Origin of the sequence: Microcoleus pseudofavosus SVA1_A4, from assembly GCF_036700565.1 — a bacterium.
Lineage (GTDB): Bacteria > Cyanobacteriota > Cyanobacteriia > Cyanobacteriales > Microcoleaceae > Microcoleus.
Window position 1 is genome coordinate 1 of record NZ_JAUBPE010000050.1, and the last position, 55,925, is coordinate 55,925.

The window sequence follows — 55,925 nt, forward strand, 5'->3', positions numbered from 1 at the left end:
ATCAGCGATATGTCTACATGGCTTATGGAATAGCATTAGCAGCTAAACCGACCATTAAACATTACTTTCCTGAAGAACACAAAGCTGATATCGTTGAAGCAATTGTATCTTGTTGGCTGAAGGATAGTTGTGAAATCCCAGAAACTTGGGCTAATACGTTGTTTCCTAATATCAACCAAATCGGAAAATATCAAGCTAGTAACGAAGCTTATAATATCTTCTACGGCTTGCTGCAAACACTCAACAGCAAAACAGCCTATAATGCCATCTTGGATATTTTGTATGATGCCATTACCGGGGACGCCATTTCTGGTTTTGCTGCGGCTCAACGAGATATGTTTAATTGGTGGTTGATCGAGGTGATTCCTGCTGCCTATTGTTTAAAGCTGCCATCTACTTTATATTCTGGAAAATGGGAATTTCCGCCACTGAGTCAGTGCGCTTAAGTGATGACAAAAGTAATTGGAAAAGAGTGCGTGTTGCTGATTATAGTTAACTTAAGGCACTGTGAAACCTTGGAGCGATTCCCTACGGGATAGCTTCGCTTCACGCACTTTTTCCTCCTCCCTCAACCCCTTCGACTGCACCAAAACCCCAAAACCCCCCAAACCCATCGGATCGATCAACTGATGCAAAGCCTCCCGTCGGCGCAAAAAGGTTGCCAAATCCAATGCTTGTGCATCATTTGTAGACAGAGAAGCAATACGATCGCCCAAACCCAACGCCATCAAAAACAAAGCCTGCTGAGTAAACCCTACCACATCCAAACCGCACAATTCACCCTGCCTTTCCAGCGCCGTAAAATTAACATGAGCCGTTAAATCCTGCCGCCCCACATTAATATAAGGATTATTGTGATATCGGTGCAGATAATAACACTGTAGCGTCCCCTCCCGGCGCCTCGGATTGTAATAGCGGTGCGCCGGATAACCGTAATCAATAGTTAACAAATATCCCCGCTGCAACTTTTGAGCAACTGTACTCATCCAGTCCAAAGCCGCCAAATTCACCTCACTGCGATAACCATCCCCGTAAACATTCGCAGACAAATCGATGCTTACAAAATCAAAATATTCGGAAATTTTTGGCGTGGAAACTTCGCCAATTACTTCAATAAATTTGATCTCTTTTTGTTCATTTTTGGGAGTTTCTGCGGCAACGTAAATCTCCCTAACTTGCCCTTCTTCCAGAATGAATTGATGCACTGGCAAAGCATCCACTAACTCGTTAGAAAAGAAACAACCGACAATTGAATTATTAACTATCTCATCCCAATTGCACCACTTAACGCACTTGATATCACCTAATCTTTGGCGTTGTTCCGCTTGAAGTATTGGCGAAATTTCAACAATTATGTATGTTAAATTTTTAAATAAGTCGGGATGTTGCCGTTGCAGGTATTGCAGCACATTAGCTGCAAAAGTTCCCCGCCCAGCGCCCATTTCTACGATCGCGAAATTGAAAGGTCGATCGAGAATTTGCCACATTTCCACAAACTGCTCTGCCAAAACCTCCGCAAAATCAGCACTCCAATGAGGCGACGTGATAAAGTCGCCTTGTTTGCCGATCGATGGGCGATCGCTATTATAATAACCGTGCTGCGGATGATATAATGCCAAATTCATATATTCAGCAAAAGTAATACGCCCCTGTGGAGTTGCGGCAATTCTTTCGCAGATTAAAGCGCAGAGTTCCGGGTTACTATCGTTAATATCTGATTGCTGGACTGCCATAATTAATCATTATACTGTGGGAAGATGCTCTGCGACTGCGATCGCACCCTCAGCCTCGAATGTTGAACTATCAGATTTAACCCCTATTTGTAGCTGAAATCCCAAAGCATCCAGCAACGCCACCAACAGATAAACTTCATCTCCTCCTGTTTTCGATAGTAAATTCTGCAATTTTTCACAATACAATTTAGCTGCATTTGAAAGCTGAATTATGCCCCCGCGAGCCTCAACTACATTACTAATTGCTAGTGGCAAAAGTTCAGCTTCTGCATTTTTTTCTTCCAAAATTGCCTCGATATAAGCAGCAGCAGCTTCAGGTTTTTTCAGGAATTCAATCAAGTCATCTTGGTAACTTACACTTTTAGGCATTGTCTCGACTCCTGTAATCTATCCAATATTCAATTGCTTTACGAATATCTCGATTTTGAGTGCTTTTATCTCCACCGCAGAGGATGAGAACAATCGTTTGCTCTATTTGCCCAAAGTAGACGCGGTAGCCTGGACCCCAGTCAATTTTTAATTCAACAACACCTTCTCCTACTGAGCGACAGTCTCCCAAATTGCCGAGCTTAATTCTGTCTAGCCTACCGCGAATCTTGGCTTCAGCTTTGATATCTCGAAGAGACTTCAACCATTCAGTGAAAGGAATTTTGCCATCTGGTGTGACGTAACGCTGAATTTCTTTTGGTTGAGCTTCCATAATTTATAGTAGCCGATCGCACTTTTTAGCAAACAGCCCAAAAATGCGATCGCCCTTTTCCTCTACCTACCTGTCAACCGAGCCCATAATAATGTCGATACTCCCCAAAATCGCCACCAAATCCGCAATCTTCACGCCGCGAACAATGTGAGGCAAAATCTGCAAATTATTAAAATCCCCAGTCCGAATCTTCCAGCGCCAAGGGAACACATTATCATCCCCGATAATATAAATCCCCAACTCACCCTTGCCGCTTTCAACCCGGACATAATGTTCGCCCTTGGGAATCTTAAAAGTCGGCGCTACTTTTTTGCCAATAAACTGATAGTCAAAACCATTCCATTCAGATTTTGGCCCGCTTTCGAGTCGCTTCGCTTCCAAATTCTCGTAAGAGCCACCGGGGAGTCCTTTCAAGGCTTGATAGAGAATCTTAACCGACTCGCGCATCTCCCGAACCCGCACCAAATACCGGGCCAAACAATCGCCAGCAGCTTCTGTACAAACTTCCCAGTCGAAGTCGTCGTAACATTCGTAATGGTCAACTTTCCGCAAATCCCACTTAACGCCGGAAGCGCGCAACATGGGGCCGGACAGTCCCCAGTTAATCGCTTCTTCGCGAGAAATAGTACCCAGCCCTTCAATCCGGCGGCGGAAGATTGGATTGTTGGTAATTAAACGTTCGTACTCGTCGATTTTGGGAACGAAATAATCGCAGAAATCGTGGCACTTATCTACCCAACCGTAGGGCAAATCTGCGGCGACTCCGCCAATTCGGAAATAGTTATTATTCACCATGCGATAACCTGTAGCGGCTTCCCACAAGTCGAGAATTGGTTCGCGATCGCGCATAGTATAGAAAAAAGGAGTTTGCGCCCCCACGTCCGCCAAAAACGGCCCCAACCACAACAAATGGTTAGCAATCCGGTTCAACTCCAGCATGATTACCCGAATGTAACTCGCCCGTTTGGGGACAGCAATATTCGCCAACTTTTCCGGCGCATTTACTGTCACCGCTTCGTTAAACATCCCCTCCGCATAGTCCCAGCGGCTCACGTAGGGCACGTACATTACGTTCGTGCGATTTTCGGCGATTTTTTCCATGCCGCGGTGCAGATAGCCCAAAACAGGCTCGCAGTCAACTACGTCTTCCCCGTCTAGGGTGACGATTAGCCGGAGTACCCCGTGCATGGATGGGTGGTGCGGCCCCATGTTGAGCACCATCGGTTCGGTTCTAGTCTCAATTCTTGACATAATTAAATGAATTAATGATTACTAGCTATTGTTGATTTTTGTTTGGCTTTTATGATTATGAAGGATATCGAGCTTTCTGAGAAGGACACCCTTGGATCGGATGTCAGCATTGACACCTATCACGTTCCAGTTTTGGGAAGCGAATTAATTGCGGGTTTGGCTGTGCGTCCCGGCGGCCGCTATTTGGACGCGACGCTTGGGGGCGGCGGACACACGAGTTTGATTTTAGCGGCGGCGGCCGATGTTACAGTGGTGGCGATCGACCGCGACGAACAAGCCATCCGTTTTTGCAAAACCCGATTTGCCAACTCGCCCGTTGAGTTTTGGCACGGCAACTTTGCTGAATACAAGTCCCCAGATGCCGAATTTGATGGTATCATAGCAGACTTGGGCGTCAGCTCGGCTCAGTTCGATACACCGGAACGGGGATTTAGTTTTCGCCACCCAGCTCAACTAGATATGCGTATGAACCAGCAGCAATCTTTGACCGCAGAAGAGATTATCAATCACTGGGAAGAAGTTAAACTAGCAGATATTATTTACAAATACGGCGAGGAACGACTGTCGCGACGCATCGCGAGGCGGATTGTCGCAAGCCGTCCTTTTCAAACTACAACAGAACTGGCTAGCGCGATCGCCAGCACCTTCCCACCCAAGCAGCGCAACGGTAGAATCCATCCGGCCACCCGCACTTTCCAAGCTTTAAGGATAGCTGTCAACTCCGAACTAGCTTCTTTAGAAACTTTCCTCAACCAAGCCCCAAGGTGGTTAAAACCCGGTGGGAGAATCGGAATCATTACATTTCACAGCCTGGAAGACCGACCGGTCAAGCACCAACTCAGAGGAACACCCAGTTTGCAGGTACTGACAAAAAAGCCGATCGTGCCACAATCCGAAGAAGTAGCTAGAAATCCCCGCTCTCGTTCTGCTAAGCTCAGACTGGCAGAAAAATTAACTTGATTTGGCAGTAAGGGGAGTAAACGACGAGTTCTAAACCAAGGCGAGGTCAGATAAGACCGCGACCGGCTGCAAGTTCCGAATATCCTTGTGGTGGTATCACTCGTCATGGCACTGACCTATGAAACCCGAACCCCTCACGCTAATGCGGCTCTGCTGAATCAGCGAAGGGTAATTGACAAGCTAGTTTTAGACCTGATTAATTCGCCTAGGAGTAGGGAATAGCATGAGTCGGGGAGATGGAAGCAAGCTGAAACTAATGGTAGTCGATGACGAACCCGACAACTTGGATTTGCTGTACCGGACGTTTCGACGCGACTTTCAGGTTTACAAAGCAGATAGCGCCCTCAGCGCCCTGGAAGTTCTAGACGAACAGGGCGAGATGGCGGTGATTATATCTGACCAGCGGATGCCAGAAATGAATGGCACCGAGTTTTTGGGGAAAACAGTCGATCGCTTTCCTGATACGATTCGGATTCTGTTGACTGGATACACAGATGTTGAAGATTTGGTCGAGGCCATCAACTCAGGTCAAGTTTTCAAATACATCACCAAACCGTGGAATCCAGAAGAACTCAAATTGGTGATCAATCAAGCCTCAGAAACTTACAAATACTACAAGCAGCGCAGCGTTGCACTGCGCCGCGCTTTGCGCAGAGAATCTCTGTTCAATGACGTAATGAGCGTGATTCGCGGGTCGCTAGATTACTCTAGTATGGTACAAACTATTGTTCAAACCGTAGGTCAAACTTTTGAGGCCAATTATTGTATGCTGCGGCCGGTAGAGGCCGATCGACTATTGCCGAGTACCTTCCCCTATCAAGCCCAAACCGCAGAACCTAGCAGCTTTTCTTTTGATGAAAATTTGCTGGTTCAAGCAGTAGCCAGCCGCCAAACTCAAGTGAACCCAAACAGTGGGGGGGACGGTAAATCGGTTGAGATTGCCGTACCCCTGACTTACCAGCAAGAATTGCTGGCGGTACTGGCTTTGTGCCAGATTGGCGGCACTAACCCTTGGTCGGCAGAAGATATAGAGTTAATAGAAGGTGTAGCAGCTCAAGCTGCTCTGGCTCTGTCTCAAGCTAAGCTATACCAGCGGACTCTGGATTTAGCCAAGCAGATGCAAAACGAGTTGGAAGTGGCCCGCCAAATCCAAACAAACTTGTTGCGCCAAAGTTGGCCGGATTTTGAAACAGTCAGGGTGCAAGCTTGCTGCTATCCCGCGCGGGAAGTTGGCGGTGACTTTTTTGAAGTCTACGTCCACTCTCAAGGGGATATTTGGATAGCGGTGGGAGATGTTTCGGGTAAGGGAGTTCCGGCTGCTCTATTTATGGCTAGCGCGATTTCGGTGATGCGGCGGGAACTTTCCCAAGAAATTTCTCCAGAACCAGATCAAGTTATGCAGAACATGAATAGCACTATGTCTGATGACCTGATCGGCAACAACCATTTTATTACAATGGTTGTAGCTCGTTACACTCCGTCAACGGGACACCTGGCCTTTGCTAATGCCGGTCACATTTACCCGATCGTTTGGTCTCACTCGGAGGTGAAAGCTCAATCCGCTAGCGGTAAAACGCAAGTCGAGCCGAATTTCCTGAAAGCTCGCGGCATTCCCTTGGGGATACTGCCAGTTTGGAGGGGCAAAGCAGGTGCGATCGAATTAAAGTCAGGAGATGTATTTCTGCTGACGAGTGACGGGATTACTGAAGCTACCGTGACTACTGAAGCGGTCGCAGGGGGTGAACAAACCCGTTCTATGCTACAACAAGAAGGGCTTTGGCAACTTTTGATTGAGGAGCCTGGTTCCTTCAACTTGGACAATTTATTGGCTCACATCCGAGCTGACAATCCAGTTCAGGAAGACGACCAAACTATACTCTCTCTGGAGGTTCTCTGAATCTGTCAGCAACTCCCGGCGGATAGTCGGGGGCGAGAGCGAAAAAAACTCAAGCCCTGCTTGTTGACGGCCAACAGAGTCCCGCAAAGGACTGCGTTATCGTCAACAGTAAAAAATCTAGCTCGCGATCGCGCTGCTAGTTTCCTGAATCGCTTTCCTGGGGGATTAAACACCTGCTGTAAATGGTTAAGGTAAGGTAGAAGGCATTCGTCAGAAATAACCAACGCTTAAAAGCCAGGGATTGAAACAAAGATTTTTTATACTTCGCGGATGGCAGCCTGAGTATAATTATCTATTGTTAATGGGCCTTAGACCCATAACTAAAGTTTTCAAATATACTCTTAACGAATGCCTTCTACCGAATGACGAATGCCTTCTTTTTAAACAGAAAAAGCTGGTATCCCCTGGCTAGCGATAAGTATTGAGGCCGAATCAATTCGGCGCGTCGTGTTTCATACCTGGTGTGAAGACACAGGGTTTTCAAACTTACGGGATTTTTTTATGAATACTGAGCTTCATGTGCCAAGCGACTTGCGGTTTTTAACAATTGTTGAAAATTGGTTGCTGAGCAGTTTAGAAGTAGAGCTAGGAGAGCACGTCGATTGGCCGCGTCAGTCGAATCGTTTGCGCTTGGTGTTAGCAGAAGCCTATTCTAACGTGATCCGCCATGCTCACAAAGATCAACCCAATTTGCCGGTGTTAATTCGCTTGAATTTAAAAAATCGGGATATTGGTTTAGAAATTTGGGATTACGGTAAAGGTTACGAAATGGATACTTACAGTCCCCCGAGGCCGGAAGCTAAACAGGAAAGCGGCTATGGCTGGCTGATTATGAGCAGACTTATGGATCGGGTGGACTACAGTTTGCAACTAGACGGTCGCAACTGTCTGAAGTTGGAAGCGAGTTTGCCAGAGAAATCTTAATTAGCCCTTAGTCGTCGATCCTTCGTCATCGGTCATTAGTGATTAGTCATTAGTCAATGGCAATGCACTTTTTGAGTCTAGTGGCTGTCTGTCGCACGGTGCGGTGACAGCCTCTTTTTCGTGCTGTCTCGTCCCTCTCTAAGAGACTGTAAGATTGTAGGGGTACAGTCCCGATCGCACAAATAGCGAAGAAACCGGTTTTTTTAACCGTTGGTGACGCTTCATATCAAATCCGCTGGCATCGGAATTATGTAGTGCGAGCTTAAGAGCTCGCGGCGTGGATCGCGAGCTCTTAAGCTCGCACGCGACATCATCCAAATATATTATTCCGATGCCACCGGAAACGATATCACCAGAGATTTGGGTAAAAAACCGGGTTTGGGCCTCATTCTTCCTATAAAAAGCAGATCGACCTGTCGATCGCATGACTTGAGGCATTACGTGCGATCGACAGGTCAAACCCAAATATCCAATTTAAATGTGAAACAGCCCATTAAATATCAAATTTCTTATGCGACCGCAGATTGAGCAATTCTTGGGGAGAAGCTAACAGCTTGACGGTGACAGAAAGGATTTCTTGGTGAGAATTGAGAACGAACAGCCATCCGACATTAATACCAAATGCGGAAGTTTGCACCCGGCCGCTGACCTGAACTTCAACTCGGCCATCTTCTAAAATTTGGCTGATACCTTGCTGGGGTTCGAGCTGCATTCCTCGCGCTTCTGTTTTTAGATAAGTGGCGATCGAGCTTTTACCGATAATTGGCTCCTCAAACGGCGCGTGCAGAACCCCGTCACCAGCAAACAAATCAGCAGTCGCTTCAAAATCGCCTGCGTTGAAAGTTTCAAAATATCGCAGTACCGCTGGCTTTGTGATGCCGGCAATCTTTATAGAGCGAGTTAAAATAGGTCGAGTTGTTGCGATCATAAAAATAAGTGATTTCAGATGAATGAGTCTACTGTAATCATTCTCTTTGTCGCAGCAATCCCTCAAAAGATATAAGTAGGCCCAGTAAAAAAAATTATCCTAAAAAAGGAGGAAATGGAGAGTGCCGATCGCAGCTTTTAGAGCGATCGACCGACATCATATCATGTCCGAGCGATCGCTTATATTTATTGCGAGTGCGAGCGTCTCGCTCGCACTGAAATGATAACTGATTAACCGGACATGATATCAAACCCAGACACCTGCAGGCATCTGGATTTCTGTAGAGTCTGTTTGACTGACCCAACTCGAATATTTTATTTGCGGATCAAATTGAGCAATTCTTTAGGAGATGCCAACAAGTCGATCGCCACAAAGAAAATTTGACCTTGGGGATCTAGCAAAAACCGCCACGCGATGTTCATACCCACATTCGCGCCAAACCAGGGAGTTTCGACTTTGCCGGTGACTTTCACTTGGCGGTAGCCATCTTCTGCGGGTTCCGATACGCCTTGCTGCGGCATCATTTTGAGTCCGATGCACTCTTCCCGCATATAGTTGAGGATAGCTTCGCGACCGACGATCGGCTTCTGGAAAGGCGGTTGCAGGGCACCTTCTTCAGCAAATAAACCGACGGCTGGGGTGAAGTCGAAGGCGTTCATGTAGTCGATGTAGCTGAGCACAGTCTGCTCGGTGATACCTTCAATTTTGGTTTTCACCCGCTCTTGCGGATCGGTGGGAGTGCTGCGGGGGGCCGAGCGTTTGCCGTACTCTTGGCTGAAATCGGGGTCGTAGCCCATGTGAACTACGGTATTGCGAAGTACGGTAATTTGTTGACCCGGATCTAGTTTCTTGATGGTTTCCAGAACTGTAGTGGCTTCGGGAGACATTTGATAGCCAGCGGGGATCGGAGCGACAACGCCCTGTTTCATCAACTGTCCCAACTCGTACCAGAAACCGAGTTTGGTGTTGACGCGCAAGGAAGTGTAAATCCGGCCGATTGTGGTGTCGGCGTTGCTGGCTAGGTCAAACATGGTTTTGCTTTGAGCAGCCGGCGACATTTGCTTGATTTCGTTGAGTATGCCTTCGACAAGCGCCATGCTGGCTACTCCTGGGGCGGCTGCGGTAATGGTAATGCCCATTTCGGTGTAGGCATACCATAGCAATGCCAGTTGGTCTTCAACGCTGAGTTTGTAGAATGCTTCCGTTGTAGCCGGAACAGCGCTAGCAATCTCGGTGTTGGAGAAAATAGATTGAGCGGATTGAATACTAACTGCCATGTGTATACTGTGGGATTCGCTGTCGGTTTTACTTGCGTACTTGAATTGGCGAATCGAATTCTCCCTTAATTAAAATTATGTATTGTTTTTGACAAATTAGAGTTCAAAATTATAAATATAAAGATTGTGAAAGTATTATGAATTTTCTCACTAAATCAGTCTAAATATTAATAGACTTATAGCGCATTTTGTGATATGGTTTTTTACCCGATGAAAACATCAATTAATAGCGATCGCATTAAGCAAAAAGCCCTTGAGTTGGGATTTCACAAAGTCGGGATAGCCTCAAAAGAGGCGGATTTCGATCGAGAAAAACAAAGATTGCAGGCTTGGCTGGACAAGGGCTATCAGGCGGATATGGCATGGATGGCTAACCCGAAACGGCTGGATATTCGATCGGTAATGCCAGAGGTGCAGTCATTAATATGTGTTGCCATCAACTACTACACGCCTCACCAGCGCCCGGGGGGTTCCGAATATGCCAAAATCTCTCGTTACGGCTGGGGGCGGGATTACCACAGAATCCTGCACAAAAAACTGAAGGTTTTGGCAAATTGGATGCGATCGCAAGGCGAGGGAATAGAAGCGCGATATTATGCTGATACCGGGCCGATTCAGGATAAAGTGTGGGCGCAGCGTGCGGGGATTGGCTGGATTGCGAAAAATGGCAATGTAATTTCGCGCGAATACGGTTCTTGGGTGTTTTTGGGCGAAATCTTGACTAATTTGGAGTTAGCGCCGGATGAGTCTCATGCGGAACATTGCGGTACTTGTACTCGCTGCATTGAGGCGTGTCCGACCGGGGCGATTACTGAGCCTTTTGTCGTGGATGCCGATCGATGTATAGCTTATCACACGATCGAGAATCGAGCCGAAAAATTGCCCGACGAAATTGCCTCTAATTTACAAGGTTGGGTAGCAGGCTGCGACATTTGCCAAGATGTTTGTCCTTGGAATCAGCGATTTGCGAAACCAACTGATGTTGCAGAGTTTGAGCCTTATCCTGAAAACATAGCGCCGACACTTGCAGAATTAGCTGACATTTCCGACGAGGAATGGAACCGCAGATTTACAGCTTCGGCGCTGCGGCGAATTAAACCCGAAATGCTGCGGCGAAATGCCAAAGCCAATCAAATTAACCATTAAAAGTTGAGATGTTCGCGCGGAGGGTGCTTGTGGGGCACCTTACCCTATAGATAATAACCCTAGGCTGCCCGCGGAGCACCAAGAGCCAATACATTATGCAGTAAGTCATTCCCCCATCTAAAATCTCAAATCTCAAATCTAAAATGGTATGATCCCCCGTTCCTTATTTGCTATTGTCCAATGACCAAAGTAATTATTTTTGATTTTGACGGTACTTTAGCAGATACGATCGATATTCTTCTGAGCATCACCAACCGTTTGTCAGTAGAATTTGGCTTTAAGTCTGCCACAAAAGAGGAACTGGCTCAACTGAGCAATTTAACTTCTTGGCAAATCTTGAAATATTCTGGCATTTCTATCTTCAAATTCCCGCTGCTGATTAGAAAGTTGAAAGCAGAGTTGCACAGTGAAATTCCCAACATTCAATTATTTCCGGGAATTAAAGAAGTTTTGCTGGAGTTAAAAAAACTTGGCTTTCAACTGGGTATCATCACCTCTAATTCCCGGGAAAATGTCTTGGAAACGCTGGAAATCAACGGTTTGCAAGACACTTTTACGTTTATTTATTCTGGTTCAACTTTTGGCAAACATAAAGTTATTAATAGATGGCTAAAAAGAGAGCAAATAAATGCTGAAGAAGTCGTTTATGTGGGAGATGAAATCCGAGATATAGACGCTGCTAAAAAAACTGGAATTAAGGTAATTGCTGTAAGCTGGGGTTTTAATTCTCAGGAAGCTTTGGCTGCACAAAATCCCGATTTTTTGATTGAACGCCCCCAGGAATTGATCGAGATTATGAGTAATATGAGGTAAGTGTAAATTTATGTAAACGAAGATTGCAAAATTTAAAGTAGTAAAAACTTTATGTGCGATCCGATTGAAAAAATTGATAGAAGCTGATATAAAGATGAATGAAAAGATTTACTCGATCGCTCAAAAAGTAGGAATAGCCTTATGTCAGCCTTTGAAACTTTCTTGACTTTTAGCTTGGCTTCAACTTTCGCGGTAGCTACTTTAGCAACTTGGTTGCGTTTCACGAATCCGCCTTCTGCTAAACGCAATTAGACATTATCATATACCCTTTCTCAGCTATAAGACTCGGCGGTTAAAACCGCGACTACACGAACAAAGTCCACTCCTAGCGGACTAAAGAATAATCGGCGTTGCTTAATCACGGAATGAAAAATGAAATAAGAAAATTCAGTCAATCTTCTGAATTTTCTTATTTCATTTTTTGCAGATTGAGCGGTTCATAACGTAAATCACCAATACCGAATAATCTGTTAATCTGCTTCGCCCCGTTTCAGTGCCGCTAAAACTGCTTGCTGGCTAACTGCTTGGTAGATTTTGCTAAAATGCTGCTTGAGTGCGTCAGATGCGGGGGAGGATTTGCTAGCGGTTCCTTTGCCGTCCGTTGCGAGGGGAATGGGGCCTAAAATATCTAATACTGTTTCGCTACTGGGCGGCGGTACAATCACTACTAAAGATGATTCTAGCTGCTCGTTGTATTCCCAAAAGCGATCGACCTTTGGCAATTTAGCATTCGCAGTGGGGGAATTTTCGCCGGAGTTGAGTTGGGAATTTTCCTCTCCTTGCGTACCTCGTCTTTGACGGAGTGCTGTCAAGATTTGCTCTTTTGTTCGGCCCCGCAGTTGAAAGAGTACGAAGGGGTCTTCGCTGAAGCGATCGCCCAATAAGTAGTATACTGCACTGATGTGTTTGCAAGGGTTTTGGGGGTCAGGACAGCTACAGCGCGATCGAATATCAGATAAACTTAACGGAAATAGCGTTTTGCCGGCTGCTGCAAATACATCTTCAATATTGTGCGGCATTTCTCCTGCTAAGAGTTTAGCTGAAAAAACGGCTCTTTGCGACATATTTTCAATCACGTAATCCCAATCTTCATCAGTCAATGTGTCGAGTCCTAAAGAAACTTGATAGGGTTTGGGATCTGTTCCTTGAACTATGGCAATTACTTCTCGATCGGGAAATTTAATGCTGAGAACTTTACCTTCGCGCGCGTATTGCCAGCCTCGTTCTAAGCGCTTTTTGAAGCGGTAGGTATTGATTAAATCTAACCACTGTTGTGTCCACCATTCTCTGTCAATCATTTATTTTGGAATTGGGAATTGGGCAGCGGGCATTGGGCATTGGTAATTGGGATGCTGGAGTCAATCGATTTTAGATTTTAGATTTTAGATTTTAGATTTTAGACTGAAGCATTGACCCTACGGATAAATTCGGGGGGCAAGTTTCATCGGATACAGGTTTTTTATTTCTCCACGGATGAATCCGGGGGCTTGTATCCTGGATGCTGGAGTCAGAAAGGAAAAAACAGCTATCCGTGTATTCGTGACATCCGTGTCGTGCTGTTGGGAATTGGTAATTAATCATATTATTCTTCTTCTGTTTCTATAATAGCATTTCGATCGAGGATTAGTAAATTGCGAAGTTGGTCTGTATCTAACTCCGTGAGCCAGTTTTCACCGGCGCTGACTACTTGTTCGGCTAAGGCTTTTTTGCTTTCAATCATATCATGAATCTTTTCCTCTAATGTACCAGTGCAGACAAATTTGTGGACTTGCACGTTGCGAGTTTGGCCGATGCGAAATACGCGGTCAGTTGCTTGATTTTCAACTGCTGGATTCCACCACCTGTCATAGTGAAAAACGTGGGTTGCTCTGGTTAAGTTCAGGCCTGTACCGCCAGCTTTTAATGATAAAATCATAATCGGTGGGCCTTGGGGATCGTGCTGGAAGCGATCGATCATTTCTTCCCGCTGCTGCTGCTTAATGCCGCCGTACAAAAACAAAATTTCTCGACCCAAATGCTGTTCTAGATGCGGTTTCAGGAGTTTTCCCCATTCCGCAAATTGAGTAAAAATTAAAGCCCGATCGCCCTCAGCGAGCACCTCTTCTAACATTTCCACCAACCGCTGCAATTTCCCCGATTCCTGACTCTTAATCCCCAATTCTTTTGGCTTAGCTTCTGCTTTCACAAGAGCCGGATGGTTGCAAAGTTGTTTCAGCTTTACCAGCAAAGCCAGAATCATTCCCCGGCGCTGAATACCTTCGGCGGATTCTAATTCAGCTATTGACTCTTCGACTATTTTCTGATACAATACCGCCTGTTGAGCCGCCAGCCCACAAAATACAGTCATTTCCTGTTTTTCGGGCAAATCTTGGATGATTTCTTTGTCAGTTTTCAGGCGGCGGAGGATGAAAGGCCGAACGAGCGATCGCAAACTCTGCAATGATTCCCTATCTCCGTATTTCTCGATCGGAATAGCAAATCGGCGCTGAAAGAAATTGCGCGGCCCCAAATAGCCAGGATTCAGAAACTCCAAAATCGACCACAATTCTTGCAGTCTATTTTCCACCGGAGTTCCCGTCAGCGCAATTTTAAAAGATGCCTCGATTTCGCGTACTGTTTTCGACTGCTTAGACTCCGAATTTTTGATATTTTGCGCTTCATCTAAAACCAATCCTTGCCATTTAGTGCTTTGAATTTCCTTAGCATCGCGAAACACTAGCGCGTAACTGGTAATTATTAAATCCTTTCCCTTAATTGCCGTCGCAAATGCTTTGCCTTTAGCGCGTTTGTCTCCGTGGTGAACTAACACTTTCAGCGTCGGACCAAATTTCTTGACTTCGCGCTCCCAATTGCCCAATACCGATGTCGGACAAACCAATAATGTCGGCGCTTCTAGAGAATTTTGTTCTTGCAAGTGCAGGAGGAAAGCAATTAGCTCAATGGATTTTCCCAATCCCATATCGTCCGCTAGACAAGCCCCCAAACCCCAGCGTTCTAAGAAGGCCAACCAGCCAACTCCTAGTGCTTGATAAGGCCGCAATTCTCCTCGGAAACTAGCCGGAGTTGCGATCGCACTTACCGCTTGATTATTGCTCAAAGTATTCAGCAACTCCTGAAGTTGACCAGTTGCTTCAAAATTCACCACGGGCAATTTCTCGATCGTCTGAGAATCGCCCGAAGCCAAACGCAAAGCATCCTCCAAAGAAAGAGTCATTTGCTCTTTGCGGCTGGCAAAAAAAGTTTGAGCAGCCCTCACATCCGGCGCCCGCAATTCCACCCACTCGCCGTTAATTTCCACCAAAGGCGAATTCAACGCGATCAATCTGTCAAACTCTGCCTTAGAAAGGCGCTGTCCGCCGATCGTCAATTCCCACTTAAAACTTAGCAAACTTTGCAATCCCACTCCACCCTTAGCAGGATTTAATTTCGGAGTTTCGGCTAAAATACTCAAACCCAAACGACTCGCCCAACCATCTGTCTTTGTCAAACTAGGCGGCAAAACTACCCCCAAGCCGCTATCAGTAAACCGCCAAGCCACAGACTTGATAAAATTGTAGGCATCTAACGGTTTTAAAAGACAAGATTGAGGTCGCTGTACTTGCAAACTCGGTTCAATTAACGGATAAAGTTTTGAGGCTAAACCCAAGCCGCTGAGCAAAGTTTCTTGAGGTAATTCTATAGTCCGGCCTGCATAATTCAAACGCTCGACTGAGTTGTTCCAAATAGTTGTCGCATCTACCAAAAATTCTGCTTCATCTGCGGCTTGCAAGCAATAATTTAAACTCCAGTCGGCTTTACCGGGCGCTGGTGGTATGAGTTGAAAACAAGTGCGAAATTGATTTTGTTGAGATGGTGCATTTTGCAGCGGTGCAGTCCAAGCTTTCAGTTTGGTTGCTAAACTTTCCAAGGCTGCTGATTCTGCTTGAACAATACCAGATTCTTGCTGCAAAGATTGCAGCCATTCGCGGGTAGGAGAAACTGTTTTGATCTCTAAAGTAGAGCTACCAGCCGATCGCACTTGACCATCTACAACACTGCTCAAAAAGCCTAACACCAATTCCTGGGCCCCCACCGGCAAATCCACCGCTAAAGGCAATTGACTCGATTCTTCTGACAACTGACAACTGACAACTGACAACTGATATGTTCTACAAGCCGTCGGCATTTGCTTGACGAAAGTAGCGAGACGGAGTTGATCTGTAGAACTATCTAACAAAGGTTGCCATTTGGCAATAGCGGAACCGTCGGACTGTTTCTCCAATCCAGGCAAAAATTTGCATCTTGCCAACAAATCCAAACTCCACCTAGCAACATGAGACCAAAAACGCAAATCTGAGCCGACAAAAGAGTCTGGTTCTGTGCTGTTAAGCGGCAGTGATTGCAAGAAAACAAAAGCTGCTTTAGGGTTGAGAAAATAACCCTCGACTTGCCAGGGATAAAGATAAATTTCCTCGGTTGGGGCAGGTTCAGAAAAAGCTGCGGCCGAGTGCTGCGGCATCAGAGTTGCGTTCGATTCTGAGATTTGAGTCGGAAGTGCGATCGCCCGAATTTGCCTTTGAATTGAGGAGTTTTGGGGGAGGATTTCTACTGGGTTTTGACTTTTGGGCGATCGCCTAGTTTTTTTGCCTTTTTCCGGTGGAGTTTCGGCAATTTCCGGTAATTGCCAGTTGAGTTTTCCCGACTGCTGCAAAGAAGTTAAGAACGTCTTCAATTCAGCTTCGGCCATTGCCAATGGATGGCGAATATTTATCGATTCACTGATGTCGCTCGCCCCTATTTTTCGCCAAGTTTCTCCCCAAATATATAACCCACTTTTTTCGCGATCTAGCAGCCAAGTGCCGTGTAAAATGGCCATTTTATTGAATCCTTATAACTTGATTATTTTCAAGATTTACTACAGCAATCTTGTTTGATTTGTAAAAAATATTTTTTTAACTAACCACAGAATTACTCATGAGTCAGTCAACAGTCAACTGACAACAGTTAACTGACAACAGACAAATGAAAATTTATCCTACCACCTATTTCAGGTATTGGGCGGGCGATCGCCCAATCGAGCCCAGAATACCAAAAATAATCAAAGAGTATAAATGCTTACAATCGAGGCGCCAGCAGTCGATCGACACCGAATTATCCCTGTCTTTTGGTCGCTGCCTCTCAAACCTCCTGTGGTAATGTTACGATCCCGACAGAGAAAGAATGTGGTAGATAAGGAAGCAGTGCTACATGGTAGAGATAGACAAGTCAATATCCTTCGATGGACGGGATATTAGACTGAAGATTGGTTTACTAGCGCCTCAAGCAGGCGGTGCAGTTTTGATTCAGTCGGGTGACACGGCGGTTTTAGTGACGGCGACTCGATCGCAGGGGAGAGAGGGAATTGATTTCCTGCCCCTGTTGGTAGATTACGAAGAGAGACTCTACGCTGGCGGTAAAATTCCCGGTGGATTTTTGCGCCGGGAAGGGCGGCCACCAGAAAAAGTGACTCTCACGGGCCGTTTGATCGATCGACCGCTGCGCCCGCTATTTCCTAGCTGGCTGCGAGATGACATCCAAGTTGTAGCAACAACGCTGTCGATGGACGAACAAGTGCCGCCGGACGTTTTGGCGGTGACGGGGGCTTCGGTGGCGATACTGCTGGCGAAAATGCCGTTTTACGGGCCGATGGCCGCAGTGCGAGTCGGTTTGGTAGGGGACGATTTCATCATCAACCCAACCTACAGCGAAATCAAAGAAGGCGAGTTGGATCTGGTGGTAGCCGGTTCTCCTGATGGAGTAATCATGGTGGAAGCCAGCGCGAACCAATTGCCGGAACAGGATATCATCGAGGCGATCGACTTCGGCTATGAAGCAGCCTGTGACTTGATTCAAGCCCAGCGCGAAATTATGGCGGAATTGGGCATCGATTTGGTGGTAGAGGAACGGCCATCGCAAGATTCGGCCCTGGAAAACTTTATTCGCGATCGCGCCCAAGAACCCATCCGCATCATTTTGTCAAGATTTGAAAAAGACAAAACAATACGGAATGCAGCATTGGACGAAGTTAAGGCAAATGCAGTCGAATCTGCCATCGCCGAACTCTCCGAAGACGACCCGGTAAAACTAGCCGCCACCGCCAACAGCAAGACGATCGGCAACGTTTTCAAGGACGTTACCAAAAAAATGATGCGGAAGCAAATCATCGAAGATGGCGTTCGTGTAGACGGCCGCAACCTAGACGAGGTGCGACCCGTTTCTTGTCGCGTAGGGGTGCTGCCGTCGCGAGTACACGGCTGTGCGCTGTTCAATCGCGGTCTAACCCAAGTCTTGTCCGCAGCAACCCTGGGAACCCCAGGCGATGCCCAAGATTTAGGAGACGACTTGCACCCGCAGCAAGACAAACGCTACTTGCATCACTACAATTTCCCGCCGTTTTCGGTAGGAGAAACCAAGCCGATGCGATCGCCCGGACGCCGAGAAATCGGTCACGGAGCCCTCGCAGAACGCGCTTTGCTGCCGGTTTTGCCATCCAAAGAAGATTTCCCCTACGTCATTCGCGTAGTTTCAGAAATCCTTTCTTCCGACGGTTCGACCTCAATGGGTTCAGTTTGCGCCTCAACGCTAGCATTAATGGATGCAGGCGTTCCCCTTTCCCAACCCGTCAGCGGCGCGGCAATGGGTTTAATTAAAGAAGGCGATGAAGTCCGAATTTTGACTGACATTCAGGCAATTGAAGACTTTTTAGGCGACATGGACTTCAAAGTAGCCGGTACCGACACCGGGATTACTGCTTTGCAGATGGACATGAAAATCAAAGGTTTGCCCTTAGATGTGATTGCCACCGCCATCCGCCAAGCCAAACCGGCCAGACTGCACATTTTAGAAAGAATGCTGGCAACCATCGACACTCCCCGCAAGGAAATGTCGCCGTTTGCACCGCGTTTGTTAACCCTGAAAATCGATCCTGAATTTATCGGTTTGGTAATTGGGCCCGGTGGCAAAACGATCAAAGCCATCACCGAAGAAACCGGTGTCAAAATAGACATCGAAGACGACGGAACCGTGACAATTGCTGGCAACGACAGCGAAAAAGCTCAGCGGGCTTACAACATCGTCCAAGGCATGACGCGCAAGTTAAATGCAGGAGATGTGTATGTCGGCAAAGTAACTCGAATTATTCCGATCGGCGCTTTTGTGGAAATTCTGCCAGGAAAAGAAGGAATGATTCATATTTCCCAGTTAGCGGACTACCGCGTCGGGAAAGTGGAAGACGAGTTAGCTGTGAACGATGAAGTGATTGTCAAAGTGCGAGAAATTGACAATAAAGGTCGAATTAATTTGACCCGCTTGAACATTCATCCCGACGAAGCGGTAGCCGCCCGCGAAGCGTTGAATAAATAGTTTACGGTTGGTAATTGGTAATTACTTGTAGAGTAATTGCTAATTGCTAATTGGTAACTGGTAATTAGTAATTGCTAATTGCTAATTGAGATTAAATCTGATTGTTTCAGATTGATTTGGGAGTAGGTGCGCGACAGCGACAGATCGACAAAAGTGCGATCGGCTGTGGAAGTTAATACAGTCGCGCACTTTACCCTCGGGGGTTGAAACCGCAACTACATAAATGAAGTTCACTCCTAGCGGACTCAATCAAATATAAAGTTACCTCTTATTATCATTCGGCGGTTGAAACCGCGTCTACACAAACAAAGTCCGCCTGCGCGGACTGAAGAAAATATAAAGTATGCTTAGAGGGAGGCATAAATCAATGCCAAAACGGTTGATCGTTTTCAAAACAGAATCGCTTTCTTCCCCTGGATGGGAGGATAGATCGCTTTCCCATACAGGTGCTCTCACGAGTATCCTAGCAGAACACTACGACTACTCAGACAAACCTCTGCCTAAAACGGGTGATCGCCTGCGAAACTTTGGCCAATTTAAAGAGAGTGCAGATCCTAAATCGCCTGCTGCCAGCACTCACGTTCGCTGGGGAGATTGGGAGGTTTCGCGCAGGAGTACACGCCTGAAATTCCGAATGCTGCATACGACTGTTTAGCGGTATGCTACTGTTGCTACTCACCCATTGAGCCCGAATGGAAAGAATTGCCGAAAATTCAAGTTACATCTTTCATTGAGGAAGATATTACCCACAGTCACGACACGGCAGTGCCGTTTCCCTACAATTAATCGGCGGATGGTTACATCTTTCATCGAGGAAGATCGATCGTTTTGGGGTAGGGAAACGGCATTGCCGTGTCCTCCGTTGCCTATGATTCATTCCAGTGCCACCGGAATTGATCTTAAATCAAATCACGGCAATACAATCAATTTCAACTAACACATCTTTCGGCAAACGCGAAACCTCTACACAAGCGCGCGCCGGTGCAGTTTCCGCATCAAAATATTTCCCATAAACCGCATTTACCGCGGCAAAATCATTCATATCCTTGAGAAAAACCGTGGTTTTTACCACATCCAACCAAGTAGCGCCGGCTTCTGTGAGAATCGCTTCCAGATTTGCCATAACTTGTTCGGTTTGTTTTGCCACATCGTCAGTGTAGACAATATCGTTTAGTCTAATGTCGATCGCAATTTGGCCAGCTACAAACAGCATAGTGCCCGTTGCGGCGATCGCTTGATTGTAAGGGCCCACGGGTGCGGGTGCTTTGTCAGTACGAATAATTTTGCGCGTCATAGCTGTCACTTTTTGGGATAGTTTTTCCGAAGTTTCTGGCTGGTAGATTTCTCCGTCAGAGGTTTCTGGCTGATAGATTTCTCCATCGGGCATTGTAGCACAAGTGAAGTCTGCATTTTCAATATTCCAACCATAAATTCTTGCGTTAGTTAAGTCTGCCTTTTTCAAGTTTGCTCTACTTAAATCTGCTCCCATTAAGTTTGCTCCTTGCAGATTTGATCTTTCTAGATTCGCACCTTGGAAACAGGCTTTTTTAAGGTTAGCTTCTTCCAAGTTTGCCACACTTAAATCTACATCTATCAACTTAATTCCTGACAAATTGCTTTTTTGCAAATTGACGGCCCTGAGTTTACAACCCTTGAGCTTTGCCTCTAAGAATTGTACACCACTTAGAATTGTTGCAGTTAAATTTGCTTCAGCCAGGTTTGCTCCAGTCAGATTAGCGTTAGTCAAGTTAGCTCTATTTAAATCTGCCTGAAACAAGAAGGCTCTACTTAGGTTAGTAGCTGTTAGGTTTGCACCAGTCAGATTTGCCTTGTCAAGATTAGCATTAGTCAAGTTGGAACTACTCAGATTTGCTTTACTCAAATTTGCACCGTTGAGTTCTGCTAAACTTAGATTAGCTGAATCACAACGTATTCCACTCATGTTTGCACTTGTCAAGGATGCCCGACTCAAATTAACAGCGTAAAAAATCGCATCTGTTAGGTTGGTGCCACTCAAATCAGTTCCCGTCAAATTAGCACCCTGTAGGTCAATACCACTCAGGTCAGAACCTTTAAGGTCTACCCCACTTAACCGTTCATTATGAAATTTTCGTTCGCCTTTAGCGTATCTTTCTAAAAGTTCTTCAGCATCCATAAATAACCTCGATCGCCCTTACGTCCCAAAAATCACTATACCATCCGCGCGAATCCGCCTGCACTAGCGGTTTTGCGGATGGATGATTATCGGATTCGATACCACAGAATGACCCGTGAAAGAATGTCAGCCAGCAATAAATTTCATAGCAACACCGTTCATGCAGTAGCGTTTGCCAGTAGGTGCAGGGCCGTCATCAAATACGTGACCCAAATGCCCCCCGCAGCGATGGCAATGCACTTCAATTCTACTCGCAAACAGCGAATTATCCACTGATGTGGCGATCGCCCCTTCGATCGGTTCATAAAAACTTGGCCAACCAGTACCGCTATCAAATTTGGTTTGCGATGAAAAAAGTGGCAAATTGCACCCAGCACACGCATAAATTCCCTTCCCGTATTGCTTGTCGAGAATGCTAGTGTGAGAGCGTTCAGTGCCGTGTTTTCGCAACACATCAAACTGTGCTGGTGTCAAAATTTTGCGCCACTCTTCCTCAGTTTTAGTAATTTCAAAAACACCCTTAGAAGCGGCCATAACATCTGACTTTCCAGGCAAACAGGACGATAACCATGCCATGCTTGCTGTGGCTAGACCCGCTTTCAAAAATAATCTTTTTTTCATTGTACATCATCCACTTGTTAATTAATACCAATTCTGAAAACTAAGGAGACTGCCTAATTCAGGCTTCTCAAACACATTATTATAGCCCTCCAAACCACTCGTAACCTTGATCCTCCCAGTAACCCTTTTCAGGCAGCAATTCAGAAACTAATGTAATTCTAGTCACCCACTTACTCTGTTTGTAACCCAGCTTAATTGGAGATGCTAGGCGTAAAGGCGCACCATTCTCAACACTCAGAGGATTACCATTTTTCTGATAAACCATCAAAGTCTGAGGGTGCAACGCTGAAGGCATATCCCAACTCTCGTAATAGCCATCAGCAGACTTAAAATAAACATAGCGAGCATTTGTCTTTGGTTGAGCAAGTGCTACCAAATCCCGCAGCCGCACTCCGCCCCACTGCACGATAGCAGCCCAACCCTCCACACAAACATGGCGAATTGTCATTACACTCAAAGGCATAATCTGAAGTTGTTCTAGACTGAGGTTGAGGGGACGATTTACCTCACCATCAATTATCAGACGGAAAGCTTTTGCATCAATATCTGGAGTAATATCAAAGGTATTGATAATTAAGGCATTCGGCTCGATCGCACTTGCAGGAAATTCCGGTACGAGTTTTTGAGGATTCAACAACAAAGCTTCAACACTTTGGTTGAGAGGTTCAAAAGTCTTACCTACCACAGCATCAAAAGGAATCAACCCACAACCGCCTAAAAATAAACCGATGCCAGAAAGTCCAGATAATTGGAGAAATTGGCGGCGCTGCCATAAACGAGGAGAGTCTGGAAACATTAGGAAACCTCTACCAAAAAATTGACTTAATCAGGCGCGAACCCCCTACCTTGAGGCCCAGCAAAGAGTGAATTAGTGCAAAGATGATGACGGTAGGAACCGATATAAAGTGAACGACTCTCAGTGCCTGCCAACTGCCAAATAAATCAACAATCCAGTGGAATTGAGCAGGTTTATACATTCCCATTCCGCTAAATAAAGCTAGCAGCAAAACCGGAATAATTGCTGTGTAAGCTAGGCGGTGCCATGAATAATTTTTGCGCTTCTCATTTTGAGAATTCTGCAAAGCTTTCAGGTCATTATAGCCGAGAAAACGATGCTGCCAGCGGCGGGTGATGAAAATATAGACACCGTACCAAAATAGATTGAGTGCGAATAACCACATGGCAGCGAAATGCCAATGTCTGCCACCAGCCAGCCAACCGCCTAGCAAAAATATGGGTGGGAACTGCCATCCTCCCCGCCCGCCAAAAACCGGATTCGAGTTGTAAATTTGCAATCCACTGCCAATCATCATCACTAGACTAATGATATTTAACCAGTGAAATAACTTCGCCCCAGTTGCCTGAGTCGGTAAAGGTTTAGACCGAGATTTTTTAGAAGGAGCAGATGAATCCATAGTGCGTAAGGGTGACAAGAACAGGATTTATGCAAAACCTCTATATGTAGGACTCCATGCACACCGCACCTTATCGTTATAAATAGCACGTAAAACCACTTTTTGCATAAGTCCAGAAGAGACTCGGTTTTTAGTAGTCTCTAACTTAATACGATGCTAACTCTATTTTGGATTTAAAATTTTTGCTGTTTGCATAAAACATCCAATTTCCGGTCATCTCCGTATATAAAGTAAATAAGGAAGGAAATTAATTTATGAACAAGCGCTGGCTGGGGCGACGCCAATTACTTTGGTATTTAGGGCTGGGAGTTGGTGGGACTGCTCTCAGTTGTGGCATTAAGAAAGATATTATCGCAACTTCTAGCTCTGACAATATCCCCATACCCGATCCTGCTAAAATTCCTAATTTTCCCACAGTCGAGAACGTTGCTGCCTCACCAACTGGAAAGTCTTTACCAGAGTTTCAAGGCATCAGCCAGTGGCTAAATTCTGCGCCGTTGAAAATAGCTGACCTTAAAGGCAAAGTGGTGTTGGTGCAATTTTGGACATTTGCCTGCATTAACTGTCAGCGCACTCTGCCCTACATCGTCGGTTGGAACCAGAAATATGCCGATCGCGGATTGAAGGTTGTGGGCATACACACCCCTGAATTCCCCTTTGAGCGGGATGCCAACAACGTCAAAAAAGCTTTACAGCAACACCAAATTACCTATCCCGTGCCGCTGGATAACGAATTTAAAACATGGGCTGCCTACCAGAATGAATATTGGCCTCATTTATTTTTAGCCGATCGACAAGGCATCTGGCGCTACGACCATATTGGGGAAGGAGCTTATCAGGAAACCGAACAGACTATTCGCAAGTTATTAGGGTAGTCAGATGCCAATTTCACTCACGTCGGCTGGTGTGGCTTTACTAGCAGGATTTTTAACAATTCTCTCGCCCTGCGTCTTACCAATCCTACCCATATTATTAGGACGCAGCCTGCAATCTCATCGCTATGGCCCCATTGCTTTGGTATCAGGATTGATAGCTGGTTTTGCGGCAATTGGGAGCTTGTTGGGAGTGACATCAGGGTGGTTTGTCAACTTTGCTAGCATCCTCCGAACTGGAGCACTTGCCTTTCTGTTGATTGCTGGAATAAGTGCTATTTTTCCGCAGAGTTACCAACTGCTGTTTAAATACTTACACTTTGAAAGTTGGCTCAAAGCACCCGCACGAGTAGGGTTGGTTGGCGAATTTTGGCTGGGAACCCAACTCGGCTTGCTTTGGACACCTTGTGCGGGGCCAGTTCTTGGCAGTATTCTGGTCATAGCTGTTGTCAATCCTCAACCTGTAACTGCGTTTGTTTTACTAATTTTGTACGGTTTGGGAGCCGGGTTGCCGCTACTGGCGATCGCCTATGGAGGACGCTATTTCAGCCAGCACTTATTACGTTTGCGCCCCCACAGTGCAGCCTTACAAAGAATCGGCGGCGTAATTGTTGTGGGAAGTGCGATCGCGATTCTTTTGGGTTGGGATGTCAAGATACAGCTTTGGTTAGCTCCGTTTTTTCCAACTCTGCCACTGTGAAGGGGACTGTGCAGTCCGGGTATAAACTAAGCTAATCAGCATTTTAATTGTATGTAAAAAAATAAAACTATTGTGGGGCGTTGCTCCTAGCCCGCCCCAAATAAGCAATGTAACTTCGGTGATGTCTTTGGTAAAGGCTATTTTTTCATAGCATCAGGACTCTTCATCGCACCGGGACTCTTCATCGCATCGGGACTCTTCATCGCACCGGGACTCTTCATCGCATCGGGACTTTTCATCCCATCAGGACTCTTCATCGCATCGGGAGAAGCGTTAGGAGCAGCCTGATTTGTGCTACTAGGAGTCTCAGAGCAGGCATACAGACTAGCTGTTAGAGTCAGACCAACAATCAAATAAAGCACTTTCCGGTTCATATTGTTCTTCCCAATCTGAGGAATCTTGATTTAAGCAGTCAGCAGGTAATACCTAGCCGTGTTTCCTCTTATAGTACGGCTTACTCGTTTGATTGGATTGCGAATAGCCTAAATTTATGGCGATCGAGGTTAAGATACTCAGCTTGTATACATCCAATCAGCTTTGCGGGCCGTATTTAAGAAGATGGGGCCAGATTATTTTTGGAGACGCGCTTGCTGCAATAACCAGAATCAACTTAAAATTATCGGTTTAGGTCTGTTCTACAAAACACCTATGGATTTGAACTCTGCCGAAACAAGCGCGGATAACACTGACAAACAGACTGACGCTGAGTTATTTCGGTTGATGAGTGTTGGTCAACCTTCTGCTTTGGGCATTCTCTATAACCGCTATGGCAGCTTAGTCTACAGATTGGCGCTGAGAATTCTCAGCAATCCTCAAGAGGCAGAAGACTTAACCCAAGAGATTTTTCTCAATCTCTGGAATAGGGGCGCATACAATCCGAATCGCGGCTCTATGAGCAGCTTTTTGACAACTATGACTCGATCGCGCGCAATTGATAAACTTCGTTCCCGCAGCACAAACTTAAAATTTCTCCAGCGATGGAGTCAGATGATGGCTACTGAAATTCCCCCTCTCACGCCTTTCGAGTCAGCTTCTTTAAGTGACCGATCTCACTGTGTTCGCGATGCCTTAGCTCAACTTCCAGAAAAACAGCAACAGGTGTTAGAGATGGCTTACTACGACGGTCTGAGTCAATCAGAAATTGCAGCTAAACTTAGTATACCGCTGGGAACAATTAAAACTTGGTCTCGGCAAGGTTTGTTGAACTTAAGAAAAAACTTACAAAATTTAATTGGCTAGTTGCACCTATGACAGAGCCTTTATTTCCTGAACACTCAAAAGAATTAATGGCAGGTTATGTACTTGGCAACCTCAGCTCTGAAGAAGCCGAGGAATTAAGGCGAGTGCTGAAAGAAAATCCCGAACTAGCTACAGAGGTTGCTAGCCTGCAAGAAGTTCTAGAAGTTATGCCCTACGCCCTACCTGATATCGCACCGCCACCACATCTCTATTCTGCCATTTTAGAAGCTGCCTCGGTGGCTAGCGTTGCAGAACCAAATCCTCATGTTTCTGGAGTTCCTAACTCATTACCCCAGGAAAAACTGAAGCATTCACCTCTACAATTGAGTCGCGTTCTTGGTAGCATAGCGGCACTATTGGCGTTGGCCGTTGGTGTGGATAACTACCGACTCCGGCAAGAAATAACAACGCTTGAGGCTCAGGTAGTGCGACAAAAAGATGTGATTGCAATGCTGCAACAGCCTAATACTCGTCTAGTTTCCCTCAAAGGGATGGCTGACGCATCTGCTGCCTCTGGTAGTATTGTGATCACACCCGGTGAACCCAAAGCTGTTTTAATCTTAAGGAACCTTCCGGTTTTACCACAGGGTCAATTTTATCAGTTATGGTCGGTTATTAATAATGAAAAAATCGCTTGGGAGCCGTTTAATACTAATGAAGCAGGAACAGTTTTTGTCAAACTTTCTCTGCCTGCTAATGCGGAAGTAACACCATTAGTTGTCACGGTTGAAGCATCGCCCTTACTTAAAAATCCTGCTGGACCTATGGTAATGACGGGGACTTTATAAACTAATTGGTAGTGTAAATAATCATGGCGCTAGGTTATAATTCTATATCGAGAAGCAATTTTCATTTTTATCCTCTTAACTATTGATGTGGTTTACCACCAATTGCACCATTTCTTGACGGAAGCGACCGGGGACGAAGAGCGTGAAAATTTCTACTTAGTAGCAAGCTGAAAAAGCTCAAGTTGTTTGCTTGCTTTAAGCTGTTCGGCATTTAAAGGAGGATAGTAGGGTGCGTCAGTAAAGAAGCGTTTCCCATGTATAGTAAGCGTTCTAGCTGACGCACCTTACCTGGATCGTTAATGGTTTAAATGCGTAACAGCTTATTAGATTGGTAATAAATAACTTCCTTGCTAGTTTTACCTGCCACACCCTTCAGATATAGTAAGGGCTTGAATGGTAAATAATCACCGCAATGCCCTTCGCAAAATATAACTTCTCCCTTCCTATTTTTTGCCCACTCGGCCAATTTATTGTAATCAATGAGTTTGCTACCGTATTTGTAACCTTTACCAGCATCTTCTTTATATGGCGGATCGATAAACCAAGTTGCTTCTATGTCAGGAGCTAATGTGTAATCCCCGCTAATAATTCTCCAATGCTTAACCTTGAATAAATTTTCCGCCATGTATCGTTTATTGATCTCCCAATTTCTCGCTAAAACAGGAGTTACTTTAATAGTCTTGTAGTGAAAAGCCATTTTCGTGGCAGCATGAATTATGTGAAGGAACTCTGAACTCTTTTCACCAACCTCTAAATCAGGGAGGCTACTAATTTTTGATGGGGTTGCCTCATCGAGCAACCACTGCCAAATTTTAGTAACTCGCTCGTCTCTCTCAATGAGAGTAACTTCCTTTTTCCAATGATTCCCATATAGTGAATAAGCTGCTGAACCTGCAAACGGTTCTATGATGGCATCAAAGTTAGGAGAGGGGTAATGTTTTGCTATTTGCTTTTTTCTGCCGTAGTAGTAGAACATAGGCTATTAAATACTATACTATAGCCTTTCTCAGTAACATGAGGTGTTCTTGGGCATTGGCCAAACAGGGCATTGGGCATTGGAAGAGTACCTTACTTTCGTGAGAACTGCTATATTAGTTAACGGTGCGCCGAAGTCAAGCAATGTTTAAGGAATTGAAGTCGAGATGACAGTATGCTGACAAAACCGTGCGTCTAACGCTGCTTTAGTGCCGACGGTTGGGAGGTTATATCGTTTCCGGTAGCATCGGAATTATTAGCCAAAATTAGGACACGGCAGTGCCCTCTCCCTACAATATTATTTTCGGTAGGGACACGGCAATGCCGTGTCCTCTATATCATTCCGGTGCAACCGGAATTGATATTATCTGTGACAGTTCGAGGCTATCAGATGTCGCTCAACTTCACCGTTAGACTACGAGGTTAGTCGGTGAACCATTCCGGTAAAACCTCAAGAACATTCTCTACTAAAGCATTACCCAATTCCTTCAGCTCTTTCTCAGAAAAATGCACCAAATACCGCCCCATAACCCAGGAAGCCGAGGGGGAGCGCGTTTGAGGTGTTTTTTGCCCTAAATGGGTCGATCGCCCGCCCCCGCCTCCACAACAGCCAACAAGTCAGAATTACTGCAAAAATTCAAAATCCCAAACCCAAAACTGCCCAACCCCAGTACGATCGATCTAGTTAGCAAAAATAAGTAAAAACATTACCGGAGTAATTTTTATGGATCTGGTCGTACTCCAGAACTGGCTGGACAACATCTCCTTTGCCGTTTTGTTCTCAACAATGCTCGTTTACTGGGTTGGCGCAGCTTTCCCCGGCATTCCCTACCTGGGAGCCCTAGGAACCGCAGGAATGGCCGTCGCCAACCTATCCATCGCTGCTTTACTCGGTTCTCGATGGATAGAAGCCGGCTACTTTCCCTTAAGCAATCTCTACGAATCCCTATTTTTCCTAATTTGGGGAATCACCGCCATCCACCTAGTCGCGGAAAACATGAGCCGTTCCCGCTTAGTAGGAGTAGCGACATCCCCCGTAGCAATGGCAATATCCGCCTTTGCAGCCCTGACTCTGCCCGCAACCATGCAATCTGCAGAGCCCCTAGTACCCGCCCTCAAATCAAACTGGCTGATGATGCACGTTAGCGTCATGATGCTGAGTTACTCAACTTTAATGGTAGGAGCGCTACTGGCGATCGCATTTTTGATCGTCACCCGCGGCCAAAAAATCGAACTCACCGGTAGTTCCTTCGGTACTAACGGCAACCGCAACGGCAACTACCGCCTCCAACGCCCTCAAAACCCCGAACCTCAAATTGCAGAAACCGCCGACAGCGCATTAGCTTTCAGCGAACCCTCTTTCAACTCCAACAATAACGGTTTGGGCACCACCGCAGTGCTCGAATTAGCAACCGTTCAAACCCCATCAACCGCCCCCACTCAAACCGCAGAAATTCTCTCGCCCCAGCGCTTGAATCTAGCAGAAACTCTTGATAACATTAGCTATCGCATCATCGGTTTAGGATTCCCCTTACTGACAGTTGGCATTATTGCCGGTGCGGTTTGGGCGAACGAAGCTTGGGGATCGTACTGGAGTTGGGACCCGAAAGAAACTTGGGCGCTGATTACTTGGTTGGTATTTGCTGCCTACTTGCACGCCCGCATTACTCGCGGCTGGCAGGGAAGGCGCCCAGCAATTTTAGCCGCCACAGGTTTTGTGGTAGTTTGGATTTGCTATCTAGGCGTCAATCTGTTAGGCAAAGGTTTGCATTCCTACGGTTGGTTTTTCTAATTCCCGATCCACCAATCAGCCACAGAAAAACAGCTTAAATCAAAGAATAGGGATTAATATCATCTCCGGTTTTAGGGTGGGCAATCCCCACCTTACTCAACCAGCGAGATTGTAATAATTCACTCCCTCTTCCCTCTTCCTTCTTCCTTCTTCCTTCTTCCTTGTTCCTTCTTCGGTCTTCCCTCTTCCTTCTTCCTTCTTCGTGACATCCGTGACATCCGTGACATCCGTGACAAAATCCGTTGCCGAACTTCCTTCATTCATTAAAATAAGGACAATTGATATGGACGACTCGCAAATATTTCTCAAAGAAGACGATGTTTTGTCTGCTCCTGCCAGCGCTTTGATGTATCAATGTACGTTCAAAGTCAGCGAACTTATGACCATTATGCAGTCAAAATTGGTAGAAGAAAAATTATTCTCAGACGGCATGGATTGCGAGGTGTTAAGTGCCGGGAAACCCTGGACAAAAGGCAAACTTAGGATGCGTCTGGAGTTCAGCCCGATCGACGAACCTGAACTACAAGAACAAAAAGCCCTTCCTGCCGCCCTGGAAGAATCAGACACCGCGCAAGCATACGACCAAAATAGCTCAGAGCAAACCGATACAGATGAGCAATTAAATCTCAGCGACTCAACACAAATAAGTAATAATTTTCCTATTTCTAGGTATCCAGACAGTCACCCCCACAGTCTAGGAATGTGGAGCTAAGCTGCTACTTAGAAGAGAGGGGAAGGGGAATATTTTTGAGTTTTAAGTTGAGAGTTTTGAGCCAAAATTAGGACACGGCACTGCCGTGTCCCTACAATATTATTTTCGGTAGGGACACGGCACTGCCGTGTCCTCTATATCATTCCGGTGCAACCGGAATTGATATGATTTCTTAATGAAAAACTGCTCTCATGGCTGAATCTTCCAATTGGACGCACCTCCACGCTCAACTGCACCGGACGCTGCTGCACCGACAAATATTGCCCTCAAATCAGCGATTGTTAGTAGCAGTATCCGGCGGACAAGATTCTTTGTGCTCGATTAAATTACTGCTAGATTTGCAGCCAAAATGGGGCTGGAATCTAGCGATTGCTCACTGCGATCACCGCTGGCGTTCAGACTCGGAAGCTAACGCAAATCATGTAGAAAATTTAGCTAAGAATTGGGGAATATCCTACTATTTGCAAACAGCCTCGCACATCCCTAAAACTGAAGCAGGCGCCAGACTGTGGCGATATCAAGCTTTAACCGAAATTGCGATCGCCCGCAACTACCCCTACATTGTTACAGGTCACACAGCCAGCGATCGCGCCGAAACACTTCTCTACAACCTGATTCGCGGCAGCGGCGCCGACGGACTTTCTGCCCTCACCTGGACGCGCCCCCTTGCCGATTTTGGATTGCCGATTTTAGATTTTAGATTGGGGAATTCCGGCGAAAATCCCAACTCCCAAATATCTGCCGATTTTAGATTGGAAAATCAGGATGAAAATTCCCAATCGAAAATCCAAAATCTAAAATCTAAAATCTATTTAGTTCGTCCCTTGCTGGAAATAACCCGATCGCAAACAGGTCAATTTTGTCAAGAGCAAAAACTACCGATTTGGGAAGATTCCACAAATCAAGACTTCAAATATGCCCGCAACCGCATTCGATCGCAATTATTGCCTTATTTAGAAACTCATTTCAACCCAAAAGCCCAACAAGCCCTAGCTCAAACAGCCGAACTCCTCCGCGCCGACGTAGAATACCTCGAACTTGCAGCCAGCGACTTGCTACAGCGAGCAATATCTCCAATTGCAGACAGCAACCAGGTGAAATTTCAACTGCCCGTCAAGTTAAATCGCCCGATTTTGCGCGAAGCAGCCCTTGCATTGCAGCGGCGGGCAATGCGACAGCTACTGCAACAAATATTGCCCTCAGCACCCCGCTTTGAAAGCGTAGAAAAACTAACCAGCTTAATCTGTGCACCCAACCGATCGCAAACCGATCCATTTCCTGGAGGAGCGATCGCCCGAGTGGAAAACCCTTGGATCGTTATAAATATTTAATTTTCGGCTAAGGCAGATTCAACAAACCCGAAATAACTTGCCGCAACTGAGCTATATCCATATCTTGCTGCTCTCCAGTCTGCTGCACGCGATCGAGTTCCCCCCCCACCGCTTCCAGCTTTTGGCCGAGCCCCTTCAAATTATCCTGCACCGGCTGCAACATTTCTTGATAAACATTCACCCGGCCCCAGAGTTCCGCCACTGCACCTTTCTGGTTAAACAAATTCTGCTCTAACTGCTTGAGTTCGTAGCGTTTCGCCTCACTTTCCCCATTTTGGCGGTTGACATTTGCCTCAATTTGAGATATTGCCTCCTGCAACTGCTGAATTTCGTTTTCCAGCCTTTGCAATTCTTGGCTTTGCTGCTGCCGATGAGAATTGAGCTGTGCGACGAGCGGCCCCAAATCCATATCTCCTGGCTCTTGTTTTGGAGCATTGGCAGTACCCAAGCGGCGCCACAGCACCCCCTGATGCTGCTTCAAAACATCTTCCCGTTCCTGCAAGCGGAGGCGCTGTCCCACCAGAGTTTCGTTCAACATCTGATAACTTTCCAGCTCATCTGCCATTTCATTTTCCAAAGCCATGCGATCGTACTCGGAAGCCGCTTGAATTTTCCCTTGCAGCTCCTCGATTGTCTCCCGCTGGAGAGTCAACTCCTCCTCTTGATCGTTAACAAACCGGAACACCTTTTCCAAATCCTGTTGCAGGTGTTGCACCAGCCCCTGCAACTCCTCAACCGGCATCTTCTCCAGAGCTGACACATCTACTCTCTGCTCCGCAACCGCAGCACCCGAAGCAGATGCGAGCCTGGAAACTTGCTGGTATAGATCCTCCACAGCCCGCACCTGCAAAGACACCGACTGAGCCTGCTCCTGCTTAGCGCTGAGGGTACTTTGCAGCCCTTTAAGATCCGCCCGAGCCCCGGCCAAAGCATCTTGAGATTGATACCACTCCTGCCAGCGGTTTTGGAGGCTCTGATTTTGTCGATCGACCTCTTCTTGCTGCTGCTGAGCTATGCTGTGTTTTTGCTCCAACTGCTGCCAGTGCAAGTCAAGAATTGCCTGCTGAGCCCCCACAACACCAAAAGACTGATTCAGTTGTTCCCGAAGCCCGAGGGCAGAAGAAATTGCCCCTCCCAGCTTGTTCATCAACTCCTGAATTCTTCTCGCCTGCTGCTCGTCAACCACCGCCCCCTGGGGAACCTGAGACTGCTGCTGGGCCACCCGCTGCTGCTCGCCCCGCAACTGTTCCCAAGCCGTCTGAATTTCCACGCGGCTGCGATCGACATCTTCTCGCAGTCGGTTAGCTTCATCTCGAGTATTTTCAATTTCCGAGCGCTGAGCCTCCAGCCGCTCCAACTCGTCTTCCATTTGAGCCAACTGCTCTTCGCGGGCTTGCATTTCCATTTCCCGGCGATTGAGTTCCTGACTCGAAAACGTCAGAGAAGCCTTCCACTGTTCAATTTCCTCTTCCTTATCCTTAAACTTGTCCTGCAAGCGCGAGAAATTTTGCAGAATGCTCACCAACTGGCGGGCCGCCTCCTGAATCCGCTGCACTTGCTTGCTAGCGCTCAACTCCACCAGCACCAGCGTGCCGTCGTTAAACTTATTAGCTTCCTCAACTGGGATCGCGTCATCGCCTGGTACGGCGCTCCAATTGTGTTCGCCCCGCTGACAAGCTAGCAGTTTCAGTTCAGCCTTACCGCCACCGAGACCAAAGCCGCTTCTCTGTTTTTGTACTTCCGCTAGATACAGCACACTAATAGTCCTCTGCTTCGTAAAACCTATCCCAACTTACTTTAAGCTACTTAAAGGCCTAAAAGACTAAGTGGTGTTTACTGACAACGCTGTTGGGTAGACGGCTAATCCCAAGATAAATAGGCTATCTCCCGATCGCCAAAGCTTCTCAACTAAAGATCGCACGCAGTGTTATCTTTAGTCAACTTACCTAAAATAAATAAGTATAGGCAAGTAAGGATAACTTTTTGCCACTTAAATCTTACTCTTTGGTGTCGTTGGCTCAATCCGGGGATAGCATTTTTTCTTAACTATAGCAGCACTCACGCATAGCAGTGCCTCACCGGAGAGCGTCCCGAAAGCACGGCCGGCGCCCGCTTTCTGGACGAATGAGAGAGCAGTATCAATGCCGCTTGATTAAAGACTAGCTCTCACTGCGGGGACTGCCTTGATACTCTCCGACGATCGAGGCACGGAGATTTTTAAGAAGCTTTGACACTCTTAATGGTGCTATCAACACACCTCTTGACGCTCAAAACAACTATCTTTCGATACTGCGATCGCGCTTACTTTTACTTTTGTTTCATGCTTTCGTTAGCAATGCGTCAACACTAGCCAGTTAGGTACGCTCCTTATCCTGCCTTTATTTACCTGTGCCACAGTCTTACTCAGCTATGCTGGCAGTGTCTTACTGGTTGGGATTTCACGCCCTCTAGGATAATTTGTCACGCAGTTGATACGCCTACTTGTTCGGCACGATGATTGTAACATAGAATGCTGGCAGCCTCAAGGCTGCAACGCAGGTTTCATCCCCGGCTTAAAAGACCGGGGTTCTCACACTACGCGAAGCAGCCCAAAGCTGAAAAAGGTGAAAAACTTTCTATTCTATTGTACCGGGCTTTAGTTGCGGGTCGATCGTGAGAAAAGCCCTCGCTGCCCCTAAGCCGGCGCCATCCTCCGGCGGACTAGGGATTTGAACCGCGCTGCCTTAGAATAGGGAAATGACGCGAGCCTGTGACGCTCGCCGCGCGCGAGCAAAAAGGTCGCTCGGCAGTGAGGGTTTTCCTGACAATTGCCAACAAAGGTTCATTTTGACTGCACCTGATTTTAGGGCTGTGGCCAACCCAAAAAAAACCTCGATCGCAACTCATCCAACCCAACAGACTAGCCTCAAGTTCCCACGGGGGATCGATGGGGGCGCGGAGGCTGGTAGCAGCGGTAAAACCAGAGAATCTTCGGTATTTTGAAGTTGACCTGCGCAAAGATGTGTTGGATAAACTGACGGCATACTCAGCCAAAAACTTCAAAACTTTGGCGATCGAAGACTGGAACCAGTCGGGAATGCCAGCGTTGCACACTCGCGCGAGCCCGTGCAATTGTGCGATGTGGATTCTACGAGTTTAGGCGACAGTTTGAATACAGGTGAAACTCTACACTTAGAGAATGCCGCGAGTTTCGCGGTTTCAGCTTGTGGACTGGTAGCGAGGCCGATCGAGCCCGCGGCTTGCCGTTGCGATCCCTTTCGTCAATTGCCAATTGTGCCAAAGGCATCAGCGCGTGAATTATTGACGGAAACTCAAGTCAATCTTTGCGCCCGCACACAGTCTTTCCGAGATCAGACGCCAACGGTTTTAAAGAGGACACTTTAGTTGCATGCAGGGAAATTTGAGTGAAATTGACATCCGCAGCATCCTGCAATTGATTGAGTTAGGTCAGCGAACCGGAGAACTGTTCGTAGAGGCCTACAGCTCCACCGGCAGCACGGGTACTCAACCTACCCAGCGCTCCCTTGCAGGACAATCCTGGTATGTCTTCTGCTTCAACGGTCAGATTATTTACGCTACCCAGAGTGCGGGAAGTTTGTTTCGCTTGCGCGACTACCTGCGCCGCTACAAAGCAGACACCGCCCTCGACAAAATCCAAGTTCCCTATATGGCATCTACCAATGCCCCAGAATACGGCTACCTGTGGGCCCTGCTAGAAAACCACATCCTTACCCCAGCTCAAGGGCGCAACATCATTCACAGCATGATCCACGAAACCCTGTTTGACTTGCTCAGCCTCCACCAGGGTTCCTTCACTTTTGAAATGGGCCCTGGTTTGGCTCCTCAACTGACCAGCTTAGAAATTAGCTCGCTGCTGACGAAGATTGTCAAACAGGTGCAGCAGTGGAAGCAGTTTCACCCTCACATTCAGTCGCCCAACCAATGCCCGGTGATTTCAGACCCCTCCGAGCTGCGAGTAGCGCTGCCTGTCAATACCTTTAATACTCTCAGACGCTGGGCCGACGGCCACACTTCGATCCGCCAAATGGCGCGGTACCTCAACCGAGATGTACTTACTGTTGCTAAGGCGATTTACCCCTTCGTGCAGCAGGGATTGGTGCAAGTATTTTACGAGCCATCTGTTGCCCCGGCAAACAACAAAAAAGAATGGTCGTCTCCAGAAACCAAGGTTCCTAGAGTTGTCTGTATTGACGACGACAAAATTATTCGCAAAACAGTCGAGTCAATTTTAAACGAACACGGTTACGAAGCTACTACGATCGGCAATCCGCTCCAAGCCCTGAGTTTGGTGTTTCAACTCAAACCCGATTTAATTCTGTGTGACATCGCCATGCCGGAACTCGACGGCTACGAAATTTGCGCTATGCTGCGCAATTCTAGCGCTTTCCGGCAGACGCCGATAGTGATGCTCACGGGCATCGACGGATTTATCGACCGCGTTAAAGCCCGCATGGCCGGGGCTACAGACTTCTATACCAAACCTTTTGGCGAAAGCGAGTTATTAATGCTGGTAGAAAAATATGTGGGGCCAGGCTACCCTCGGACCAATGTATCGCAAAGATTATTAGGCCACTCGCTAGAAGACGAATTAGAAGAAAAATAAATTCCGCACCGGTGGCATTATTGGAGCTTTCTTGTAGCTGCGGTTAGATCGAGTCTCGACCGCCAAGCGAGAGAAAGCTTAGGGCTTCGGGCGATCGCACCATAAACTAGAATGTATAAATCCGCGCACAGGTCATCGGGCGTCGGTAAAACTCTGTTCAATTTCTCTACCCATATCGGGCCGAAGTCGCTCAAAGTGCAAATATAATATACTTGTTCTCCACTTGCAGCCGCTCCGAAAAACCGATGCGCAGAGCTAATTATTCCTAGGCATTTCTGTACAAAGTCGGAGAGTGCAATCAAGCGTCTTAACTGACTCCGTTCATGATTATCAGAACATCTTGATGTCAACAACCCGTCGCTAATCCGAGTACCGGTTTAGCATTCATCGCAGAAATTTGCCAGAATTTTACCCATTTAGCGGCGGTGGGAGTACAAAGTGAACCTTTAAGATTCCACATTAATTGTTCGCAGTCGATTTGAACCCATTTGTGAGCAAAGGTCGCGCGAATTATCGATCGAGCGTGAATTATTGACGGATCGCATCTATTGCCAAGCACTCCTTGGCAGTCGCGCCATTCACCCCTTGGCTGTGTCAAGCTTGGCTTTGTCAAGTTTTGACCGTCGAAGTTTCGATCTGGCTCTTCTTGGCGGGAAACCTCAACAATTTGCTAGAAATGCAGGTGTCAGAATTATGATTAGCGGCAGCCCAGACTTTATATTACCAGGACAAGGCGTAGACCATGCTCCAGAATTCCAAGAACTAGAAACTCCCGAAGGCGAGCTGCACCTGCGGTTCTACGTTCCTTCGGGGAACGAGTTTGCACTGCCGGCGACAGGGATTAGAGAGGTACTATCCCCGTCCCCAGACCGCATGACACCGATCCCCAACGTTTCCTCTTTGCTTTTAGGTACGCTAAACATGAGAGGACGAGTGATTTGGGTGGCAGACCTCGGTCAATTTCTGGGAGACCAAACACCTATGAACACAGACAGACCCGAAATCCCGATCGTGGCTGTGGAAGACCAAGACACAATTTTGGGGTTGGCAGTCGATCGAATTGTGGGGATGGACTGGCTCGACGTAGAGCAACTGCACTCCCAGAACAATGCACCAGACGGCATGATTCCATTTCTGAGGGGAGAATGGATGTTAGGTGCACCAGATCCGAAAGTGCTCCGACTGCTAGATCAAGTGAAAATTCTGCGCTCAGCGCGGTGGGCAGCGTGAAATCGATTTTAGATTTGCGATTTGCGATTTTCGATTGGGGTCTAACCATCAACAGTCACACGACTTGAGGCGCGCATCTAAACATTCAAGATAAAAATCTAAAATCTAAAATCTAAAATCTAAAATCAAAAGAGGGCGGCAAATGGCAACCAGTACCAACTTTCAGCAGGACTACCAACGGGCAGAAGTGGCCTACACGGATGGCAACTATTCAGAAGCTGCGACCCTAGTTTATCAATTAGTAGAAGATTTTCCCGAAGACCCCAGCGCTCGCCTGCTGTGCGGACACATCTACTGCTACGGACTGCAACAGTACGAGGTGGCACGGGAACAGTACACGGTTGTGCTAGGGCTCAGTGACGACCCGAGTTTGGTCGAACACGCTCACAGCGGAATTAACTACACAGACAAATTTTTATCAGGAGAACTGCAAGGGGAAAGTTTCGAGGCTTTGTCGGCTGAAACTGAATTGGAATTCTACCCAGACTTATCTCTCGATGAAGGGTTAGAAGACCCGGATTTGGGACTTTTTCAAGGAAATTCCCCATCCCTGTCCTACGAGAATCAATCGCCAGACGACCTGGAAAACTTGGACTTGGCAGACTTGGGCATGAGCGGCTTGGATTGGGAACCAGAAGACGACTCGCCGGCCGGATCTGGAGAAGATTTAACCTCGCATTCTAACCCCTTTGCTAGCGACAGCGGTGGGATGGCAGCTTATGCTGAGGCGTCCGATCCGCTAGACACGGACGAGTTTTCCGGCTCGGACTTTGGAGACCCTTTTACCTTAGATGACGGAGGGTTTGATCCTGCTGACTTGTCTGGCGGGCAAGTGTCTGGTTCAAGGGCATCTTACTCAGGAGATGTGTTTTCAGAAGCTCCGACTCAGATGCTCAACGGTCAAAGTTTTGCCGGAGGAGAAACCGGGAATTCCTTCGACTCGAACCAACTCGACTCGCCCACTCCCGCGTCCGACAATTTTTTTGGCGATCCTTTTGCGGCGCTCGATTTGCCAGACGAAATCGACGGCAACTCCGACTACGACTACCAAGCCCCGCCCCAAAGCGACCAAAATCACGGTCATAACGCACCCCCGGCAGAAGAAGACCCCTTTGCCGAGGCAATGCCCTCGTCGGGTTTCGCGTCTTCTCGACCTCAAAACAAGCAGCCGAATACCGGCGGGTCGGACTACTCGTCAAACTATTCGCTGGCGGAAGACGAAACGCTGTTGATGGGAGGTGCTGTCCCCAACTCTCACTCGTCAAGGTCGAGCCGGGGACAATTTAATTCGGTCGATCGATCCTCCGCCAACAGCAACGGTTACGGCGACTCGAAACCCCCGGCATTGGGTTCGGCAGACAGCTTCGAGTTAGACGCTTTTGATGACGACGCTTTCAACGATTCTTTCTCTCTCGACGAAAACGAGCAAGCGACAGCTTTCGGGGATGCCGGCAAGAATAGCAGCGAATGGTCGTCAAAAACTGGGAACGCTCAAGAACACAGCGACTTTTTAGACGAATTTGACGATTTTGACGATTTGGGCAATTTGCCGGACTTTGACATCTCAGAAGATGCCAGCACTTCGAGCCTGACTAGAGGTAACACCAATTTTGGCAACTCGACCACCGGCATGATGGGCACGACCGGCAGCAGCCTGGACTTTGACAACAGCGACGGCTCCGCAATTCGGGATGACGAGATATTTAGCATTTCCGGCCCTGCTGATGCCTCGGTGCCGACTTTTGGTTCGACAGAAACAGAAGCGCTCGATACCTCGCTCACTGTAGAACAGGGGGGACTGGCTTTCTTGGAAAATGCCCCTTTGTTTACAAAACAGTTGTACACGGCAATCGGGGCAGGACTGGTTTCTCTGGTAGCTGTGGCTTTCGTCACTAACATTGCCTCCTATCAAGCTCTGCGGCAAGACAAGCCGGAGGCGATCGTTTACCTGCGCCAAACAGGTTGGGTAATGACCGCAGCCGCAGGTGTTACGAGCTTTTTAACTTCTTGGGGCATCGGCCACTTGATCGCCAAGCAGGTGCGCAAGTCGTCGGATAATTTGCAAGCTCAGTTCGATGCCGTATCTCAAGGAACTTTGGACGCTCGCGCTACGATTTACTCGGAAGATGAATTTGGCAAAATGGCTGCTAAATTCAACCACATGGCGAAGGTGATCCAAACCACGATTAGCGATACCAGGCGCAAGTCTGACGAGCAGGAACAGGCAAAAGAAGACTTGCAGCGCCAAGTGATTCGCTTGTTAGATGACGTGGAAGGAGCGGCTCGGGGTGACTTGACGGTGACTGCGGAAGTGACGGCAGACGTTTTGGGCGCTGTTGCTGACTCGTTTAACTTGACAATTCAAAATCTGCGCGAAATCGTCCATCAGGTGAAGCAGGCGGCTCGGGAGGTCAGCAAAGGCGCTACGGATAGTGCCAAGTTTGCGGGCGATTTGTCTTCCGACGCGCTGCGACAAGCTGAGGAACTGGCGGCGACGCTGAATTCGGTGCAAGTCCTCACCGATGCGATTCAGCGGGTCGCAGAGAGTGCTAGAGAGGCGGAAGAAGTGGCTCGGGGCGCGGCGGCAACGGCTCTGAAAGGGGGCGAGGCTGTGGAGCGGACGGTGGCCGGGATTTTGGAAATTCGAGAAACTGTAGCAGAAACTACGCGAAAAGTCAAGAGGTTGGCAGAAGCTTCTCAAGAAATTTCTAAGATTGTGGCTCTTATTGCTACTATTGCCTCCCGGACGAATTTGTTGGCCCTCAACGCCAGTATTGAGGCGGCGAGAGCTGGGGAAGCGGGTAGGGGTTTTGCGATCGTGGCGGATGAGGTGCGACAATTGGCAGATCGATCGGCTAAGTCTTTGAAAGAGATCGAACAGATCGTGATGCAAATTCAAAGCGAAACCGGCGCGGTAATGACGGCGATGGAAGAAGGGACGCAGCAGGTTATTGAGGGGACAAGATTGGCAGAACAGGCGAAGCGATCGCTTGAAGATATCATTCAAGTTACTAATCGAATTGACGTGCTGGTGCGATCTATTACTGCCGACACTGTGGAGCAGAACGAAACAGCTCGCTCGGTGGCCTCGGTGATGCAAGCCGTAGAATTAACTGCTCAGGAAACATCCCAAGAAGCGCAGCGAGTTTCCGGTGCTTTGCAAAATTTGGTAGGCGTTGCTCGCGACCTTTTGACATCGGTAGAAAGATTCCGAGTAGAAACAGCAGAAAGACAATAATTAATTGTCTAATGCTTTTTTTACGGGTTGATTTACAAGCACATTAGTGTGGCAATGATGGCAGACAAAAAGCAACCTCGCAGTCTTAAAACCGCTGCGGGGCTGCCGATCCAACACCTAAAGAAACTAGGAGTTGCAAAGATGAACGATAACATAGTAGAGGTAATTCCTGGTTTATTTGGTGAAGTTCAGCCGACGGGCTGTATTATCTCTAGCCTAGCAAAAAATAGCCGGGGCTATGCCACGAAGAGACTTCGCATTAACGGTGAATGGAAAACGTTTACCGTCCACCGTTTAGTATTAGAATATTCATTAGGTCGGCAGCTCAGACCCGAATACTTTGCTTGCCACACTTGCGATGTCCGCAACTGCATTAATCCTAACCATTTGTGGGAAGGTTCTCGGCTGGAAAATTCTCAAGATAGGTTTAAAAAAGGACGTATTAAAGATGTCGGAAGTACATCGGCGCCTACACCTCAAAAACAACTGCGAGGGAGAGAAATAATTCCCGGCATTCGGGGTGAAATACAGCCGAATGGCTGCATGATTTGCACCTTGGCTAAGCGAAGTGATGGTTACTCTGTTAAAACTATCAGAATTAACGGAAAAAATCAAAGTTTCTATCCCCACAGACTTGTACTGGAACACAAACTGGGAAGGCCTGTCAAACCAGGTTATTTTGCGTGTCACAGTTGCGACGATCGCGGTTGTGTCAATCCCGACCATTTGTGGGAAGGAACTCCCGCAGATAACTCCCGCGATGCTATAGAAAAGAACCGCTTTCCTTTCGTTCCCGGTAAGATATGTCCAAACCGCAAACTCAAACCCGAACAAGTGCGGGAGATTCGCTATCTTTTAGGTGAGGGCATATCGAAAGCAAAAATAGCCAGGACATTTGCCATATCTCGCAGTCAGATTATTCTCTTGGCAAGGGGCGAGATATACAAAGAGCTTCTCTAAAACTACTAACATAGACCCAATACAATAACGATTAAAATCAGGAATAAAACTATGCTGCCGGAGCAACAACAGAGGATCATGGGCTACTTTATTGAGGAGGCAAAAGACCACCTCAATACGATCGAACAAGGCTTGCTGAACCTGCAAAGCACGATCGAAGACCCAGAACTGGTCAACGAAGTATTTAGGGCCGCTCACTCTGTCAAAGGAGGAGCAGCAATGCTGGGGCTGACCAGCATTCAGCAAACAGCCCACCGACTAGAAGATAGTTTTAAAGTTTTAAAAGAGTGCAGCGTTAAAGTAGACCAACAGCTAGAGTCCCTGTTCCTGCGAATTTTTGACACATTGCAAGGGCTGTTAGAGCAACTGTCGGGGCCTTTTGGGCTGACAGAGGAATTGGGAGAACAGATGGTTCGAGAATTAGAACCGGTATTTGAAGAACTCAACGGGCACTTGGGGGGACTCGTCGGACCCGGAGGACACGATGCATACGAGAGCAGCCCGGGGCCAGTAGCCCAACAAGTTCTGGCAGGGATGGGAGTCGGCGCGTTTGGCTCATCAAGGAGTTTTGCAGAGTCGGAGTCAGTTTACGCAGATGCAAGAGCAAGCGAAGAAAGCGTGCTGCAGTTAGTATTTGACTCGGACGTGCCGGCGAGAATGCGGGAACTGCTGCAAGAGTTCAAACAGCCCGAGGGGCCAGAAAGCAGGCGGCAGCTCAAGAACATTTGTCGGAACTTGGCTTTGGCGGGGGAGGAATTTGAACTGCCCCGCTGGATAGAATTGATTGCAGCTGTAGAAAAGACGATCGCCAACCCAGAAAATACCTACCGCACCTTAGCCCCAATAATCATAAGAGACATCAAACAAGCGCAAGAACTGGTACTTTCGGGTCGAGAAGCGTCGATCGCACCGAGCCCAAAACTTCTGGCGCTGCTGCCGGCGGTTCTGGTTCCAGAAACGGATTTTGAAGATTTGCTGGCATTCGCTCAACCGGGTAAGTCGGGGAAAAATTTGGTTTCTGTTGATGATGCGGCCTGGGATCTGGCGGACTCTGGCGATTCCCGGGATGGATTGAACAAGTTGCTGCCGACTATTTCTGGGCTGAGCATAGACGAGCTGTTCGACCAATTCGACAGCGGCGAGAGCAACGATTACAGCGCAGGTCGATCGCCCCAGTTCGACGATTCCGCCTTCGCAGAATCGGATCTGGAGACGGGTGCTTCGGGGCGCTCGACCCGCACCGGCCCGGAAGTGGGCGTGGCAGAACTCAACACTTTAGCTGACTTGTTTGATGGGGAATCCCCGGATCTCGACGGCGCTTGGGAAGAAGAAGAAAACCTCGACTATGCGCAGTCTTCTAGGATGCTGGCGGAGGGAATGCTGGAGTCAGACGATGATGACAATTCCGGCGATTTTACTGATTTGTTGTTTGACGAATACGGTGGGGGAAATTCGGACACGAACGCGGTACCTCCGATTGACGACCTCACGAGTTTGTTTGGGGAGGATTTGCTGTTTGGAGGCGAGCCAGAGGGTTCGGCGGTGGCGGCAGGTCAGGAAAATGCGGGTTTGAGGCAGCCACTAACTCGCAAACAGCTTAAAACGGTTAACGGCAGGGGCGGTTTGGAGCGGCGAGACGGCACTGTCGGCCTTGCCCCTGGGCAAGCTGAGGAAGATGCCCTGGGTACGCTTTTGGACTCCGTTGCGGCCCAAACTTCTGCTGTTGTTACGGACAATGGTGATTTGGATGACTTGTTCGGCAATTTAGACGAAGCTGAGGCAGCGGGTTTGCCGAGAGTCTCTTCCGAGTATTCTCTCAACCCTGACGCTTTCGACGCAAAATCGAACAAGCCGGCGGCAGGCGGCGGCAATGATTTAGGGGATGCCGAGGCGCTCGCTGAAGCCGAAATAGATGATTTCGAGTTTCTTTCTGAGCTTGGCGAGGACTCGGATTTGAGCGAGTTGTTGGGCATTTCTTCTGATTTCCTTTCCTCAGAAGGCGAAGGTGGGGAGAGCGGGGGCGATCGACCCGAAGCTGCTGGCAGCACACAAAACGAGGAAATTGGCAGCGTTTTTAACATGACACCAAATTCTGATTTAGATATCTCTGCAGATGAAAATTGGCTAGAAGATGCTTTCGGCATGGAAGACGAGTCAGTGCCACCGACAAACCTGGAGCTTTCGGATATGGATTTAGATGCGCTGTTTGGGGATATAACCTCGGGTTCGATTTCTGGGGATGAGGAGACTGCACGCGATCGGCAATTGGCTGCTACTTCCCGAGAGGCGGCGGATTTGGCTGAGCTGTTCGGTTCTGTACCTACGGGTACTGAGTATGACGGGGAAGCTTCGGGGCAAGTCCATGCGGATTGGCTAAATTTAGATGGGGATTCAGAATTGCCGAGGGAGGGTGTGGAACCCGATGAGGGCGAGTTGGCGAGTTGGTTCTCGAACAATGCTGCGCCTGTTTCTGACGAAGGTTTGGCAGATTTGGCACCAGTTGAACTTGGGGCCTGGTCCGGCCCTCCTGATTCGGAAAGTTCAAGTTTTGAGTCTGATGGGGGCGGATCTTTCGATTTGTTGGAGGATATGTTTGGCGAAGGGCTGGTGCTGCCGGCGGATGCCCGATCTGCGGGGGATGAGGGCGCGCCCCTTGATTTGGAGGAGTTGTCGGCCCCAGTTCCCGAGGGTTTGTTCGATCGACCTGAAACAGAGATTGTTGGGGAGTCCGAGGGTGATGATGATTTGTTTGAAGCGCTGGAAACGGATTTTTCTGTTGGGGATTTAGAGGCGCTGTCTGCAGAATCTCTCGACGGTATTTTTGAGGGCGATGCTGAAATGCTTGCAGAACGGGAAACTGGGGCGACTCTCAACAGCGCGATTTGGATGGGTTTTGATGATTTGTTGGATTCGAGCGATGCTGGGGCTCTGGTGACTTCGGAACTGACGACGGGCTTTTGGGACGCGGACGAGGGGCCGGTTTCGGTCGATTCCTCGGAGTTGGAAGATGAGTCGCTGGCGGACTTTTTTAGCGGTATCGAATCAGGTGATGAGGATGCCCAAGGCAATTTTGACGATTTAGAAGCGCTGTTAATTGCAGGGGGCGCTGGGGCTGCAATAGCAGCCTCTGGGGGAACAAATCAGAGTCCGGTAAATACGGAAGTTTTCTCGGATCTCGAAGAGCTCCTCAGCGAGAGCGCAACTATGCCGGAAATTCACGGGCTACCGGCGACAACTGCCAGTAAAGCTCCGCCCGCTGCTGCCGATCGGAGCGACGACGACTTTGGCGATTTGGAAAAACTGCTGGAAGATTCAAAGGACGGCGGCCGCTCACAGGGGGAAGGAAATATCGGGGCGTCTGGGATCAACAGATCGAGGCGGAATGCCCGCGCGGGCGGGTTTGGCGACCAGACGATGCGGGTGCCGGTGAAGCAGCTAGATAACCTCAGCAATTTGATGGGCGAACTGGTGGTGAACCGCAACAGCTTAGAACAAGACCAAGAACGGATGCGGCAGTTTTTGGACAATTTGCTGCACCAGGTGACGCTGCTGAGCGACGTCAGCCAGCGGACTCAGGATTTCTACGAGCGGAGTCTTTTGGAGATTGCTTTGCTGGCAAACCGCCAGGGACACCGATCGGCATGGCGCTCTGAGGATTCGGCCCACACCCGGGAAAGTGCCTGGAGACCGGAGGAAATGGACAGGTTTACTCCTTTCCACAGTTTGGCTCAGGAGATTATCGAGCTGATCGTGCGGGTGCGGGAGTCGGCGGCGGACATTGAGTTTTTGGTGGATGAGGCGGATCAGGTGACTCGCCAACTGCGGCAAGTCACGACTCAACTGCAAGAAGGTTTGACTCGCGCCCGGATGAAGCCGTTTGCGGAGACGACGGACAGGCTGTTCCGGGCGGTGCGGGAAATTGCGATTAAGTGCGGGAAGCAGGCTCAGTTGCAGGTTGAGGGTAAGGATATTTTGATCGACAAGATGATTGTGGATCAGCTTTATGACCCGATGACTCATTTGGTGAACAATGCGATTACTCACGGGATCGAACCGCCGGAGGTGCGTCAGGCGGCTGGGAAACCTGCGGTGGGCAGGATTACGATTCGGGCTTTCCACCAAGGGAACCAGACGGTGATTTCGGTTTCTGACGACGGGGCGGGAATTGACCCGCAAAGGGTGAAGGCGAAGGCGATCAAGCAGGGTTTGCTGACGGCGGCTCAGGCTCAGAGGATGTCTCGATCGGAAGTTTACGATTTGCTGTTTATGCCGGGATTCAGCACTCAGGAACAGGCGACGGAATACGCCGGCCGGGGGGTCGGTATGGATGTGGTGCGGACTTCGTTGCAGGAGATTCGGGGGACTGTGGGGATTGATTCGACGATCGGCAAGGGGACTGTGTTTACGATCCGTTTGCCTCTGGTGTTGAGCATTTCTAAGGCTCTGACTTGCATTAGCGATCGGGCTCGCATTGCTTTCCCGATGGACGGGGTGGAGGACATGATCGATGTGCCTCGCGATCAGGTGACGACGGGGGCCGACGGTTTGCCCTGCATTGAGTGGCGGGGTTCGATTTTGCCGTTCCGGCCGCTGCGGGATTTGCTGGCTTACAACCGCCATTTGGGCCGGGGCAGCGTTTACGGGTTTAATACTGACGATGACATGATTTCGGTGATCGTGCTGCGGTCTGCTGGCAATTTCTTGGCGGTGCAGGTGGATCAGGTTTCGACGGAACAGGAAATCGTGATCAAGCAGTTGGAGGGGCCGGTGCCGAAGCCGATCGGGATTGCGGGTGCTACGGTGCTCGGGGACGGCCGGATCGTGGCGATTGCGGATGTTCTGGAACTGATCGATTTGGCTACCGGAAGGCTGCAGAAGGAAGCTGGCGGTACGCTGTGGGATGAGAGCGAGAGGGCCACTAAGGAGGCGGAAATTGAGAAGACTGAGCCGACTGTGCTGATTGTGGATGATTCGATTACGGTGCGATCGCTGCTTTCGATTACTTTTGAGAAGTCTGGCTACCGGGTTGAAGAGGCTCGCGACGGTAAGGAAGCTTGGGAAAAGATGAAATCGGGTCTGCCTTGCGATATCGTGTTCTGCGATATTGAGATGCCGAGAATGGACGGTTTGGAGCTGCTTTCTCGGATGCAGAAGGATGCGGTTTTGTGTGAATTGCCGATCGCGATGCTAACTTCTCGCGGTGCTGACAGACACCGCCAAATGGCTTACGGTTTGGGCGCGAAGGGCTATTTCACTAAGCCTTATTTGGAGGAGCAATTGCTCGATGCTGCTTCTCGGATGTTGAAAGGTGAGGTTGTTGGTGCTCCGGCTGTGGTGTAAGCGGGTGAGGTTTGAAAAAATATGAGTCCTGCGATCGCGATGGGCGATCGCGATCGCAGGACTTGTATCAGATCCTGTTAATTACCAGCATTTCTGAGAACTCTCGAAGAAATGCGAATGCCTTGGTCAACCTTTGTTTTATTAGGCTGATAATTAATATCAATTCCGGCTGCGCCGGAATGATATAGAGGACACGGCAGTGCCGTTTCCCTACGCCAGATAGATTGTAGGGACACGGCACTGCCGTGTCCTGATTTCGGGTAATATTAATTCCGATGCAACCGAAATTGATATAAGAGGCTTGCCTCTTATATCTCAAATGGCTTCTCTAAAACAAATCTGTTTACCAAGGATTGCCAATCATTCTAAAAGCCGACCAATAATAGGGATGAGAGAAATTTGGAATGCCTGTGTTTGCCAATTCCGGGGGTAGCGGCACATTGCCAACAGAAGTGTGCAGCATCCCCCCTTCAATGCGCACGTTTTGGCGCAACATCGCTAATTGCGCTTGCCGCAGCGCTTCTGTTTTAATCGGAGCAGTTTTTAACTGCCCGTAAAACTCCGCCATCAATCCCAAACTGCCCTCGTCGCTGACATACCAGAGAGTCGCCAGAGCCGATTTAACCCCCGCTTGCACGGCTAACCCGCCAAAGCCCAACTCGGCATCCCGATCGCCCACAGCAGTCCTGCAAGCGCTCAAAACTAACATTTCAACTTGCGGGCTGTGCCATCCCATTTGTCGCAACTGATCCAAACGCAATTTAGTATCCCACAACTGAATAAAGGATTGGCTGGGGTCTCCCGATCGAAATTCGGCGTGGGTAGCCAAGTGAATCATCCCAAAAGGGTGCTGCTGGCGCTGCGATTTCAAATTATCCAGGGTGAAAGCTTGGTTCAAGAAAGACTTGCCGGACCACTCCTGCGGGGTGATTGTCGATACTTCTATCTCCGCCGCAGGCAAAGGACTCATATCTGGAAATTGCGACGCCCCCATTGCCAGAACTTGGGTATTTTTGAAATTGGCGGGGCTGGTATCCGTCAAACTCAGACTCGGCATCGAGCCAACACTGTAACGCTCTACCAGAAAGCCTTTGCCGTCGTGCAGGGCGGCCATCGGTATCGATCGCAACCCCATATCTGAGATAAAAGATAAATTCTGAATGCCTTTGGCTTGCAGCTCAGCTTCGAGCGGCGCTACCATCCACTGGTATAGCTGTTGAGCCAACGGCAAATAACTTTTAGTATTGCGCTTTACCGGATTAGTCAGTTCAGCACGAAATTTCCGAACAGCTTCCATTACCTGGGCGCGAGAGGTTCCAGAGATGCGCACTCGGACGGGCACGCCTTCGGGGGTGATGACCATCAGTTCCAGTTCGTCAGAGGCTTGAATTTGCTGTTCTACGCGCAAGAGGGGCGAACTGTTGTAAGGCCGAGCGAGTGTAGAACCCAAGGGTACAAAGCTCATATAGACGAGAGCTGGTTTGATGGCTGTGGCTTTTTGGACGGCGCGAAGGGTATTTTGGGCATCTTCTAGGGTGGCGATCGTATTTGTTGATGGCAAATTTAGGTAATCGACAAACTCGCTGGTAAATCTCTCCTCTACGGGAAAAATAACGGTGCTGAGGTTGGTTTGCAAGTTGGAAGAGTCAATATTCGGGGACGCTGGAGGTGAATTGCGCTGTTGCAAGGAATTAGATATCTGGTTTTGCTGTTGCAAGCTGGAGGAAAATAAACGATTTGTGCTCAGCGGCTGGCTGACTGCCAGATCCGGTGTCGGTATGGGTGCGAGATTTATTGGCGCGGCAGCAGGCGCAACCGCTGGATTTTGAGCAATTGTCGGTGCTGGTGGCAAATTTGATACCGGCGCTGGATTTTGAGCTATTGGCGGGGCGATCGGCAAATTTGATACCGATGCTGGATTTTGAGTAATTGTCGGTGCGATCGGCAAATTTGATACTGGTGCTGGCGTCGGCGTTTCAGTAATTGTCGGGGCGATCGGCAAATTTGATACCGATGCTGGATTTTGAGCAATTGTCGGTGCGATCGGCAAATTTGATACCGGCGCTGGATTTTGAGTAATTGTCGGTGCGATCGGCAAATTTGATACCGGCGCTGGATTTTGAGTAATTGTCGGTGCTGGTGGCAAATTTGATACCTGTGCTGGATTTTGAGTAATTGTCGGTGCGATCGGCAAATTTGATACCGATGCTGGCGTCGGCGTTTCAGTAATTGTGGGAGCGGCTGGCAAATTTGATACTGGTGCTGGCGTCGGCGTTTCAGTAATTGTGGGAGCTGGTGGCAAATTTGATACTGGTGCTGGCGTCGGCGTTTCAGTAATTGTGGGAGCTGGTGGCAAATTTGATACTGGTGCTGGCGTTTCAGTAATTATGGGAGCGGCTGGCAAATTTGATACTGGTGCTGGCGTCGGCGTTTCAGTAATTGTCGGTGCTGGTGGCAAATTTGATACTGGTGCTGGCGTCGGCGTTAGCGTTGGTGCGGGCGCGGGAGTTGGTGCGGGAGTTGGTGCGGGCGCGGGAGTTGGTGCGGGAGTTGGTGCGGGAGTTGGTGCGGGAGTTGGTGCGGGAGTTGGTGCGGGAGTTGGTGCGGGAGTTGGTACGGGAGTTGGTACGGGAGTTGGTACGGGAGTTGGTGCGGGAGTTGGTGCGGGAGTTGGTGCGGGAATTGGGGCGGGCGCGGGAGTTGGTGCGGGAGTTGGGGCGGGAGTTGGGGCGGGAGTTGGGGCGGGAGTTGGGGCGGGAGTTGGTGCTGGCGCGGGAATTGGTGCGGGTGCGGGTGCGGGAGTTGGGGCGGGAGTTGGGGCGGGAGTTGGTGCTGGAGTTGGGGCGGGAGTCGGGGCGGGAGTTGGGGCGGGAGTTGGTGCTGGCGTCTGTGAAATAGGAGAAGCAGTAAGCTTAATTGTGGTCGGCTGTGTTATCTGTTCTTGAGGCTGACTATTACTGTAACTTCCATAGGCAATGACATTTGCCTTAGAAGGCCCTCCCGTGGCGATGATGCCAGCGGTACCGTTGACTTGGTTATAGTCCGGGCCGACGGTGAAAAGAGTGTTCGAGGCTGCGTCACCCTGGCGAATGGTGATATCGCCAGCGTTAGCACTGGTGGTTGTGGAGGCGGAAAGGCTGCAACCTGGGGAACAGTTGGGTTCTGACTTAAAAGTGCCTGTAGCTCGGAAATGACGGCCGGCTGTAATGTCAATATTTCCTCCGGCTGTTCTACCTTCGGTGTTGATGTAGCTGACTTGGGCGTCGTTGCGGGCGCTGAGGGTGACTGAGCCGCCTTGTTTATCTTCTGAATGGGCGTCTATGTTCCCTGTTTGAATGCTTAATTCTGCTGCAATCCTAACGTCTCCGGCGTTGCTGGTTTTGTCGATCGACCTTGCGTTGATATTGCCTGTTTCTACTTTTCCTGTACGGCTGGTGACGGTGATGTTGCCGCCTGCGGTGGTGTCCGAGTGGGAGTCGAGATCGACAGTGCTAATGTCGCCACTAGCTTCTAGGGCGATCGCGCCGCCTTGGGAACTCGTCAGGTTTCCGCTGGCTGCAATGGTGTTGGCTGCTTGAATTTCGATCGCCTGAGCGTTTGCATCTTTTACTGCAACGTCCCCCGCAGCTACTGCTCGGTTAGACGCCGTGAGTACCACTTCACCGCTGGCATTGAGGCCGATCCCTGTAGCGTTTGTTTCACCGATGCCTGTGAGCAGTTCGGGCAAGGATGCGATCGGCAATGTTGAATCTGTCGCGCTGGATGTTTCAGTGCTGCTCGTCCCCGAGGGCGGCTCGATTTCCAAACTCAGCAAATTGCCTCGCTGGCTGACGCGCACTAAATTTGTCCCGGAGACTGATGCTACGGTAATTTGACCGTCTGGGGCCGCAAGGCTGCCGGTGCTGACAACGGTGCCGCCGAGCAAGGTTAAGTTCTGCCCTGACTTGACTGCTAAGTCTGCCGTGCTGATAATTGCCCCTGCTCGATCGGCCCCAAAAGCAAAGGAACTGGGCGCGCCTGTCAGAGATGTGTAGGCGCTAGTACCGACAGCGTTAAACGAGTTAGAACCAAATCCAATAGCGGTGGCGGTCGTTGCTGTGAAAGAAGCCGGCACGTTTAAGCTGGCACTGTTGCCAAATATGATGCCGGATGGATTCATCAGAAACAAGTTAGAATTGCCGCCGGTTACTTGAATTAAGCCGTTAATAATCGAGGGTTTACCGCCGCCTATTCCCGCTAAAATGTTGCGAATGTTGGGGTTTGATATAAAGTTGGCAATCTGATTTTGCGACAAGCCGAATTCTGTAAAACTGTGGAAAAGATTTGCTTTATCGCTCGATAATTGCCCGCCTTGAATATCGAAGCGAGTTTGCTGCCCAGAAGTTCCGCTTTGGGGTTCGCTAGTGACTGTTGTGTTCGTTCCCTCTGCCGCTGGAACAATGGTTTGACCTTCGGCTTTTGCTTGCAAAAAGTAAAGGTTTATTAAGATAATTGGCAGAGAAAGTGCCAGTTTGCTTATTCTTTTTTTCGACAGAAATTTAGCCTGTATTTGAATATTTTTGGCGGTTTCCATAGGTTTTTAATGGGTAAAATATATACACAAAAATTAGGTAAATAAACCTAGTTTCTCTGAAAATTTGGGGTTAAAGACTGTATATTTAGGAAGCTACCGGGTTTCGGACTGCAAGTGCGTTCAAGACTCACTTTCCCGACTCACTGAGGAAAATTTCCCTGTAAAATTTGCCTCTGCATTTGCAATTCCCCGAGCGTATCTTCTCCACCATCTAAATATAACTCGCAATGCCTAGAAGCTGTATCTTCCCGATGACATATAAAAAAAACTGGCTTTCCTAGACGCACTCCGACCCCTAGAAACCGTTTTTTTTACATTAGTGAGAGTTTGAAGGAAGTATGGCGGTTTGAAAAATCGGCTTCTGCGCCCAGAACTGACCGGGGAAAAATCCACGTAAAAAATTTTTCCTTTCCTTTTATAAAGAACAAAAAAAGCCGGCTCTACAATTGCCGACCCTTAAAATTATGACAAAAATAAGAAGTCCTGGACGCAACGGGTACATAAAGTGTAGGCTGCGTCAGAAACAGTCGATTGCTTCTTCATTCCTGGACCCAGAAACCCAGTTTTTTTACGAAAACACTTAGTTGGAGTCCAGGGCTTAAAAAACTCGGTTGCTTTGGTATTCCTGGACGCAGGGCTGCATAGAAACCGGGTTTTTTAACGAAAATAATTCGTTGCAGCACACAGAAACGATAAAAAAACCCGGTTTCTTTAGTGCGTATGCGTAAGTCTTGTTCTTGCTTCTTGCTTCTTGCTGCTGCCTTTCGGTTTTAATCTGTCACCCTGTTGCTGTTTAATGGGGTGGCCAGGCGGATTTGTTGAACTATTTAAGAGTTAGTTGGGAGAAGTTTGGACGGTGGGCGAGGGACTTGGTGAAGCAGGGCTCGGTGAAGCAGGGCGCGGTGAAGCAAGACTCCGTGAAGGATTTGCAGGAGGAGTGGATTGGGTGGATTTTTTGAGGCCGACAAAAGCGTCGTAACGGGTGGTACGATCGCCAATGACGGCCGCTGTAACGCCGATCGACCGCGTGGCGTCTATCCAGATTTTTTGGTTGGGAGGAAACTCTGGCAAAGCTAGGTTTTTCGGGTTAAACGCACTCTCGGTGTCGATGAAGAAATTGCCGTTGTGGGGTTTAAGTTGCGATCGTACAGTTTTCTGGAACAGTTCGCTGCTTAAAAGCGGACTTTTCGGTGCCGGAACGATCGCATCAACCACGGGAGCTCCTACTGTGATAAACGCTACATCGTTCATCCAGCCGCGAGTTACCGCAATCCCTCCAAACGGCGATGTCCATTTAATCGCAGGTTTGCCGCCGGCTTGAATTTCCTCAACTCTAAACCCTTTCATTTTCATCGTTTCATCAAGCTGTTTGAGGGATTTGTCGGCTGCGCTGCGGTTGTTTGTTTCCACCATAAATACAAATCCAGCAGCAAATTTGTCTTTGGGATTCTGGGCGGCGGCTGGTATTAATGATAGAGAAAATTCTCCCGCCATCCAGTTGATGAAGTCTTTATCTAAATCCATGCCAGTAGTGGATTTTAAACCGGCGCGCAAAACTTGGGGATTAATCGGAGAAAGCGGGTTTGCCTCGGCCCCCAATACGTAGTCTTGCCACAAACGCTGCAAGTTGCCGCCGGATACCATCATTATTGTATTGTTTGGCAGGCGGTTAACCATTTTTAGAGCGTTGTTTTCTACTGCTATCCTTCTGGTAGAGTCGGGTTTCAGCCAAGAGATTGATTTGAATTCAATTCCTTCTGCATCCAGCGTCGCTGTGGTGGCAAATCCCTGATTTTGTTGCAGTTTTTCGAGGTTTTCCGCCGAAATTTCGCGGGCTGAGTTGGCGGCGGCATAGGCGGCGGCAACGGGCATATTGACGTAGATTTGAGCGAAGGCTGGGGAATTTTTTATTTGTTGTACGGCGTCTGCATAGCCGGGGGTTTTGGCGAGGGATGGTTCCCCTTTGTAGGTGTCGATTATGCGATCTGTGGCGGTGGGATCTGTGGTGACTGCTAGATAGTTTGTACCGAGTACCGCGACTGAGAAATTGCGATCGGGCATACCTTGAGTTTCTGTAACTTGCACCCCTTTATAATTGCGCTCAACCATTTTTCCTTGGTTGAGGGCTCTGGGTTTTGCTAATAATTCTTTGGCTTTGATCGGGTTGGCAATTGGCAGGATAATTGCTACTGACTGTTGAATTGGCGGAGGCGGTGGCGCGTTGGGTGCGGGCGGGGGGACTGGTATGGCTATTTTGTTTCGCAGAAAGGCCACCATTGCCGTATTCCCCACCCAGGGTTGAATGTCTTGCGCGTAGGCGTAACCGTTGCTTGTCAGGAGGCGATCGCGCAATTCGCTTAAAAACCTTTCAAACGAAGCTTTTGACTCGGGCGTGCCAAATTCTCGCAGTTTATTCCACTGCGATTCATCGGTGGTGATAGATAGGGCCATCATCGTATCTTGCGGGACAACGGTTGCTCCCGCCGGCAAATCTTTGGCGGAGCTGCGGGAAATGACGATCGAGTAGGTGAGAAAGCCTAAACCGATCAGAAGTGTGGCGGCTCCGATCGTAAACAGCAGGGAAGATTTATCTTTCTTAAACATTATTCGTAAGGTTCGGGTGCTCGCAACATCATAAATTATATTGGAGATTGGGCATGGGGCATGGGGCATGGGGCATGGGGCATGGGGCATGGGGCATTGGTAATTTGTTGTTTTTTATTTGTTATTAGAAAAACTACTAACCAGTAACCACTAACCACTATAGTCCTAGACGCAGAAACCGTTTTTTTACTAAATACTGGATTTGAGCGTTGAATCCTGGTAAAAAACCTGGTTTCTTTGGAATTTACGCATAAGCCCTACACTAACTACTTCCGATGCCCAATTCCCAATTCCCGATGCCCAATTCCCAATTCCCGATGCCCGATGCCCAATCCCCAATTCCCTGATGTTAGTTTCTGGCCTTAAAGTCTTTAAAGATAGTTTGAAATGAGTACATCAGCCGGTGGACATCGTTTGTGGCTCTCGGAAAAATGTTGAGTTCCCATTTTTTGCGAGCGGTAGTTAGCAGTTTTGCTACGGGTTTGGAGTAACTGTTAGAAATGAAATAGCTGCCGCCTTCGTAGCGAATGTCTGAGGCTAAGCCGATAAAAGCACCGGCTGTTTCTAGTTGAAGTTCCGAGGTGCTGTGTTCGGATTTTACTGCTAAAATTACCTGCGAGTGTCGGGGCTCCCGGTTGAGCAAGCGACAGATATTCGCTTCTTTTTGGGACAAGATTAAAACGTTGCAGTTGTGCAGAACTCCGGCTCTACCTTGGACTTTTACTCCAAGGTGAACTTCGAGGGCTGGTTTGTCGGGAAATTCCACAACAGCATGAGTGTATGGATGTGCAGTTCCGTGGATTTTTCCCGCTGTTTTTCTAAATGTTAAATATTTCGGTGTTTCGTCGTCTAAAACATTGTTGTAATAAATAGTACCGCCTTCATTAGCAACTGCTTTTAGCAGAATAGTGAAGAGGTAAGCGTCAAAAATTCTGGCTTGTTCTGTCGCTGCGTTGAAATCGGGATCGATCGAGCTTTTTAATTTGCTCTTAATTTCGGAATTGACGGCGTAGTTGCTGGGCCCGGAGGGCAGTTTTTCGAGCAATTGCTTGAGGGCGATCGCCTGTTTGTGGCGTGGGGCTGTGACGCTGGAGGTAAACTCGATTGTTTGGGCTGTTTCTGCGCCTGAATTCGCAAATACAATTTTTGTGCCGAGGGGAGAGGTTTCTGATTCTACTTTCAAGAAATAAGCAATTTCGTCTTCCATTTCGGAAGTGTTCACAGTCGCTTGTTCGACAGCATCAATTAACAGCAAAAGTTGTTCTTTTGCGGTATAATCTTCTATCTTGAGCAGGGGTGTTTTTCTTTTGAGCGATCGCTCTTCAATTACTTTGCCTATCTCTACAGTATCCGCTACTTGTTGAACTACCCAACCCAAATTAAACTCATTCAGAATTGCCGCCAGTTCTTGATAGAGTTTGGCGTACTCGATCTCGTCCATAATTGTTTCTGCGCTGCATACTATTCTGATTATACAAGCTGATTTGATTTTTTGGTCAATGGCTTGCGAGCAACTAGGCAGATTGCCTGTAATGGCGGATTGGCAGAGTGTTTGAGTGTGCGAGTGGGGAAAATTTTTCTCTTCTGTGAACATCTATCCGTCACATCCGTTAAATCCCGTACACTGCTGGTTGCCGAACTTCCTGTTTCTGGAGAGAGACAATTGGGAGGGGGAGCGTGTCACTTTTGCGATGAGTATAAATACTCAGAAATACTAGGGCAGAGGTTTTGAGCTATTGTTGGGCAA

At 48.1% G+C, this 55,925-nt stretch carries 40 protein-coding genes; 20 read left to right on the forward strand and 20 right to left on the reverse strand.

Annotation, left to right across the window (positions count from 1 at the left end):
* Window positions 1-446, forward strand: a 446-nt coding sequence (locus QUA02_RS20615; protein ID WP_333030257.1) for a hypothetical protein, incomplete at its 5' end; no start/stop codon positions are given.
* A gap of 51 nt (window positions 447-497) precedes the next feature.
* Here QUA02_RS20615 and QUA02_RS20620 read toward each other — a convergent pair.
* The 4 genes from QUA02_RS20620 to QUA02_RS20635 form a co-directional block, all read right to left on the reverse strand.
* Window positions 498-1,733: a class I SAM-dependent methyltransferase gene (locus QUA02_RS20620; protein WP_333030258.1), complete on the reverse strand. Its 1,236-nt coding sequence runs from the start codon at window positions 1,731-1,733 to the stop codon at window positions 498-500.
* 9 nt (window positions 1,734-1,742) lie between these two features.
* A complete protein-coding gene (locus QUA02_RS20625; protein WP_333030259.1) occupies window positions 1,743-2,102 on the reverse strand; it encodes a helix-turn-helix domain-containing transcriptional regulator in 360 nt (119 codons plus the stop codon).
* Entirely contained in the window at window positions 2,095-2,433 is a 339-nt protein-coding gene (locus QUA02_RS20630) for a type II toxin-antitoxin system RelE/ParE family toxin (RefSeq protein WP_333030261.1), read from the reverse strand. Before QUA02_RS20630 ends, QUA02_RS20625 begins: the two co-directional genes overlap by 8 nt.
* A 66-nt stretch (window positions 2,434-2,499) precedes the next feature.
* Window positions 2,500-3,684, reverse strand: coding sequence for an NAD(P)H-quinone oxidoreductase subunit H (locus QUA02_RS20635; RefSeq protein ID WP_333030262.1), 1,185 nt, complete (start codon window positions 3,682-3,684; stop codon window positions 2,500-2,502).
* A 57-nt stretch (window positions 3,685-3,741) separates the two neighbouring features.
* On the opposite strand from QUA02_RS20635, the gene rsmH reads away from it, so the two are divergent.
* The 3 genes from rsmH to QUA02_RS20650 all read left to right on the forward strand — a co-directional run bounded on the left by rsmH (window position 3,742) and on the right by QUA02_RS20650 (window position 7,465).
* Window positions 3,742-4,644, forward strand: coding sequence for a 16S rRNA (cytosine(1402)-N(4))-methyltransferase RsmH (gene rsmH / locus QUA02_RS20640; protein WP_333030263.1), 903 nt, complete (start codon window positions 3,742-3,744; stop codon window positions 4,642-4,644).
* A 223-nt stretch (window positions 4,645-4,867) separates the two neighbouring features.
* Window positions 4,868-6,541, forward strand: a complete 1,674-nt coding sequence (locus QUA02_RS20645) for a SpoIIE family protein phosphatase (protein WP_333030264.1) — start codon at window positions 4,868-4,870, stop codon at window positions 6,539-6,541.
* A 501-nt stretch (window positions 6,542-7,042) separates the two neighbouring features.
* Window positions 7,043-7,465: an ATP-binding protein gene (locus QUA02_RS20650; protein ID WP_293256122.1), complete on the forward strand. Its 423-nt coding sequence runs from the start codon at window positions 7,043-7,045 to the stop codon at window positions 7,463-7,465.
* Window positions 7,466-7,958: 493 nt separating this feature from the next.
* Here QUA02_RS20650 and QUA02_RS20655 read toward each other — a convergent pair whose 3' ends face one another.
* Window positions 7,959-8,393 carry a nuclear transport factor 2 family protein gene (locus QUA02_RS20655; RefSeq protein ID WP_333030265.1) on the reverse strand — a complete coding sequence of 145 codons (435 nt, stop codon included), beginning with the start codon at window positions 8,391-8,393 and terminating at the stop codon, window positions 7,959-7,961.
* A gap of 314 nt (window positions 8,394-8,707) precedes the next feature.
* Window positions 8,708-9,670, reverse strand: a complete 963-nt coding sequence (locus QUA02_RS20660) for an orange carotenoid protein N-terminal domain-containing protein (RefSeq protein ID WP_333030266.1) — start codon at window positions 9,668-9,670, stop codon at window positions 8,708-8,710.
* 210 nt (window positions 9,671-9,880) lie between these two features.
* Here QUA02_RS20660 and queG point away from each other — a divergent pair, with 210 nt between their 5' ends.
* Entirely contained in the window at window positions 9,881-10,816 is a 936-nt protein-coding gene (gene queG / locus QUA02_RS20665) for a tRNA epoxyqueuosine(34) reductase QueG (RefSeq protein ID WP_333030267.1), read from the forward strand.
* A 180-nt stretch (window positions 10,817-10,996) separates the two neighbouring features.
* Window positions 10,997-11,629: an HAD-IA family hydrolase gene (locus tag QUA02_RS20670; protein ID WP_333030268.1), complete on the forward strand. Its 633-nt coding sequence runs from the start codon at window positions 10,997-10,999 to the stop codon at window positions 11,627-11,629.
* Between the two features lie 470 nt (window positions 11,630-12,099).
* On the opposite strand, the gene QUA02_RS20675 is transcribed toward QUA02_RS20670, so the two are convergent.
* Together QUA02_RS20675 and QUA02_RS20680 are read right to left on the reverse strand one after the other, a co-directional pair.
* Entirely contained in the window at window positions 12,100-12,927 is an 828-nt protein-coding gene (locus QUA02_RS20675) for an SWIM zinc finger family protein (protein WP_333030269.1), read from the reverse strand.
* A 284-nt stretch (window positions 12,928-13,211) separates the two neighbouring features.
* A complete protein-coding gene (locus QUA02_RS20680; protein WP_333030270.1) occupies window positions 13,212-16,484 on the reverse strand; it encodes a sll1366 family intein-prone helicase in 3,273 nt (1,090 codons plus the stop codon).
* 371 nt (window positions 16,485-16,855) lie between these two features.
* On the opposite strand from QUA02_RS20680, the gene QUA02_RS20685 reads away from it, so the two are divergent.
* Together QUA02_RS20685 and QUA02_RS20690 are read left to right on the forward strand one after the other, a co-directional pair.
* On the forward strand, window positions 16,856-19,009 hold the full coding sequence (locus QUA02_RS20685) for a polyribonucleotide nucleotidyltransferase (RefSeq protein ID WP_333030271.1): 2,154 nt from the start codon (window positions 16,856-16,858) through the stop codon (window positions 19,007-19,009).
* Between the two features lie 367 nt (window positions 19,010-19,376).
* A complete protein-coding gene (locus QUA02_RS20690) occupies window positions 19,377-19,664 on the forward strand; it encodes a hypothetical protein (RefSeq protein ID WP_333030272.1) in 288 nt (95 codons plus the stop codon).
* Window positions 19,665-19,913: 249 nt separating this feature from the next.
* On the opposite strand, the gene QUA02_RS20695 is transcribed toward QUA02_RS20690, so the two are convergent.
* The 4 genes from QUA02_RS20695 to QUA02_RS20710 form a co-directional block, all read right to left on the reverse strand.
* On the reverse strand, window positions 19,914-21,164 hold the full coding sequence (locus tag QUA02_RS20695) for a Rid family detoxifying hydrolase (protein WP_333030273.1): 1,251 nt from the start codon (window positions 21,162-21,164) through the stop codon (window positions 19,914-19,916).
* A gap of 126 nt (window positions 21,165-21,290) precedes the next feature.
* Window positions 21,291-21,785 (reverse strand): peptide-methionine (R)-S-oxide reductase MsrB, encoded by a 495-nt coding sequence (gene msrB / locus QUA02_RS20700; RefSeq protein ID WP_333030275.1) that lies wholly within the window; start codon window positions 21,783-21,785, stop codon window positions 21,291-21,293.
* Between the two features lie 79 nt (window positions 21,786-21,864).
* On the reverse strand, window positions 21,865-22,581 hold the full coding sequence (locus QUA02_RS20705) for a molybdopterin-dependent oxidoreductase (protein ID WP_333030276.1): 717 nt from the start codon (window positions 22,579-22,581) through the stop codon (window positions 21,865-21,867).
* A gap of 10 nt (window positions 22,582-22,591) precedes the next feature.
* Window positions 22,592-23,200 carry a cytochrome b/b6 domain-containing protein gene (locus QUA02_RS20710; RefSeq protein ID WP_333030277.1) on the reverse strand — a complete coding sequence of 203 codons (609 nt, stop codon included), beginning with the start codon at window positions 23,198-23,200 and terminating at the stop codon, window positions 22,592-22,594.
* Between the two features lie 254 nt (window positions 23,201-23,454).
* Here QUA02_RS20710 and QUA02_RS20715 point away from each other — a divergent pair, with 254 nt between their 5' ends.
* Both QUA02_RS20715 and QUA02_RS20720 read left to right on the forward strand, forming a co-directional pair.
* Window positions 23,455-24,075, forward strand: coding sequence for a thioredoxin family protein (locus QUA02_RS20715; RefSeq protein ID WP_333030279.1), 621 nt, complete (start codon window positions 23,455-23,457; stop codon window positions 24,073-24,075).
* A 4-nt stretch (window positions 24,076-24,079) separates the two neighbouring features.
* Window positions 24,080-24,772 carry a cytochrome c biogenesis CcdA family protein gene (locus QUA02_RS20720; protein ID WP_333030281.1) on the forward strand — a complete coding sequence of 231 codons (693 nt, stop codon included), beginning with the start codon at window positions 24,080-24,082 and terminating at the stop codon, window positions 24,770-24,772.
* Window positions 24,773-24,909: 137 nt separating this feature from the next.
* Here QUA02_RS20720 and QUA02_RS20725 read toward each other — a convergent pair whose 3' ends face one another.
* Window positions 24,910-25,146, reverse strand: a complete 237-nt coding sequence (locus tag QUA02_RS20725) for a hypothetical protein (RefSeq protein ID WP_333030282.1) — start codon at window positions 25,144-25,146, stop codon at window positions 24,910-24,912.
* A gap of 274 nt (window positions 25,147-25,420) precedes the next feature.
* Here QUA02_RS20725 and QUA02_RS20730 point away from each other — a divergent pair, with 274 nt between their 5' ends.
* Together QUA02_RS20730 and QUA02_RS20735 are read left to right on the forward strand one after the other, a co-directional pair.
* On the forward strand, window positions 25,421-26,011 hold the full coding sequence (locus QUA02_RS20730) for a sigma-70 family RNA polymerase sigma factor (RefSeq protein ID WP_333030283.1): 591 nt from the start codon (window positions 25,421-25,423) through the stop codon (window positions 26,009-26,011).
* Between the two features lie 8 nt (window positions 26,012-26,019).
* Window positions 26,020-26,799 carry an anti-sigma factor domain-containing protein gene (locus tag QUA02_RS20735; RefSeq protein ID WP_333030285.1) on the forward strand — a complete coding sequence of 260 codons (780 nt, stop codon included), beginning with the start codon at window positions 26,020-26,022 and terminating at the stop codon, window positions 26,797-26,799.
* A 304-nt stretch (window positions 26,800-27,103) separates the two neighbouring features.
* Here QUA02_RS20735 and QUA02_RS20740 read toward each other — a convergent pair whose 3' ends face one another.
* Window positions 27,104-27,775, reverse strand: coding sequence for a hypothetical protein (locus QUA02_RS20740; RefSeq protein WP_333030287.1), 672 nt, complete (start codon window positions 27,773-27,775; stop codon window positions 27,104-27,106).
* Window positions 27,776-28,498: 723 nt separating this feature from the next.
* Between QUA02_RS20740 and ccsB the strand changes: the two genes are divergently transcribed.
* A complete protein-coding gene (gene ccsB / locus QUA02_RS20745) occupies window positions 28,499-29,566 on the forward strand; it encodes a c-type cytochrome biogenesis protein CcsB (RefSeq protein ID WP_333030288.1) in 1,068 nt (355 codons plus the stop codon).
* Between the two features lie 96 nt (window positions 29,567-29,662).
* Here ccsB and QUA02_RS20750 read toward each other — a convergent pair whose 3' ends face one another.
* The gene (locus QUA02_RS20750; protein WP_333030290.1) at window positions 29,663-29,830 is read right to left on the reverse strand and encodes a hypothetical protein; all 168 of its coding nucleotides are present in this window, start codon (window positions 29,828-29,830) and stop codon (window positions 29,663-29,665) included.
* Window positions 29,831-29,849: 19 nt separating this feature from the next.
* On the opposite strand from QUA02_RS20750, the gene QUA02_RS20755 reads away from it, so the two are divergent.
* Both QUA02_RS20755 and tilS read left to right on the forward strand, forming a co-directional pair.
* Window positions 29,850-30,278: a KGK domain-containing protein gene (locus QUA02_RS20755; protein ID WP_333030291.1), complete on the forward strand. Its 429-nt coding sequence runs from the start codon at window positions 29,850-29,852 to the stop codon at window positions 30,276-30,278.
* Window positions 30,279-30,469: 191 nt separating this feature from the next.
* Window positions 30,470-31,609 (forward strand): tRNA lysidine(34) synthetase TilS, encoded by a 1,140-nt coding sequence (gene tilS / locus QUA02_RS20760; protein WP_333030292.1) that lies wholly within the window; start codon window positions 30,470-30,472, stop codon window positions 31,607-31,609.
* Window positions 31,610-31,616: 7 nt separating this feature from the next.
* On the opposite strand, the gene hmpF is transcribed toward tilS, so the two are convergent.
* Window positions 31,617-33,365 (reverse strand): pilus motility taxis protein HmpF, encoded by a 1,749-nt coding sequence (gene hmpF, locus QUA02_RS20765; protein WP_333030294.1) that lies wholly within the window; start codon window positions 33,363-33,365, stop codon window positions 31,617-31,619.
* Window positions 33,366-34,997: 1,632 nt separating this feature from the next.
* Between hmpF and QUA02_RS20770 the strand changes: the two genes are divergently transcribed.
* The gene (locus tag QUA02_RS20770; protein WP_333030295.1) at window positions 34,998-36,233 is read left to right on the forward strand and encodes a response regulator; all 1,236 of its coding nucleotides are present in this window, start codon (window positions 34,998-35,000) and stop codon (window positions 36,231-36,233) included.
* 346 nt (window positions 36,234-36,579) lie between these two features.
* On the opposite strand, the gene QUA02_RS20775 is transcribed toward QUA02_RS20770, so the two are convergent.
* Window positions 36,580-36,831, reverse strand: a complete 252-nt coding sequence (locus tag QUA02_RS20775; protein ID WP_333030296.1) for a hypothetical protein — start codon at window positions 36,829-36,831, stop codon at window positions 36,580-36,582.
* A gap of 98 nt (window positions 36,832-36,929) precedes the next feature.
* On the opposite strand from QUA02_RS20775, the gene QUA02_RS20780 reads away from it, so the two are divergent.
* From QUA02_RS20780 to QUA02_RS20795, 4 genes are all read left to right on the forward strand, one after another.
* Complete coding sequence (locus QUA02_RS20780; protein ID WP_332981787.1) at window positions 36,930-37,463, forward strand: chemotaxis protein CheW; 534 nt, start codon at window positions 36,930-36,932, stop codon at window positions 37,461-37,463.
* Window positions 37,464-37,605: 142 nt separating this feature from the next.
* Window positions 37,606-40,701 (forward strand): methyl-accepting chemotaxis protein, encoded by a 3,096-nt coding sequence (locus QUA02_RS20785; RefSeq protein ID WP_333030297.1) that lies wholly within the window; start codon window positions 37,606-37,608, stop codon window positions 40,699-40,701.
* A 141-nt stretch (window positions 40,702-40,842) separates the two neighbouring features.
* Window positions 40,843-41,661 carry an HNH endonuclease gene (locus tag QUA02_RS20790; RefSeq protein WP_333030298.1) on the forward strand — a complete coding sequence of 273 codons (819 nt, stop codon included), beginning with the start codon at window positions 40,843-40,845 and terminating at the stop codon, window positions 41,659-41,661.
* A 51-nt stretch (window positions 41,662-41,712) separates the two neighbouring features.
* Window positions 41,713-47,001, forward strand: coding sequence for a hybrid sensor histidine kinase/response regulator (locus QUA02_RS20795; protein ID WP_333030299.1), 5,289 nt, complete (start codon window positions 41,713-41,715; stop codon window positions 46,999-47,001).
* Between the two features lie 343 nt (window positions 47,002-47,344).
* Here the strand turns inward: QUA02_RS20795 and QUA02_RS20800 are convergent, their stop codons facing one another.
* The 3 genes from QUA02_RS20800 to QUA02_RS20810 form a co-directional block, all read right to left on the reverse strand.
* Window positions 47,345-51,574 (reverse strand): CHAT domain-containing protein, encoded by a 4,230-nt coding sequence (locus QUA02_RS20800; RefSeq protein ID WP_333030300.1) that lies wholly within the window; start codon window positions 51,572-51,574, stop codon window positions 47,345-47,347.
* 834 nt (window positions 51,575-52,408) lie between these two features.
* On the reverse strand, window positions 52,409-54,178 hold the full coding sequence (locus tag QUA02_RS20805; protein ID WP_333030301.1) for a DUF3352 domain-containing protein: 1,770 nt from the start codon (window positions 54,176-54,178) through the stop codon (window positions 52,409-52,411).
* 349 nt (window positions 54,179-54,527) lie between these two features.
* Window positions 54,528-55,619, reverse strand: a complete 1,092-nt coding sequence (locus QUA02_RS20810; RefSeq protein ID WP_333030302.1) for a hypothetical protein — start codon at window positions 55,617-55,619, stop codon at window positions 54,528-54,530.
* Between the last annotated feature and the right edge of the window lie 306 nt (window positions 55,620-55,925).

Coding starts and splice junctions, on each gene's coding strand:
- QUA02_RS20710 (WP_333030277.1), bottom strand. CDS start 23,200: ATGGATTCATCTGCTCCTTCTAAAAAATCTCGGTCTAAACCTTTACCG.
- QUA02_RS20810 (WP_333030302.1), bottom strand. CDS start 55,619: ATGGACGAGATCGAGTACGCCAAACTCTATCAAGAACTGGCGGCAATT.
- QUA02_RS20800 (WP_333030300.1), bottom strand. CDS start 51,574: ATGGAAACCGCCAAAAATATTCAAATACAGGCTAAATTTCTGTCGAAA.
- QUA02_RS20730 (WP_333030283.1), top strand. CDS start 25,421: ATGGATTTGAACTCTGCCGAAACAAGCGCGGATAACACTGACAAACAG.
- tilS (WP_333030292.1), top strand. CDS start 30,470: ATGGCTGAATCTTCCAATTGGACGCACCTCCACGCTCAACTGCACCGG.
- QUA02_RS20645 (WP_333030264.1), top strand. CDS start 4,868: ATGAGTCGGGGAGATGGAAGCAAGCTGAAACTAATGGTAGTCGATGAC.
- QUA02_RS20735 (WP_333030285.1), top strand. CDS start 26,020: ATGACAGAGCCTTTATTTCCTGAACACTCAAAAGAATTAATGGCAGGT.
- QUA02_RS20680 (WP_333030270.1), bottom strand. CDS start 16,484: ATGGCCATTTTACACGGCACTTGGCTGCTAGATCGCGAAAAAAGTGGG.
- msrB (WP_333030275.1), bottom strand. CDS start 21,785: ATGAAAAAAAGATTATTTTTGAAAGCGGGTCTAGCCACAGCAAGCATG.
- QUA02_RS20630 (WP_333030261.1), bottom strand. CDS start 2,433: ATGGAAGCTCAACCAAAAGAAATTCAGCGTTACGTCACACCAGATGGC.
- QUA02_RS20670 (WP_333030268.1), top strand. CDS start 10,997: ATGACCAAAGTAATTATTTTTGATTTTGACGGTACTTTAGCAGATACG.
- QUA02_RS20790 (WP_333030298.1), top strand. CDS start 40,843: ATGAACGATAACATAGTAGAGGTAATTCCTGGTTTATTTGGTGAAGTT.
- queG (WP_333030267.1), top strand. CDS start 9,881: ATGAAAACATCAATTAATAGCGATCGCATTAAGCAAAAAGCCCTTGAG.
- QUA02_RS20685 (WP_333030271.1), top strand. CDS start 16,856: ATGGTAGAGATAGACAAGTCAATATCCTTCGATGGACGGGATATTAGA.
- QUA02_RS20805 (WP_333030301.1), bottom strand. CDS start 54,178: ATGTTTAAGAAAGATAAATCTTCCCTGCTGTTTACGATCGGAGCCGCC.
- QUA02_RS20705 (WP_333030276.1), bottom strand. CDS start 22,581: ATGTTTCCAGACTCTCCTCGTTTATGGCAGCGCCGCCAATTTCTCCAA.
- QUA02_RS20650 (WP_293256122.1), top strand. CDS start 7,043: ATGAATACTGAGCTTCATGTGCCAAGCGACTTGCGGTTTTTAACAATT.
- QUA02_RS20695 (WP_333030273.1), bottom strand. CDS start 21,164: ATGGATGCTGAAGAACTTTTAGAAAGATACGCTAAAGGCGAACGAAAA.
- QUA02_RS20675 (WP_333030269.1), bottom strand. CDS start 12,927: ATGATTGACAGAGAATGGTGGACACAACAGTGGTTAGATTTAATCAAT.
- QUA02_RS20770 (WP_333030295.1), top strand. CDS start 34,998: ATGCAGGGAAATTTGAGTGAAATTGACATCCGCAGCATCCTGCAATTG.
- QUA02_RS20715 (WP_333030279.1), top strand. CDS start 23,455: ATGAACAAGCGCTGGCTGGGGCGACGCCAATTACTTTGGTATTTAGGG.
- QUA02_RS20625 (WP_333030259.1), bottom strand. CDS start 2,102: ATGCCTAAAAGTGTAAGTTACCAAGATGACTTGATTGAATTCCTGAAA.
- QUA02_RS20740 (WP_333030287.1), bottom strand. CDS start 27,775: ATGTTCTACTACTACGGCAGAAAAAAGCAAATAGCAAAACATTACCCC.
- QUA02_RS20660 (WP_333030266.1), bottom strand. CDS start 9,670: ATGGCAGTTAGTATTCAATCCGCTCAATCTATTTTCTCCAACACCGAG.
- QUA02_RS20620 (WP_333030258.1), bottom strand. CDS start 1,733: ATGGCAGTCCAGCAATCAGATATTAACGATAGTAACCCGGAACTCTGC.
- QUA02_RS20690 (WP_333030272.1), top strand. CDS start 19,377: ATGCCAAAACGGTTGATCGTTTTCAAAACAGAATCGCTTTCTTCCCCT.
- QUA02_RS20655 (WP_333030265.1), bottom strand. CDS start 8,393: ATGATCGCAACAACTCGACCTATTTTAACTCGCTCTATAAAGATTGCC.
- rsmH (WP_333030263.1), top strand. CDS start 3,742: ATGAAGGATATCGAGCTTTCTGAGAAGGACACCCTTGGATCGGATGTC.
- QUA02_RS20635 (WP_333030262.1), bottom strand. CDS start 3,684: ATGTCAAGAATTGAGACTAGAACCGAACCGATGGTGCTCAACATGGGG.
- ccsB (WP_333030288.1), top strand. CDS start 28,499: ATGGATCTGGTCGTACTCCAGAACTGGCTGGACAACATCTCCTTTGCC.
- QUA02_RS20785 (WP_333030297.1), top strand. CDS start 37,606: ATGGCAACCAGTACCAACTTTCAGCAGGACTACCAACGGGCAGAAGTG.
- QUA02_RS20750 (WP_333030290.1), bottom strand. CDS start 29,830: ATGAATGAAGGAAGTTCGGCAACGGATTTTGTCACGGATGTCACGGAT.
- QUA02_RS20725 (WP_333030282.1), bottom strand. CDS start 25,146: ATGAACCGGAAAGTGCTTTATTTGATTGTTGGTCTGACTCTAACAGCT.
- QUA02_RS20795 (WP_333030299.1), top strand. CDS start 41,713: ATGCTGCCGGAGCAACAACAGAGGATCATGGGCTACTTTATTGAGGAG.
- QUA02_RS20720 (WP_333030281.1), top strand. CDS start 24,080: ATGCCAATTTCACTCACGTCGGCTGGTGTGGCTTTACTAGCAGGATTT.
- QUA02_RS20755 (WP_333030291.1), top strand. CDS start 29,850: ATGGACGACTCGCAAATATTTCTCAAAGAAGACGATGTTTTGTCTGCT.